Origin of the sequence: Psychrobacter sp. 5A.1 (genome assembly GCF_030407455.1) — a bacterium.
Classification (GTDB): domain Bacteria; phylum Pseudomonadota; class Gammaproteobacteria; order Pseudomonadales; family Moraxellaceae; genus Psychrobacter.
Genome location: NZ_JASDDJ010000025.1, coordinates 1 through 43957, shown reverse-complemented (window position 1 = coordinate 43957; position 43957 = coordinate 1). Strand labels below are relative to the sequence as shown.

The window sequence follows — 43957 nt, the reverse complement described above, 5'->3', positions numbered from 1 at the left end:
ACACCGTTAGAAAAAGAGAAGCGCTACTTTAATAAAAACCTCTTATCAGGTGTCCTAAATTAGTTGACCACTACAGAGGATAGCAATGTCTGTTTTGAGAGACGCAGATAGTAGAAGGATAAAAGCCTAATGGTCTATCGAGCAATACTCTTTTGATTAGTAGGTTTTATGATACGCCATAATATCAGCACATGTACTATGAGTAATATACTGAAGAAAATCAAAGACTGCTCAGGGATACTCAGTCCCATGAAGGTCCAGTCAATCGCGGCGCATTCGCCTGAGCCTGCAAAAACCTCTTTGAATACTTGCAGCATAGGAAGGGTGTCAAGCCAATAGTTAAGCCCTGGACCACATGACGGCACTTGATCAGCAGGTAAGTGCTGTAGCCAAACATGGCGTCCTGCCACAGAAGTCGCCCAACCAATACCTGCCAAACTGCCAAGCCACAATAGCAGTCTCATCACTTTAGACTTGGGATTAAATAGTGCTGCTATCAGGGCAAAACCACCCATGATGATGAGACCAACACGCTGAAAAATACAAAGCGGGCAAGGTGAGAGCCCTAGATTACGCTGTAAATAGAGCATCGCAAAACTCATGCCTATTATGGCCATTAGCACCAAAAATACTTGCAAGTTACGGTAGGTGGTTAACTGTCGCATTGTGCGGTTACTCTTATGTGTTTATCTACAATAGATATTGGGTAGCAATCAGAATTTAGCGATTAAGGTTTAGCGATATTGTTGCACAAATTCCATGAAGTCTTCTGTCTCAGACTGTTCAATCTCAGCTTGCTGTAAGATGGATTTTTCTGCCAACACTTCATATTTCGCTTGGTTATTTGGGCTGAGTGTCAGCTGCAATAGAGATTCACGATGCTGCTGAGCCAACGTAAAGCCAAGCTGCCATAGACTGCCCAAACGCTGACTATCAGAATTGACTTGTGCAGAAATAGTCGATTCAGAGTGTCCCGCTTTGCCTTGCATCAATGCCACAGCTGCACGGTAGTCATTACCGCCATAGTGAGCATCAAGCAATGCAGCAAGTGGCTGCATGCGCTCTAAATGTGTGAGCATCCAGCTTTCGAGAGATTGTTCTTGGCCATTATTAATGATGTGTAAATCATCACGGCGGCCTTCGTTGACGACCCGCTCAAGATTGATGGCTAGGATATCTTCTTCTTCAGGGAGCAGATCTGGCGAGTCATTGAACAGACAATACAGCGCCATCACTTCTAGGAAGCAAGCACTAGACAGACGAATACCAACATCACTATATGGGTCGAGATCGATAGCACGGAATTCAACATAGGCAATACCGCGACGTTCAAGTGCTTCGGTCGGTGTCTCACCACTCATCGCAATTTGTTTGGGACGAATAGGGCTGTAATATTCATTTTCTATCTGGAGGATATGATTGTTAATTTGGATAGGATTGCCATCCGCATCTTCTAGGCCAAGCTTCGCAAAGCGCTCGTGTGGCGTTTGAATCGCACGGCGTAGACCAGCGACGTACTCTGGCAGATAGTTATAACGAATATCAAGTTGCTCTTGCACGCTATTGGTATAGCCAAGCTTACCCATGCGCAGGCTAGTCGCGGCAGGCTTATAATAGGTGGAGTCGTTGAGTCGCTCCAAATCATGCTCGCGACCCGCTAAGAAACAAGGACAAACGCTTGGACTGGCACCCAATAGATAGAGAACCAGACTGGTTAATCGCTTAAAGTTACGGATAAGCCCTAAGTATTTTTCGTTTTTAAACTCTGTTAGCGTTTGGGTTTGGGCGGTTGGTGTTTTGGCTTGCCATGTTTCAAACAACGTATCACCAAAAGACAAGTTATAATGCAAACCTGCAATCGTTTGCATGCGGCGACCATAACGAATGCCCAGACCACTACGATATAGGGTTTTTAGCTTACCCGTATTAGAGCTACCATAATCAGCCAATGGGATATCTTCATCATTCGAGGACAGCATGCAAGGCATTGATAGTGGCCACATCAGCTCACCCTCAGGCATACCCTGATAGACCAATACGTGCAACTGGCGCAGCATATTGAGTGTCTCTTTTGGTGAAGTCTTGGGGTCAGTGATGAGCTCAAGTAGGCTTTCTGAGTAGTCAGTCGTGATAAATGGGTGGGTAAGTTTTGACCCAAGTTTGGCTGGATGCGGCGTCTGCGCCAAGTAGCCATCAGGCCTGACGCGCAAACCTTCTTTTTCGATACCACGTAACATGCCTGTTAAATGCTCGCTGTCAAACCAGCTAGGCAGTTCAAAGTTTACAAAGCTACTCGCAAAATTACTCATAATAGTCATCTATTGTTATTTATTATGGCGGATCAAAACACGACTAGCGCTTGACCATAAAAGAGGTAAATATTGGATTAAGGATTCCGTCAGTTTAGCTCAAAGCTGCCCTGAAAACCACGGACAATTACAAATAGGATAAGCTTTACAATGGCTTATCTGCCTGAATTTCCATGGGTGGTTAGGTCGTATTATTGGTACATAACGCCATGATTCATGCGCTCTGAAACCAAGGAAGCAAAAAGCATCTACCTGAGAGATAGATGCTTTGACTGTCATGCTCTAAGCCCGCCAGCACAAGGATAGCGCACTATATATGTATAAATGGCATCTTAATGATCCAGCGGCTACACGCATTTAAATAGAGAATGATGAGCCACAGCCACAAGTAGTCGTTGCGTTCGGGTTGGTCACGATAAAGCGTGCGCCTTCTAACCCTTCAGTGTAGTCAACGGTAGAGCCTTGCAGATATTGATAGCTCAGCGAATCAACCACTAAGGTCACATCTTCATTGTCAAAGTTAGCATCATCTTCATTCAACTCATTGGCAAAATTAAACCCATAAGAAAAACCTGAGCAGCCACCGCCAGTCACATAGACGCGTAGCATAAGGTCGCTATCACCTTCTTCTTCACGTAGGCGGCGTACTTTTTGTGCGGCACTATCGGTTAGGCTTAATACCGTTGGATCTACTGGCTGGCTCGAGCTTGGACTAAATTGGTTGGCTGATTCGTTCATATCTACCTCAGTTGCTAGGATCAAATGCGGTCGTCGTCCTGTTTGGGTTTGCAATGAAATGGTTGCAAATAAAGATACGCACGGCGTTTGATTGAATTGGGTGCTGTTATTAGGATAAAGCTATTGGTGCATTATAAGCTGTTTGTGCCATATCAAGCTGGTATTTGTGCCATCACCACGCTTTATTGATTGTGAGCACTTATCTTTTAGCAGTATATCATAATGGGGGTGCTGATTCGTTTGTCAAGAGTGACGCCGCTAACCGAATTTAACCCATGATATATGAGCCTTTATGCTCCTCATAATTGACTATAAAACCAAAGGCTTTTTATCTGAATAAATACTTAGTTTTGAAATAGTTATTTAATCGTTTGCCTATCGGGCAAGCGTTTGAAATAATAGCCGCCAGTTAGCATGCCAGATGTGTGTTTTTATTGCCTTATTTTTTATATTACTGTTGAGATGAAGAAATTATATGATCGAATTTAAAGACGTTGGTGTTCGCCGTGATGGTCGTGAATTGTTTGCAGGGGCAAGCTTCCAGCTACATCCGGGTCACAAGGTTGGCTTAACAGGCAATAACGGCACTGGCAAATCTACTTTGTTCGCTTTATTACTCACGCGAATGGGTAAGGGCGATACGGAAGTGACCCTTGATAAGGGCGAAGTGAGCATTCCTGACAGCTGGCATGTGGCGCATATGGCGCAGGAAGTTGGCGCGACTAAGCAGACAGCCATTGATTATGTATTGAGCGGTGATGAGCAGTGGTATGAGATTAATGCTTCGCTAAATGATTTGAGTAGCGTCAGTGATGAACAAATTGGGATATTGCATCAGCAGTTTGATGAAATTGATGGCTATCGTACGCCCACCAAAGCGGCGCAAATTATGGCAGGTCTTGGCTTTAAGACGAGTCAGCATGAGCTACCAGTAGAAGGTTTTTCGGGTGGTTGGCGTATGCGCTTAAACCTTGCCAAAACTTTGATGAGCCGTGCGGATCTTATGTTGCTCGATGAGCCGACCAACCATTTGGATTTGGATGCGATTCTTTGGCTAGAAACGTGGATCAATGCTTTTATGGGTCTCGTGATTGTCATCTCACATGACCAAGCGTTTTTGGATGCGACGGTCGGTCATATTTTGCATGTCGAACAACAAAAAATCACCCTTTATACCGGTAACTATCAGCAGTTCATTCGCACCCGTCATGAGCGTATGGCACAGCAGCAGCAAGCGTTTGAGAAGCAAGAAGCAACCAAGGCACATTTGGATGACTTTATTCGCCGTTTCCGTGCCAAAGCCAGTAAAGCCAAACAGGCCCAGAGCCGTATCAAGCAGCTTGAGCGTATGGCGGAGCTGTCTCCTATGATGGCGGACAACCCGTTCTCGTTCCGTTTTTATGAACCAGCCAATATGAGCTCACCGCTGATTGAGCTGACGAAAGCGGATATTGGTTATAGTGACGTACCACTGCTGCATAATGCCAATGTACAGGTGACGCCAGATACGCGTCTTGGCCTGCTAGGTATGAATGGCGCAGGTAAATCAACACTCATTAAGGCGTTGGTTGGTGAGCTTGGTGTATTAACAGGCACGTATCGTATGTCTGATACGCTGAAACTGGGCTATTTTAACCAGCATCAAATGGACATCTTAGATGCTAAAGCCACTCCGATAGAGATGCTACGTCGTCTAGCGGGCAAGACGTCTGATGCGATGCTACGTTCATTCTTAGGTAGCTTTGACTTCCGTGGTGAGCGTATTGACACCCCAAGTGAACTGTTCTCAGGTGGTGAGCGTGCGCGTTTGACGCTAGCCTTAATTGTTTGGCAACGCCCGAACGTGCTGGTACTTGATGAGCCAACCAACCATTTAGATTTGCAAATGCGTCAAGCATTGACCATCGCGCTACAAGGCTTCGAAGGGGCAGTGGTACTGGTCTCGCATGATCGAGAGTTGATTGCTAACGTTTGTGATGAGCTGTTTTTGGTACATGACGGTATTATCGAAGAGTTCGATGGCGACATCAGCGACTATGGCAAATGGCTGGCAGAAAAGCGCAAACAAGAGAACGCATCAGATAAAAATACTGGCAAGAAGAAAAGTAAAAAAGAGAGTAAAAAATTCGTTTCACGTGAAACAGATAATAGTCAAATCAGCAACAAAGCAGCTGATACTTCATCAAAAAGTAAAGCTGTAACGCCTGCACTTAGTAAAGAAGAACAGCGTAAATTGGCTGCTGAACAACGCAAAATCACTGCACCTATCCGCCGTGAGATAGAAGACACAGAAAAGCTATTGGCTAAGATTGATGGCCAGCTCGTGACGCTAGAAGAAAAGCTGGCTAACACGGATCTGTATGAAGAGAGCCGTAAGTCTGACTTGCTCGTATTACTCAATGAGCAAACAGCGCTACAGCAGCAGCATAGTGATAATGAAGAGAGATTACTGGTATCGATGACGACTTTAGAAGAAATGGAAGCCAGATTTGAGTAAAGAGACAGCAGTCGGTATTGGCTTATATCATCCATTATAAAAAAGGGAGGGCGTTAGCCCTCCCTTTTTATTACATTATTCCTTACGATATTTACCATCACCGTAAGACAGTATTTTCATTGTCGTTGTACATAATTGACAGTTTATTTGACCAGCAGCGGCTTTTGATAAATCTAGAATACGACCTCGAATAAAAGGGCCTCTATCTGTGATTTTTACAATAACACTCTGCTTTGTCTTTTGGTTGGTTACTTGTACTTTTGTACCAAATGGTAGAGTTTTATGAGCAGCAGTTAAAGAATGCATATCAAAAATACTACCACTAGCCGTTCGTTTGCCATGAAACTTACTACCGTAATAACTGGTGTTGCCAGCGAAAACAGTGGTACTCAGCAATAGTGATAACGTGACAACCAAGGACCTGATTAAATAAGACATTCATTACCTTTAAGTAATTTATAAAATAGACAGATACTCTTGCCTATGTTACCCACACTCCCTATGAGTATGAATAATATAGATATTTTACAATAAAGAGCTTGTCATAGTATTACTACTGTGTAAAAAACTCATAATTCCAAATACTTGTTTTTTATGAAGAAAAATAAATTTTTAGGAATAAATAACGGGTTTATAGAGATTGATTATCATAAAGAAGCCAACAAAATATTGCGGTGTTAGTCATTCAACATGAGTAGCTAATAGATGAACAGTAAAACGATTGATATGGCATGAGTAACGTTATAAAAATTTGATTAAAAACAAACCAAACTGATGTAAAAAAAACTTGCTATATTCTTACTATTTTGTACAATGCGCAAGGTTAAACATTATTCTGGAATGTCAATCAAAGATACTCATAATAAGTTTGATTGTATTGTCAAATAACCTATTTTTTATCCTCCTTTAAGGACATTTTATGTTGAAAAAAATTGCGTTTGCTTCAGTTGTTGCTGCTATGATTCCGTTTAGTGCAGCGAATGCGGATCTTGGTTCTAACTTTAAGACAGCAGATACGGGTCGTACTATCGAACAGATTTACAAGCAGTGTGGTATCGGTGGTGCTTTGTTTGGTAACTCAAGCCCTATTCTTGCTATCATCTCTAACGTGACTTGGGATCTAGGTACGACAGCTGCTACCTCTGATTCTATGTCTCCTGCCACTTGCCAAGGTGGTAATGTTAAAGCTGCTGTCTTGATCAAAGAAGCATTCCCAAGTGTAGAAAAAGACCTAGCTTCAGGCCAAGGCGCGCATTTATCAGCACTACAGAGTGTTGCTAACTGTGATTCAGCTGCTAGCGTACGTGCACAATATGGTCAATATGCTCAAACTTCTGCCTATCGTACTGCTACGCAAGATCAAAATGCAGAGATGCTATTTGGTATCGTTAAGCAAAGCTGTGCTATCTAAAGATTAAAAGTATTAGGTATTCAGCTGTTATTTGAATGCGGAAGCTTTTGATTATTTTATGATGAAAACACGTAAGCCCAGCGCTTACGTGTTTTTTATTGCTCATGTATTTAGGGTATCTGGATAAAATGCAAAAAATATTGTTATGGGTAGCTTGTTTTGCGGCAACGACTGCTGGTGCGGCAGCGCTTGATGAATCAAATGCTTATATCCCAAAGCCAGTAATGATGGACAAAGAAGATAAGATTGCTTCTAACACTGATACGGCTATTGAAGCGCATTTGGCTATCAGCGAACTCAATAGTTTGCCAAGTCTTGAGCAGAGCATACAACAACTGGCAGAAGAGCAAGTACAAGAGCAAAAACCAAACACTAATAAAAATATTGTTATCGATCCCTTAACCCTAAAGTCATTGGCGAAGCATCCTCAGTGGCAGCATTTATTATTTTATAAAAATGGTAAGGCGGAAGTTATCTCGCCAGATTTTTATTTAACCAACCCCAAGCCACGTTCGAAACGCAATTTTGATCCTTATGCAGAACTCTTGGCAACGATAGAGCAAAGTAACGATGAAAGCGTCGTCTGTAAATATCCAGCCAGATATTTATGGCTCACTCATCACCTACCTGAATTGAATGTCGATCTTAAAAATTGCTCACAATTACCAGATCCTAATCAGGAAATAAGCCTGATTTTGGTGAGCAATTACCTAAAAAATCCAGCCTCATCATTCGGTCATGTACTGGTCAAGACCAATATGCCTATAGATGATGCAGATTCTATGGTGCAGGATGTCAGAGAGCTTTCTAGCGAGGATTTGCTTAATAGCTCATATAACTTTGGCGCTCGCATTCCAGCAAATGAAAATGGCGCTATGTACGCTATTAAAGGGCTTTTTGGGCTTTATGATGCGGGGTTTTCGGAGACGGAATTCTTTAAGCAAGATGCGGTATACTCTAAGAATGAGCAACGAGATATGTGGGAGTATGTGCTCAATCTTGATACATTCGATACGCAATTATTGAACTACCATTTATATGAAGCAAAATCCGCTCGTTTTGACTATTACTTCATCAAGCAAAACTGTGGTTATCGTTCAGGCGAGATACTTGAGCTGATAAGCGATGTAAAAACGACTGAGCGAATAGGCCCTTGGTATGCACCAGATTATGTATTCGATCAGTTATTAGAGCATGAAGGCGAAACTGAGTCTGAGTCACTCGTATCTTCGGTACGTTATTTGCCGTCTGAGCAAACGCAGTTGCGTGAGAAGTTTGTACAGCTCTCAAAGCCAATACAAGACATCATAAACGCTGTCATTCGTACAGAGGACACTGCGCCACTTGCTACGTTGGACGAAGAGAGCAAAGCACTTGCACTTGATTTCTTAATTCTGCATCGTACTTATAAAATATCACAAGACAACACGCCGAAGCAGCAAGCCTTTAAAGGCGTGCTGCTCAGTCAGCGTTTTACACTACCAGCCAGTAATGGTTTGGCTCAGCTGCCTGTCCCGAATAAAGCGTCTCCAGCATTGAGCAATAAAACCACGCAGACCAGAATCGTTTTATCTGATGAAATGGCAGAAGTTGGTTTATCATTATTTGTGAAAGACCCACTCAACGCCTATACGGATATTGATAAACGTTTTGAAGCGGTCAAGGCTTCATTGGGCTATAGTTTTGATGAGCGTCAATGGACGTTAACGGATTTTGTATTCTTAGACATGCAACAGATTGAAGATCTTAGACAACCGTTATCAAGTGAGCCTAAATTGTCTTGGCAACTAAAAACAGGCGCTCGTACCGATTGGTTTACGTGTAAGCACCATAGCCCTTATGCACAAGCTGGCATTGGTGCAGGTGCCAAATTTGGCCAGCATTTACTTGGCTATGGTATGGTCAATGCGACTGTCCATGACCAAGACAAACATGCAGATATTGGTATTGAGCTTGGTTTACGAGCAAAACGTGATAGTCAAAGTGCTGAGTTGTCTTATATTGCCTCCAAACGAGAGGGGTATAATGCCATTAATCTGACCAAACTCACAGTACGCCAACAGTTATCTAAGAATAACGATGCCAGACTGATAGTGACGTATTCTGACACAGTAACGGCTGATAATGATGTGATATTAGATGACTCAGATACGTTAAATACGGCAATAGCTTGGCATCACTATTGGTAATATTTATACGACCGTCTTTATTTATTATTGCTATTATAATTAGGTCATCGCCACAACCTGATATGTCGCAGTCAAATAAGCTGTCACACTATACCGTTTAAAATTGGCATACCAGTATCATCAACATGCTTTTATTTTGAGGACTAATAACATGGCAGAGAAAAACTACTATGACATTTTAGGGGTCAAAAAAGACGCCTCAGACGCCGATATCAAAAAAAAATACCGTAAGCTCGTTCGTCAATATCATCCTGATGTCAGCGACCATCTGGATGCTGATAATAAGATTGCGGAAATTAATAATGCCTACGAGACCATCAGAGACAAAGACAAGCGTGCTGAATATGATGCCATGCTAGACAATCCTTTCGCTGGTCAAAGTGGTGGTTTTTCTGGTCAGTCTGCGGGCAGTGGTCAGGGTGGATTCCGTTGGGAAGATGTCAAAGACCAGTTCGGTGATGGCGAAGCCTATGGCGATGGTGGTTTCCGTTTCGATGATATTTTTTCAGCATTTGGTCATGGCGCGCGTGGCTCGACTAACGGTCAAGCTGGTGGCCAATCACAACGTGGCGGCTTTGGGTCGCAAGATAGCAAAGGTCTAGACCAACATGCAGAGATTACGGTTGATTTGGCCTCGGTCTATAATGGTGACGACTACAGTATCAAATTAAACGTACCTGTTCGTCAGACCAATGGCAGCGTAGATTATGATAATAAGACGCTCAAAATTAAAATTCCTAAAGGCATCACTGATGGCAAACAGATTCGCCTAGCAGGACAAGGTGCGGCGGGTGCTGGTCGTGGTAAAAACGGTGATTTATTTCTAAAAGTCAAAATCCTGCATGCAGATAACATCCGAATAGAAGGGGCTGATGTCTATCAGACTGTCAATATAGCGCCATGGGAAGCGGCTTTGGGCGACAAAACAACTGTCAGTACGCCTGCAGGAAAGCTTGGCGTGACCATTCCTAAAAACAGTAAATCTGGCAGCAATCTACGACTAAAAGGTAAAGGCATTCCAGCCAAGCAAGTGGGGGATTTATATTTGACCCTGAATATTGTTAATCCTGATATCAATACTGAGGCTGCTAGCCAAGCTTATGAGCAATTAAAACAGGCCTTTGCTGAGACGAGTATAGAACGCTAATGGAAATGCTTGGCTTGGTAACAGTTTAATGACAGTGCTTAATAACAATCTGATACCACTGCAACAGAGATGAAGACCATACGATAACGATGAAATAAAGCGCAAACGAGGATAATAGCTATGAAACACTCGCCTGAATTGACCGATATTATCATGAGCTTAGATGAGCTAGTATCTGCCTGTGGCCAAGAGCGCCAATGGGTTATCGAATTGATTGAAGAAAATATTATTGAATATGATGTGCCAGAACGAGAGCAGTTTACTGGTTATCAGCTGACGACTGTGCGCCGTGCCTCACGACTTAGCCGCGACTTTGAAGCCAGTGTCCCTGCGATTGGTCTGATACTTGAGCTGTTAGATGAGGTGGAGCAGTTACGCCAATTAAAACGCCAACTAGACCTGCAAGCACCAGTGATTGAAGTGGATATTGAGGTGAAATAATTAGTGGTAAAAATTACTCCTATTAGAAAACTCGATTTCTTTCTTGCTGTAAATTTATTTGTTGTGAGTGGTGTGCTAATGACGGCATATCCTGATATGAGCTTTCCCAAGGAAAACGAGCTAAATTATTATTCTGGCAAGCTAGATGTTTTGAGAGTAAGGCCTGATCCTGACTCAAAGTCGATGCACCAATATTTGGCTTTTTATGATAAAAAGACTAAAACAATACTGGAGTTTTCCTGCGCATATTCACAAGCATTTTTTGGTACATCTGACCGCAGTTGTGGTTCAAATGAAGATTTTGAGCCCTATATTGGTCAGATGGCCACTGTTGGATGGTATGAACAAGACGGTTTTCCAAGTTGGTCCAATAACAGGCTGCAGGTGGTCACTTTAGAGTCAGAAGATAAAGTTATACGTAGTTATGACGACACTGTGGCAATACTTGAGAGTGATAAAAAACGATTAAGATATTTCATGCTGTTTATTTCATTAGCGTCTATATTTGTGTACTGGTCTCTTGGTAAGCTGCCACGACACTAATAAATAATAGCCAATAAAAAAGGGCCTCAATGATAAACTGGGCCCTTTTTTATTTTTAGCTTCTTTATTTATAGCGTTTAACTTTCTATAAATTAACGAGAATACGTCGGATCAGCGGCTGCTGTGAATAGCACGTCGGTTGACGAGTTCAGCGCTGTTTCTGCTGAATCTTGGATCACACCGATGATGAAGCCGATCGCAACCACTTGCATAGCAATGTCGTTTGGAATACTAAATAAGCTTGCGGCTAGTGGAATGAGTAGCAATGAGCCACCAGCGACACCAGAAGCACCGCAAGCACTGATCGTAGCAACCAGACTGAGTAGAAGCGCAGACGCAAACGTTACTTCGATACCCAAAGTATGTGCCGCTGCAAGCGTTAAGACGTTAATCGTAATCGCTGCACCTGCCATGTTGATGGTGGCACCTAGCGGAATGGTCACTGAATAAGTGTCTTCGTGCAGACCCAGTTTACGAGCAAGGTTCATGTTGACAGGAATGTTGGCCGCTGAACTGCGCGTAAAGAATGCGGTAATACCTGACTCACGTAAGCATGTAAATACTAGCGGATACGGGTTTTTGCCCGTTTTGATCAGCACGATAATAGGGTTGGCAATCAGAGCGATGAACAGCATACAACCGATCAGCACCATCAAAATACGCGCATAACCTGCCAAAGAAGCAAAACCTGTCTCAGCGACGGTATTGGCGACCAAACCTAAGATACCAAAAGGCGCTAGAGCAATAACCCATTTCACCACTTGTGAGATGGCATCAGAAAAATCACCAACCACGGTACGTGCGGTATCGCTGGCTTGACGCAATGCAAAACCAATGATGACAGCCCATGCTAAGATACCGATATAGTTGGCGTCAGCGATGGCACTGACAGGATTCGCCACCAAATTCATCAGTAGGTTGGTTAATACTTCTTTTAGATTGGCTGGTGGTATTTGCTCAATCGTAGCATTGACCAATACCAATTCGGTTGGAAATAAAAAGCTCGCTCCTACCGCTGTTAATGCCGCCAAAAAAGTGCCGAACATATACATGATAAGCACTGGTTTGACATAAACTTCATTGCCACTGCGGTGTTGGCTAATCGCAGACATGACCAAAACAAATACCAATATAGGGGCCACTGCTTTTAGCGCACCCACAAATAATGTACCAAGCAAGCCTAAGGCAATCCCGACACTTGGCGCGAGCCAACCGATTAATATCCCTAAAATCAAACCAATAATAATAAGCGGAACCAGCCCTATACGCTGGTACATCGCAACTAATGAACGCATCTATACATCCTTAATTTAGTTAATATAGCCAAAGCATTGGTCAGTGATGATAGCGATCATTTCGCTTCATACAGTTAATGTACTATCCGTGTTTGGTTGTCTGACACTTGCTTTAAATGGTTTTGGCTATAAATAAGACATTTATAAAAAAAACAAAAAAACCAATAAAAGGATAGTAGCACTTTTTTAGATAAGCGCCTACCTTTAACCCATACCTGTCTAAGCGGATAGGTCTGTTACAGAACGCAGTATGAGAAAGTAGGAGATATTGTTTATCGTGAACAATGCAGAGGTTTTAGCTCGTTCACTATTTAGGGGTCAGAGTGAGGACATGCCCTAGTGATTAGGTGTGGAATTAAACCTTAAAATGAGTCAGCTCATAGCCTAATTGTTGATAAGCTTTATACTTATTACGACCTTCTTCAACACTGATCGCATCAGGTTTTATCAGCTCAAGCACTCGAGTTGGTTGCGCGTTACTAGTCGCTGCCATAAAAGTATTCACGGGATGTATCGTAGTATTGAGCACGATTCCCTTGAAATCGGCTGGCATATGGTTGCCAAGTAGAACAGGTGCTAGCGATTCGTGATTAGTATGGGCAGTAACAGTATCCACATTAATGCCTTCAGTATCAGTACCTTTCGCACCTGTATCCAAAAGGCATTGATGTGGTATAAAGCTCGTGGCCTCTTGTGCCCAAAACGCCTCATCAAGCGACGACAGTAACGCATCATCTTCGATAAGAATCAGCAGTGACTGCGTGCTTTTATTGAGTGCCGTTTGGGTCAATTGACAAATAAAGCCCAAGAAGTCTTGGGCTTTACTCTCGCTTAAAACATAAAAGCTAATTTTCATAAATTGACTAAACCATGTCTGCGCTATTTTTTAGATATTGCATAAATAGTGGTACTGGACGACCAGTTGCAGCTTTGTCTTTACCTGAGTTCCATGCGGTACCAGCGATGTCTAAATGCGCCCATGCTTGACCTTCTTCTACGAAGCGAGACAAGAAGCAAGCAGCAGTGACAGCACCTGCACCTTTACCACCGATGTTTTGCAAGTCAGCGATAGGCGATTCGAGCTGCGCTTGATATTCGTCATCTAACGGCATATGCCAGATGAGATCGCCTGATAAGTTACTGGCATTTTCTAAGTCAAACAATACGTCTTCATCATTACTAAAGACAGCCGAGCGAACACTACCGAGTGCAACCACACAAGCGCCAGTCAAGGTTGCAACATCAATGATAGCTTTTGGCTGATAGCGCTGTACGTAGCATAAAGTATCTGCCAATACTAAACGACCTTCAGCATCAGTATTCAAGATTTCAACCGATAGACCATTCATTGCTTTGACGATATCACCTGGACGCGTCGCATCACCTGATGGCATGTTTTCAGCACAAGCTAGCGCGCCGACTACGTTGATTGGTAGACGTGCTTCACACAATGCTTTGATTGTGCCAAGTACTGAGGCTGAGCCACCCATATCAAACTTCATCTCATCCATCGCCGCACCGGGCTTGATTGAGATACCGCCTGAATCAAAGGTTACGCCTTTACCGACCAATACGATAGGAGCATCATCATTTGCTACTTGCACATTTGCATCGTTGGTTTTAACCGCTTTTTTGGTTGGCAGTTTATCAGCCAATGCTTTTAGACCACCGCTGACTTTTGCACTGTTAGTCGTTGCTTTGGTAGAGCCAGCATCACTACTGAAGTTGGATTTACCGCGATACTCCATGAGCACCAGCTGACCTTCTTTGGTAGAGCCTTGCGCGACTGCTAAGAAGCAATGCATACCTAGCGCGGCCATCTCATCTTCACCCAATACCTTAACCGTTAGTAGATCAGGATAGGTTTTTGCCAGCAGTTGTGCTTGCCCAGCCATGTACGCTGGGAAACAAATATTACCTGGCTCATTGGCCACATCGCGAGTCAGACTTTGACCTGCAAATACTGACTGAGCAAATGCGAGCGCAGGCTGTAATGCAGCATCAGCAACTAGGTAGATATCAGTTAGTATTGGCGTGGCTTGTTCAGATTTATATTTATCAAAGCGGTAGCTCGCTGCCAACAGATTAAGCGCAAATTGACCGAAGTGATTTTCTTCTAGTGCATCACCCAATGCGACAGTGATAGACGACACCCGCTTTTGCGTGCTGCTATAAATAGTATTAGCAATTTTTTGCAGGACAGTGTTGTTGAACTTATCCGTATTACCCACACCGACTAATAATAGTTGTACAGGGTTTTGCTTGGTGGTTTTTTTGTCACCTGCCAATGCATAATCGACAACCGTTTCACCAGCTTTCCCTTTAAAGTGTGACACGTCAATCAATTGCTCAATACGTGCCGTGTAATCGGTTAGAGCAGATTCAGCCAAGATATTTTTCTTATCATCGACTAACACGACCAAACAAGCTTCATCTTTGCTCTTGGCTTCTTTTTTTAGAATTTTTTGTGTATGAGTCTTTGGTAAATGCTGAGATAATTTAATATTCATCTAGTTATCCTTATTAGAGTCATGAAATTATAGAATTTGTGTGATTGCTTATACCTGTTAAATTATTAGATTATTTGGTCTGTCGAGCAATCACAACAGTGTAGCATATTGCGATAATAGGGCGCAGTTAGCAAGGCCTAGGTAATCCATTTGAATTATCGTGCTGTGCTAACTGACGCGATCACTTTATGATTGCATGATCATTCTGCGATGAGGCCTACATATTAGCCATTAACCAGCTCGTCAGTCGTTACCATCGCGGCAAATCTGTCTTGCAGCGCTGCCATCGCAGTATCGTGCATGACTTCAGCGCTGATCGTGTCTCTTGTAGCGCTCGGTAGATCGCGAGTGGCACAGGCATCATGGCACACAAAACTGTCAAAGCCTAAATCAAATGCGGCGCGGGCGGTTGAGCTGACACACATATGGCTCATAAAACCCGCAAAAATAATCTGCTTTTTTTGTGCCGCTGTAATAAGTGCTTGAAGCTGTGTGTCGTGAAAGGAATTGGGATGCTTTTTGGTAATCACTGTTTCGCCATCATGTGGCTGTAATTGCTCGATAATCTCGACATTGGAAGATAAAGGATCAAAGACATTACCGTTATCCTCACCGTGATGAGCGATATGAAAGACAGGGATGGCCTGTGCGCGGGCTTTATCAAGCAGTAAGCGCGCATTGGCGATGGCGTTGGTGCAAGCTTGTCCTAATGGCATCGCACCATCGACATATTCGTTTTGATAGTCGATAAGGACGATGGCGCAATTTGACCAATCAAGGGTATCAAATGTGCCGCCAGCGAGTTCAAGTAAAGTAGCAGGTGTTGAAGTGGTTTTATACATTCTTAGTATGCTCCGTTGGGTGATATAAAAATATTTTTGAATCCCATTCAGTCTAGCAATTTATACCAGAGATACACCCTCAAGGATACGAATGACAAACAAAGTTTTCCAAAATAACCAAAGAAAAAACGTAACGGAAGAAACGTGATTCATCAGATGTTATTTAGGACGTAATCCCTCCTTTATTCAATATTTGATATATTTTGCACTCATTGACAATAATGCGCTATCAGCAAGGTGTGCGTAATGTTTTCAAACACATTTCACAGCCATTTTTGGCCAAAACATGCTAGCATTGACGGTTATATCTGTCGCTTGTGTTTATGGAGTGTGACTAATCAGTCGCTCGGTAACGTTTACTATTATTTGAGTATTTGACTGATTCAATATCATGCCCATTATGCGTCACCGTGCCGCTTGAATTTGACGATAAATTCTCAATCACTCACGCGCATACCAACTGTTTAAGAGTACCCATTGTGATATTACGCCGCTATATGACTCGACAAGTTGCCTCGACCACTGCCTTGGTGTTGGGGTTTTTAATGGTAATGATGCTTGGCGGTCGTTTAATACGTTATTTTGGCATTGCGGCTGAGGGACGTTTGGATGTCAGCCTGCTGTTTACGATCATTGGGTACAACCTGCCGTATTTTTTAGAGTTGATTTTACCTTTAGCCTTTTTTATCGCTTTGATGTTGGTGTTTGGCCGCTTGTATGTCGATCAAGAAATGGCTGTTATCAATGCCAGTGGCGTGTCTCGCGGTAAGCTTGCTCGATTGATAACACCATTGATATTGGCCTTGTTCGTTGGTGAAGCCGCATTATCTATCGTTGGCAAACCTTGGGGCGTACGTTCGTCTGAGGCAGTGTGGCAACAGCAAGCGTTGACCAGTGCGTTTGATTTGATTCGTCCAAACGAGTTTATCAGCAGCGGCAATTATCATTTATACGTGGGTAGTCTCAGCGATGATAAGAAAAAACTGCAAGATGTGATATTGATTCAGTCTGAACCTGCATCAAAAGGCAGTGCTGCTAACAGTGTCGATGCTAATGTTAATACTAGTGCCACTGCCACTGATATGAATAATACCATTGATAAAGAGACAGCCGAGCAAATTGGCATCTCTGATATACCAAAAGATATTATCAATAGTGGCGCAAAAAACATCAGCAAAGACACAATTACGCTGGCCAAGCGTGCCGAGCAAGTAGACACGGGTAGCAGTGGCATCACCCAACTGGATCTGTTCCAAGGACGTCGTTATGAAGTCGGCGCAGGCAGTCTAAAGTACAATCAAGTCGCTTTTGATCGCTATCGCATTACCTTGACGGAGTCTTCGCAGGAAATCATCACCGAAGACAATATCGAAACCCAAGCAATTGGGCCTTTGTGGCAAGCAGCGACTGGTAGCGCGCAAGTGGACAATACCAATGCATTACGTGCGGCTCAAGGTGAGCTTGGCTATCGTTTTGCCTTACCGTGGTTGATGATTATCGCGCCTATGCTGGCAGTGCCGCTTGCGCAAGTACGTCCACGACAAGGGCGTTGGTTGCGTCTCTTTCCTTCTATCTTGTTATTTGTCAGCTGCGCGCTGGGTATCATTTCACTCAAAAACGCAGTGAGCAAAGACAGTGTCAGCGTATGGGCGTATGCATGGCTAATTTTAGGGTTTATGGCATTGGCACTTTATATGAATTGGGGCAGCCGTGTACAGCATCGATTGCGCTTTCGCAAACCAGACAATAGGCTGGCTGCCGCTACTTCCAACCCTTCAGTCAATGGCATGGACAATCAAAACAACAGCTCACAAGGAGGGCAGTCTTAATGCGCTCTTTATTTGCTAAATCTGCAGAGTCTGACCAATTGGCCAAAAAACCTGCCAATTTAAAAGTCCTTAGCCGCTATGTCAAACTCAACGCTCTATTGGCTATTATTGCTGCCATTATTGGTTTGTGGGCATTACAGCTGGTTTTTTCGTATCTATCAGAGCTAGAGTCGCTAGATGATAGTTATACGATGGGTGAGGCGCTCAAATATATCTTTTATCGTTCGCCTTACTTTTTAGAGCAATTCATTCCAACGGGTGCGCTACTTGGGGCCGTCATAGGATTGGGCTTACTGGCCAATAAAAGTGAGCTGGTCGTCATGCGCGCGGCTGGGGTCAGTATCTATCGCATCGTCGGCTGGGTATTACAGCCCGCTTTGATATTTGTGCTATTGGCCTTGGCCATCAATCAGTTTGTTCTACCGTATTCTAACCAGTTGGCAAAACAGATTAACGATGAGGATAGCACCTCGCTGGTCACTTCGGTACGTGGCTATTGGACAGTACAACCACGATTTGAAAACGCAGAGGATGGCAGTGCCACACCAGATGGTAGCGATATTTTATATATCGATTATGCTGATGTCGCAGGCAATATTGGCGAAGTGAAGCGCTGGCATTTGGACAATAACGGTAATTTGCAAACCGCTGTCCATGCTGAGGGTGGACAATATATGGGACGTGAGCCAATAGATGTAAACAGTGACAAGCCGAGCGAGCAGTATCGCTACGAGTGGCAGCTGAATGATATGGTTAAGCTCAGCATCAATCAAGGATTTGAGAGTAGCCAAGCCATTTCACCATCAGACACGCTAAGCTTACCATTTGCTCCAGAGTCTGTGTATCTGCTAACGCGTAAGGCAGAGGATTTGTCATTGACGCAACTGTATGAGCATCGTACGTTTATGCGCCAACAGGGCAATCGCTCCTTAGATCATGAAGTTGCCTTTTGGCAAAAGCTGCTATCACCGTTGTCAATATTGTCACTGGTCATCGTTGCTTGCTCGTTTGTCTTTGGCTCACTACGGACGCATAGCTTGGGCTTGCGTATTGTGGTGGCGTTATTGTTTGGTTTGTTGTTCAGCTATATTCAAGACTTAGTTGGTTTTGTATCGCTGGCGACAGGTTTTTCACCCATGCTCATGGTGCTATTGCCAATTATTGGTAGCGCACTATTAGGCGGATATCTAATAAAACGCCAGATGTAAAATAACAGTGGGTCATACCAAACAAAAAGCACGCTAAATTAAATTTAGCGTGCTTTTTTATGTCGATTTCAATTTCAGTTTAAATGACTGAAACTCAATCGCGTAAAGTTAAAACTAGTCTTTAGTCGCCATGGTAATGGTATACGTCTTACCTTGCTTGACCTTATCGCTATTGCCAAACACTTCGGTAAATGAGCGCTTCACAAACTGACGTAGGCCATTGATGGTCACTACATAAAAACGGCCGCCTTTACGCATGCGTGCATAGGCATCGAGGAAGTACAGATAATGCTGTTCTTTACCTACTTTGGCTGGTAAGTTCGACATCACAAGGCTAAAGTCTTTGTCTTTTGCCACATGGTTAAAGCCATTTGATAAATGCACATCGACATTTTTCAGACCGTTTTTCTCACAGTTACGGCGCGCATATTCTACTGCCATAAAGTCTTTATCAATCAACGTATGCAGACCGTTTGGACATTCACGCGCTGCTGTCATACCAAGTACGCCATAGCCACAACCTAAATCGATAGAATCGTCATCCGCTTGAAAATCCACATAATCAAGCAGCATCAGGCTACCATCATCAAGTTTTTGCGGAGAGAAAATACCCCACGTGGTCGAAAAATCAAACGGCTTGCCAAGCACCTCTTGGCGAAAATTGATATCTTCGCGCCAGTGTTCGGCATTTTTTAATAGGTCAGCAGGTGGTCTATGGCTCATGAGATTCTCGGATAATAGATAGGTAAAAGGTAGTGCGCAGCCCAGTTAGGCAGCATGTATATCATGACGCACTTTAATAAGGGTATTGTAACTAGAAAAGGGTAAACTTGCAGCATCCTATTTCTAGAACTGCATTTTGCTGTATCGCAAAAATTTTTAAGAAAAAATGCTAGAGATATTAGATAAGAGGTATCGCTTAATATAGAATCGAATTTAACCTAATAGTCGCTAAGTATTATTTATGCCAGACATTATATTCGTATCTAAAGTAGACTTATGGCTTGCACTGTTACTTTGGGGTTTGAGTTTATTTACTGTGTCTGTTCCATTATGGCAGTGGAAGCGAGACGCTCACAAATCCCTCATACAAACTATATTAATGACGGTTATTCTCATACCTTTTGCAGCACTAATGCTCATCCCTTTTTTCGGTACTAAGTACATATTAACGAATGACCAACTACAAGTAGATAGTGGGTTCTCTGTTCAAAAAATTGAGCTTACAGATATCACCTATATTATGCCAACACAAAGCATGAGTTCTGCGCCAGCACTATCATTGGATAGGATTGAAATATTATATAAAGATGAAGAAATACTAATCTCACCAAAAGACAAATCACGTTTTTATTGCGAGATACGGGCACGTAATCCTAGAATAGTGATAGATACAGCAGGCGAATAGAGTGGCATTATCGTTCCTGATATAGAATTTTTCTTGAAACTATTTCTTCAAACTCTTCTTTAATAAATAATCAAATATAAACGGCCCAAATGGCAAGAAAGAGCCGACTACGCCTACAGGCATTGCCCATAGCGGCATTTTTATTTTGCTAGCTGCCATTACGAGCATTAGGATATAGGCAATGAATAACGCCCCATGTGCCATACCGATATATCTCACCGCCTCTGGGATATCGAACATATATTTTAGCGGCATCGCGATACCGAGTAATAATAAAAAAGAAGTGCCTTCTAAATAACCCGCGATGGTGAGGTTTTTGAGTGCAGAATTTTGACTCTTTGTTAAGGTAGACGGTTGAGCTTGCGACACAATATATTCCTTTTACAATCATCAATAAATATTAGATTTCGATCCTAACCTCGCGGATGATGCTCCGCATGTAATTTCTGCAATCTTGCTGTCGCCACGTGGGTATAAATTTGCGTGGTAGATAAGTCACTGTGCCCAAGTAATAACTGTACGCTACGAAGATCAGCGCCATGATTTAGCAAATGCGTGGCAAAAGCGTGGCGAAGGGTATGCGGCGATAGCTCTTTATCGATACTGGCGACTTTGGCATATTTCTTAAGCAAATACCAAAAATTCTGCCGTGTCATATAGCCACCTTGAGCCGTTAAAAACACCGCTTGGCAGTTTCCTGATTTCAAATGAGCAATCAAGTCTCCACGAGCATGCGTTAGATAATCTTCTAGCGCATCGTTTGCATATTCGCCGAGTGGCACCAGTCGCGTTTTATTGCCTTTCCCCGTAATTTGTAGCCAACCTGAGTTTAGATTCACTTGTTCTAATGAGAGGTTAATCAACTCACTCACTCGTAGACCGCAGGCGTATAGCACCTCTAACATGGCTTTATCACGCAGTCCAAGCGCGGTGCTGGTATCAGGCGAGGCAAGTAGATTATCGACATCTGCTTCTGCTAAGTCTTTCGGTAATGGACGACCAAGCTTTGGGCTTTTGATACGCTCGCAAGGATTGTCTTCACGCAGATTACTGGCAATCATCCACAGATAAAACTGACGCAAGCTTGAGAGCATGCGTGCTTGGGTACGTGGGGTTTTGCCTTCTTGAGTGAGGGTTGATAAGCAGTGCAGCACGTCGTCAAGCTGCCAGCGTGTCAGGGCGATAGGATTGGTCAGCTCGCAGGAGCGCAGGTCGCGGACATACGCATTACGAGTACGAGTCGCTAGACCACGTGCCAGCATGGCTTGACGAAACTCAGTCATATAACTGGGTTCGTCATCTACTGCCAGCGCCTTAGGTTGGCGCTGTTGCACGGCACGATCACGGCTCATAACTCAATACTCGATGGTTGCAGGTTAGATAAGCGTTAAACACCATAACGAGGTAACTTCAGCACTGCGTGCGACATGCAAAGGGTCGGTATCATCTTGACTGCGACCATGCTTCGGTTTTGTATCGAGACGATATTTTACTGCCAATCCAGCATCGGCAAACAAGCTTAATAATTCATCACGAGTTCGCAGTTGCAGGTGCTCAGCTAAGTCCGACATTATCAACCAAAGCTCTCCGTGCTCAGCTAAGTGCTGTTTAGCGCCCTGCAACACCCCACGCAACATCGCGCTATTGGCATCATAGACTGCATATTCGAGCGGTGAGCTTGGCTTAGTAGGTAACCAAGGAGGATTGCAGACAATTAGATTAGCAAGTGGTGCATCAGTTGGATACAAATCCGCTTGCTGTAACTGTACGTTAGATAACGTCAAACGCGCAAAGTTCTCGCTAGCACAGGCCAAAGAACGCGGATTTAAGTCAGTGGCAATCACTTGTGGGATGCCGCGCTGCGCTAAGATAATGGCCAATAAACCCGTGCCAGTACCGATGTCATAGGCGACATCATGGATCGCTGGTAGCGGTGCATCGAGCAATAGCTGCACATACTCATGACGAGTTGGCGCAAACACACCATAATGCGGGAAAATTGATAACCCTAAGCTGTCTATTGGGACGCCTTTTTCGCGCCATCCTGCCGCGCCAAGTGCGCCTTGCATATCACGAAATGATAATACGCATGGTTCATCGATTGCACCAAAAGCTGCTGTGCAGGCCGCACTGACATCAGGGGCACGGCGTAGTTGGCTGACATAACTGGCATCAAGCTCTAGTAGCAGACGGCTTAATATGCGTGAGCGCTGGGCTTGTAATTGACGCTGCTGATGAAATAAGTTGGGAATGCCTTTAACCTTTGCTGTGTTAGGTTTATTCGCCGCTTTCTTAATCTTACGCTGTTCAGAGCGCTCATTCGTGCGATCTATGCGACGACCAAGTGCTTGTAGCAATTGCCGTGCATTATGAAAGTCACCGCGCCATAGCAGTGATGTGCCTTCGCAAGCCAAACGGTAAGCGTCATCTGCGGTCGTTGTATCATCAACCAATACAACGCGCGCAGGTGGCATATGATTGCTTTCAGACAACCAAAGAGCATTACGTAGAGTTTCGTTTTCTTGCCATTGTACATACTGCTTTTCTGTTTGTAACACGTAGTAGCCTACCTTTTGTGAAAGATATATCTCGTATAAATCAAAGATATCTTTATATTATTAGGGTCTGTTGAACATTCAAATATTAGAGCTGCTGATTGCTAAAATTGCACCAAATTAGGCGCAAGCCGACGATAATGTCGAGACCTTAACTAGGATTGCAACAACGTTTGGGGTGATTTTAGCATCAGCCTTTCAGGGCAGTACTATTTTCTGCCAATATATGGCGAAATTGTTTAACCTAGAATGACTAGGCGTCAAAAATTTCACTGCATATTGTCTAAAAAATAGTGACTGCCAGCACCACATTTGAATGTTCAACAGACCCTAGTGTTCTAAAGTTGTTGAACGTTTTTAAGCGCTTTTTTTCTTAACCAAATAGCGATAAAGCGTCACGCTCATAGGTGCAGTATCATCACTATCGACCTTGATTTCATCAGGGTCAGTATCTAAGCTCACGTTCTCAGCCAGCGTCTCTTGAGCCAATAGTTCGTGACCCAAATGACGACAGAAATTAGGAATATCGCGCGTGGTGGCAGGATCAGTCGCCAATATTTCAATCACCTCGCCACTGTCTGCTTTGCGAATGACTCGATGTAGCATCATCACAGGCTCAGGGCAAATAAGCCCCTGCGTGTCCAGATGATGGCTGATAGAAATATCTGTTATTGAAGTTGTCATAGTCGTTATCGTAAAGCTAAGTAGGTGGGTTTGAGAATAGATGGTTTGCTTAATCGCTTATCTGGGCGTGCTTTCTAAATCGTCTAGACTTTCGGTCTCTTCGTCAGTCTCAGGCAAGTCAGCCACTTCTAAAAAGTTAAAAAAGCGCTTAAAGCTCACTTTGAATAAAAAAGCCACCCCCAACCAACAGGACAACCCCAACCATGCAGTGTCAGCAAATAATAGCCCACCAATCAATATAATGGTCGATACACCGATACTCATTGCAATCATCGACGGTTGGTTCAAACGATAACGATAAACGACTAAGGCGTCATAAAGCGTAATGGGAATCGTGAGCGCAACCAAGGCATAGGGCAAATTATAAAATAGTTGATAAAGCAGTTGATTGTCATGAAATGCTTTAATACTGGCAATGGTGCCAAAGACCATAAATGCTAGAATAGCAGCATAAATGAGATAAATCGCTATTTGGTTTGCCCGCTGTGCGCCTTTAATGCGAGCAATGGCAAGCGGGGCAAAACCATGTTGCGACTTATTTTGCGAGGGTTGGTCTGAGACAATGGTCATAGTAATCAGTTGTTTATCCGTTGAGATGATATAGTCAATTCACTATATAGCAGAAATTATTGGCATAGGAGTGGCAAGCTGATTGCTAAGCTAATCTGCTTTGATTGCATCGATGGCAATACTACTATTCGGATCAGCAAAGTACGTCGACATCAGGATACATGCAGAAATATCATCAATAGGGTCGCGCTCATTCTTAATCCAGCCATTGTCCCAAGCAATTTCTCGCGCTGCGACTGAGGTCAGGCGTTCATCACAGAGTGACACGACCACTGGCAGATGCTGCTCCATAACTCTATGTGCTAGGCGACGAGCGAATTTATGCGCACGCTTAGATAGCATCGAGCTACTACCATCCATATTAAGCGGTAGACCGACGACCACCTTTGACACGCCCCATACCTTGATAATACCCAGTAGATTGTCCCAGTCAGGTTGACCATTATTCATCGCTAAAATATCAAAGGCACGCGCTGTCTCGGTAATGGTATTACCAAGTGCCATCCCCATTTTTTTGACGCCATAGTCTAGAGCTAAGACAAGATGTGGCTTAACGGTCGCTTCAGCAACGCCAGTATCAGTCTCTATTGCATCGGTGCTATCTGTTATGAGAGTGCTATCTACCATAGTAACGGATGTATCCTGTTTTAATTTTTTATTTCTGCATTCATGAAGCATATGAGGCTAAGCGTGACCGATATCACTGCTTAGATAATCAAAGTTGATTCCGATTTTATCAGCGGCTATTTGCCAGCGCTCTTCAAATGGCGTATCAAACAATAAGTTTAGATCCGCAGGACACACTAACCAATCGCCATTGTTCAACTCTTGGTCTAGCTGTTTTTTGCCCCAGCTGGCATGACCCAAGCACAGTTGATAATGACCGACACCTTGACCTGCGGCGATACGCTTGAGGATATCTTGACTGGTCGTGATGCAGACATTTTCTGATATCGCAAAAGACGATGCCCAATCTGGTTGGCCAGTATGCAGCACAAAGCCAACCTCAGGATACATAGGGCCGCCTTCTAATGCCACATCTTCCATCACTTGTGCATCAGTCACTTCAATGTCTAAATCTTCTAGAAGTTTACCCACTCGCGCCTGCTCTAATGGACGATTGACCATCAGACCTAACGCACCGTGCTTGTCATGGCGGCAGATATAGATTAGCGCCTGCTCAAACCTTGGGTCTGACAGCTCTGGTGCCGCTATTAAGAAATGATGGGTCAAATTGGTTTTAGACATAGAAGCAAATGCAACCTAATAATAAGGGTGAAAGACCACTATATGGTGATAACCAATAGAAAAGCAAGATTCACGCCAACTGCCACTGACCATTACCCAGCCTTCGCCAATGTTTTCGCTGTTGTTCAACATGCCCTAATTGTTTAACATTAGATAGGCCATATAGAGAGTTACTTAACATCGGACAATAAGCTGCGGGCATGATCGCGAGTGACATCCGTGATAATGACGCCACCAGACATACGTGCCAGCTCATCGACTTGCGCACTGTTGGTCAGAATGATGAGCTCACTCTCAGTCTGCTCCTGATGGTGCTTTTGTACCAAGATATGCTGATGCGCTTGCGCGGCTACTTGTGCTTGGTGCGTAATGGCCAATAATTGCTGTGTACGACCAAGCTCACGTAATAACTCGCCGACCACTTGCGCTGTGCCACCACTAATACCGACATCGACTTCATCAAATACCAGCATTGGCTTGGCAGCATTGTTGTCCGCATTGGTTGCCTGTAAGACCTGCATGACTAGCGCCATTCGTGACAGCTCACCGCCTGATGCAATCTTATGCAGTGGCTGCATCGGCATGCCCACATTGGCACTAAATAACAGATCAATATCGAAACAACCTTGCGCATTATATTGGCTCGGCTCAGCCTTTTTGGTAAAGACAAACTCGCAGCGCGCATTGGGCAAAGCTAGCGGTTGTAACTGTTTAACCAGTTGTTTACTGACAATCGGTGCAGCTTTAGTGCGTTCTTTATTTAATTGGGTGGCCAGCGCGAGATATTCTTGCCAAGCCTGCTCAATTTGTGCCGCCATTGCATCGCTACTTGGCTCGTTCTCTAATTGCTCTAATTGCGTTTCCCAGCCTTTCGCTTCAGCGATTAAATCACTGGCTGGCAAGCTATGCTTACGCGATAAACGATGCCCCAAGCTGATAAGATTGTCTAGTGTTTGTAAGCGCTCAGGATCTGGCAGTTGTTGCTCAGCATAATCTGACAGTAAGCCTATCACTTCGGTGATTTGCTGCTGCGCTAAATGTAGCTGTTCAGACGCTTGCTCAAAGGTTTGGCTGACGCTCATTTGATTGTCACAGAGCTTAATAGCTTGCCCTAGTAGGGTCATGACATCTGGCTCATCTGTATCATTATCGAGCAGATGTAAGCCGTGGCTGGCCTCCTGCATCAGTGCTTCTATATTAGACAGCTCTTCATGCTCTGCTTCGACTTCTGCGTAATCAACGGCTAGTAATGGCGCAATGTCTGCTAGCTGACTTTGCAACAATTGAATACGGTCTTGACGTTGGGCTTCACGACTGGCGATATCATCGGCGTGGCGTTTGAGCTGCTGATAGGTTTGATAGCTACTGGCTGTTTGTAAGGCTAGGGGTGTGATTTGTGCCATTTCGTCTAGCCATTTCACCACAAATTGCGGCTTGAGCAAGGCTTGCTGCGCATGTTGGCTATGGATATTGACCAGTAGTGTGCCCAAGTTTTTTAGCTCAGCCAAACTCACTGGCGAACCGTTCAGCCATGCTTTTGAGCGCCCAGTATTGCTTAATTGCCGACGAATAAGTACTTCGGGTTCTTCTAATGGTCGCTCATTTTTGGCAAACCACTCAGCGATGACGCTGTTGTTTTCTATATCAAACTGCGCATAAATATCTGCATGTGCCGCGCCATGCCTGACCATCGCACTGTCTGCACGTTCGCCCGCACACAGTGATAACGCATCCAGCAATAGCGATTTGCCAGCACCTGTCTCACCGGTGATGACATTGAAACCTTCAGCCACACTCAGTTCATGCTGAGCGATCAACGCAAACTGATGTAAAGTTAATGATACTAGCATCAACGCCTCTCATGACAGACAATGGACATCATATAAATCTCAAGAAGCCATATATAAAATAGGGTAAATAAGGGAATGAATGTATCTATGTAATCGTGTTCATTAGATAAATATGGTAGGCAAATAGTATGGTGTTAAATGTGCTCAAATACAAACTTTAAGGCATTGTATAATAGAATTTATTGTTGGAAGATTACCATAAAACCATCAAAAACGGCCAATGAGTCACCATCCTAATATCTACAATATCAATCATTAGGATGATTGAGCATCTCAAAATGAGTGCACTATATAAGAAAGACTGCGGACTATGCTTATAATCACATAACCATGATAGCGATCAAGTGCTTGCCAAAAAAATGCCGAGTGAGTCATTTCCAAAATGAGGACACGGCCTAATATTAAACCGCATTTTCCTAGTCGCTTTAACAAACTTTATAGATATAATGTGGTAGCATAATCTCACATAATGATAAACTCTTACCATTAGATTTATGCATGGTTCAACCTGATAACGAGTCATGATTTTGTAAAATCATAGGCGTATGGTGGAAAGGGTATGCCACTCGGCCATTACTCCAGAGCGTTTTCATAGAACCTGTGGCTATTTTTAGCGCGCAGATATCTACTATAGAAGGATACAGTACTTTGCGCAGAGGGGTTTGTTAACCACGCACCTCTGTCAGTACTCTAACCCGTTACTTATTTTTTAGTTTTGCCATAATTATTTGATAAGGAAGCCACTATGACAGCGGCGCAATTTACTAACGTAACAGTCAATGCTCAAGCAACAGTGTCTTATGATGGTCGCTGTTCAAGCCATACCATTATGTTCGAGGATGGTCGCCACAAAACGTTGGGCGTTATTTTACCTTGTGACAATTTGGTTGAGCATTATCACTTTAGCACCAATACCTCTGAGCGTATCGAAATCACTGGCGGCGAATGTGAAGTCAAGATAAATGGTGATAACGAATTCAGTTATTACCGTGCAGGTCAATCATTCGTCGTCGAAGGCAAGAGCGGCTTTAATCTGCGTACCGAAGAGATTGTTCAGTATGTCTGCCATCTAGAAGGCTGATATCATTAATAGTGCGTTTGATTTTGACACTGTCAGCGCTGGCTCTATCAACCATTCAAGAAAATAAACAATATCGGATTGGTATTGTTTATTTCTTTTTTTGACGTTTGCTTTACCGCCTTCTCGTTGGTTATGAGCTGTGATGTTGAAAGTCAACGATATCTTTTTTTATCCCATCGCCTAGTGCGATACCCACTTTATATTTAATAGGCCTGTTATGGCAAAACCCATTTATTTTTACGGCATCCATGCGATTGATGCTTTACTTGAACATCGTCCTCTTGATGGTCTTAGCTTATTTGTGCAGCAAGGACGTGAGAGTGACAGCCATGTACAAGCTATCATGGCTGAAGCGGAAGCAAACGGTATTAGTATTCAACCAACCCAAAAAGACAAGCTAACGCAGTTATGTGGTAGTCCGCAGCATCAGGGCGTGGTGCTCAACGCTCGTCCGTTAGGCTTTGCCGACGAAGGATTGCTTGATACCATCATTGGTCGTGAGCAGTGCTTGTTATTGGTACTGGATCAAATCACAGATGCACATAATTTTGGTGCTTGCCTGCGTACCGCCGTAGCGATGGGTGTGGATGCAGTGGTTTGTCCAAAACACCATGCGGCAAGTCTAACGCCAACAGTGGCTAAAGTATCGGTCGGTGCGGCAGAGATGATGCCGATCATCAGCGTCACAAATCTGGCTCGTACACTGTCGCAAATTAAAAACGCTGGGGTATTTGTATTTGGTACGGCACTCAATGCGGATGCAAAGCCGATACATGCCGCTGACCTGACTGGAAAAACCGCCATCATTATGGGTTCAGAAGGGGAAGGTATGCGTCGCCTGACTATGGAGAGCTGCGATGAGCTGGTTTATATTCCAATGTCAGGAAACGAGCATGGTAATTTACAAAGCCTAAACGTGAGCGTCGCCACTGGCATGGCCTTGTATGAGGTCAATCGCCAGCGAACTTTAGCTGCTGGGCAAGCGTAAGGTACTCTTGGTGCAAGGGTTCTAGTTGTAAGTATAGAGAGGCAAGATCGCTCTCATTGAGTATGACATTATCCGCATGACGATTGCGCTCTTCACGACTGAGCTGATTGGTCATAATGGCTTTTATCTTTTGTATACTTTGATCATCACGTTGACTGGCACGCGAAATCTGCGTGTCTTCGGTCGCATCCATCACCAGAATACGCTGACATAAGTTGGCCAGTCCTGCCTCTGCAGCTTCAATGAGTAGAGGCGCGGACAGCACTATATATGGTGACGTACTAGAGTTCAGCTGCGCTTTTGCCGTCTCACGTATCGCTGGATGAGTGATTGCTTCAAGCTCAATCAGCGCTTCGGGATTTGCAAATACGTGCGTACGTACAGCAGCTCTATCCATTGATCCATCACCATTCAACACCCAGTCACCAAACTTTCTCTGAATTTTTCGCAGAGTGGCGCTGCCTTTGGCGACCGTTTCATGAGCGATTATATCCGCATCAATAATATCAATCCCTTGCTCAGCAAACCAAGCACTAGCAGCGGACTTGCCACTACCAATCCCACCCGTCAAACCAACTACGAGTGTTTTATTTTTTGCTTGTGGGGTCTGTGGTGGTTGTGAATAAGAGAACGGTGTGTTTTTTGACATAATGACAGCTTATCTGATAGATATACTCATGAATGCAGCTACAAATTGACAATCGGTTTTCAATGATTCCGATTATAGGTAACTGCCGAAAATTTACTACGATAATCTAGGGCCTGTCCTCAATTAGATGACTATTGATTGAGTTGAGGGTAGGCCTTAGTCTTTAGTAGGCATACATGCCAAGATACCAGCTAACGATATCTGAGCCATATAACAAGGCGACGATACCCGCGATAGCGATGTAGGGTCCAAAAGCAAAAGGTTTGCTTTCACCTTGTTTCTTCATCAAGATCAGTCCAACGATAGATCCAAGTAAAGATGACAGTAAAATAATCAACGGCAACATCATAGGTCCAAGCCAAGCACCTAATACTGCTAGCAACTTAAAGTCACCTTGTCCCATTCCGTGTTTTTTAGTGATTAAATAAAATACTTTAACCACTACCCATAGTGATAAAAATCCCAGCAGCAATCCCCATATTGATTGCGTTGGCGAGACAAACCAGCTTTGTGAGTTTACTGCCAATCCTAAGCCTGCCAATGGAAAGGTCAAGCGGTCGGGTAATAGCTGTGTATCAAAATCGATGCCCGTTAAGGCCACCAGTGTCCATACCAAAACCAGTGCTGACAATCCTGTGGCATTCACGCCAAACTGATAAATCACTAACACTGATAGCAGGGCTGTTACTAGCTCAACTAAAGGATAACGCAGACCAATCGAAGCTTTGCAGCTTGAGCAACGACCGCGTAGTACCAACCAGCTAATCAAAGGCACGTTTTCATACCATTTGATTTTATGTGCGCAATGAGGGCAGCGTGAGGCGGGTCGACTCAAAGTGATTGGCTGGTCAGCAGCCACGATATTGGCTATTGGTAGCGTATGTTCGCGCGGCATGTCTGCTTGTTCAGCCATAAACTGGCTACATTCTTGTCTCCAGCCATAAACCATCATCAGTGGTATACGGTGAATCACGACATTCAAAAAACTACCAACACACAGACCTAATAGCCCAAATACGAATAAAGCCAGTTCAGTACTCTCTTGTAGTAACTGTATAAATTGCATCAAATCATTATCCTACTACTGCACCCATTTGGAAGATTGGCAAGTACATTGCAATGACCAAGCCACCGACCAACACACCCAACACAGCCATGATCATTGGTTCCATTAAACTGGTTAAACCATCGACGGCATTATCAACTTCGTTTTCGTAATAGACAGCTACTTTATCTAACATCTCTTCCAAGCTACCAGATTCCTCCCCGATACCGACCATTTGGATGACTAGACTTGGAAATAAATTGGTCGACCGTATAGAGAACTGTAATTGTTGGCCAGTAGATACGTCATTTTTAATTTGCTGAGTTGCATTATAAAACACGACATTGTTGGTCGCACCAGCAGTAGAGTCTAGCGCATCAATAAGCGGGACACCAGCGGCAAAAGTTGTAGATAGCGTACGAGCAAAGCGGGCGATAACGGCTTGGTAAGCGATATTACCAAATATCGGTGCTTTTAATACAGCGCGGTCTAGAAGGTCACGAAATTTCTTAGATTTTTTCTTAGCTTCTGAAAACGCAATAATTGCGCCACCAATAGCCATAATTAGAATAAACCACCACGCTTGCATCCATTCAGACATATTGACTACCATCTGCGTGAAAGCAGGTAGTTCTGCACCAAATGATTCAAATAGATCGGAGAATACAGGTACTACTTTTATTAACAGAATCATAGTAACAATAATAGCAACTACGATAACCGCAATAGGGTACTTCATCGCTTTTTTAATTTTTGCTTTGAGTAGTTCACTCTTTTCTTTGTAGGTAGCAACCCGTTCAAGCATGGTTTCAAGCGCCCCTGACTGCTCTCCAGATTCGACAAGTGAACAAAACAGGTCATCAAAATAACGAGGATGTTTGCGCAAAGCAGAAGCAAAGGTACCACCTGCTTCGATGTCTGCTTTTATTTGTAACACCAAGTCTTTCATACTCGGGTTATCAAGGGAATCAGCCACAATCTCAAAAGATTGTGTTAACGGTACGCCTGCTTTCATCATAGTGGCCATCTGCCGAGAAAAAATGGCAATATCAATGGCTTTAATTGGTTTTTTGAAAGTATAAAGTGGCTTTGGTTTTTTCTTAATACCTTTGACGCTAATACCTTGTTTACGCAAGGTTGCTTTTGCCAGCTCTAAACTGCGGCTGGTGGTTTCCCCTTTTACTTTTTGCCCGCGTCGGTTTACACCGTCATAGACAAAGTCCAACAACATATCGGTCTTAGCTTTTGCCATGTTACTACCCTCAAAATTGTCCAATATAGATATTGCAAACATACAACATAATACCAGACTTAAGATGTTAGTCAGGCATACTTTATTTTAGCGCAAAAAACCAGTGTCTATCTGTTTTATTTTTAAATGTATTTAATAAAGATAGTTACTGGTTTATAAACCCTTAAGCAATCGAAAGTTGGGATGTAGGTAATACAATATAAGTCTAATTATTTTTGCTTATTACTCAGAAGTAACACGCATCATCTCTTGTATACTCGTGACACCTTGTAGGACTTTTAAAATGCCAGAGCGACGTAAGTCACGGAAACCATTTTTAATGGCAGCATCTTTAATATCTATCGCGTTACCATCTTCCATAATGATACGTGAAATATCAGAACTCACTTTCATTACCTCATAAATACCCACACGACCTTTATAACCTTCACGACATTCACTACAGCCTACGGGCTCATGAATGATATTATCTGGATTATCCAAATCAGTCTCAGTAAAGCCAATTTCTAACAGGCTTTGCCGTGGGAGGTTAATGGGTTTTTTGCAATTTTTGCAGAGGCGTCGTGCCAGTCGCTGAGCGATGACTAAGTTGACAGATGTTGCAATATTAAAAGAAGCGACACCCATGTTACGCAAACGCGTTAATGTTTCAGGTGCTGAATTGGTATGCAACGTTGAAAGTACCATGTGACCCGTTTGCGCTGCTTTAATCCCAATTTCAGCGGTTTCGAGATCACGAATCTCACCGACCATGACAATATCAGGATCTTGACGTAAAAAAGACTTGAGTGCATTGGCAAACGTTAGACCAACTTTGGCGTTAACGTTAACTTGATTGATCCCCTCAAGGTTAATCTCGACTGGATCTTCGGCCGTGGATATATTGGTCGCCCCAGTATTTAAAATATTAAGACCTGTATACAGTGAGACGGTCTTACCAGAGCCCGTTGGGCCTGTAATGAGTAGCATGCCTTGTGGTTTGTGCAGCGCTTCTAAAAACATCTCTTGCTGATCCGGTTCATAGCCCAATGCTTCAATACCAAGCATGGCTGATGAGGGATCGAGAATACGCAAAACAAGCTTTTCACCAAACAAGGTAGGCAGACAGCTTACCCGAAAATCAATGGCTTTATTTTTGGAGAGTTTGAGTTTGATACGTCCATCTTGTGGCACTCGGCGTTCTGAGATATCCATTTGAGACATAACTTTTAAGCGAGCCGCAATTTTGTTGGCAAGTTGCACGGGCGGGTTGGCCATTTTTTGCATCACACCATCAACACGGAAACGAACGCGATACGCTTTTTCATAGGGCTCAAAGTGTAAATCGGAAGCGCCCATACGAATGGCATCAACCAGCATTTTGTTGACAAATTTTACAACAGGTGCTTCCTCGATGCTGTCAGCAAGCTTAGTTTCGCCCTCCTCTTCACCTTCTTCACCATCCTCAAAATCAATGTTTAAATCGTTATCAGAAAAGCTATCAAAGCTTTGCATCGTATCAGCATAAATGCTTTCAATACGTTTTTTAAGCTTGTTCTCTTCGACGACGATGGTTTCTATCGATAAGCGAGAATTAAAGGCGATCGCATCAATAGCATCGACACGAGTCGGATCACTGAGCGCAACAAATAGGCGTTGTCCTCGTTTAAAGAGTGGCAAGGCATTAAACTTACGAACAATTTTTTCATCAACCAAATCTTTTGGGATGACATCAAGGTTTAGTGCATCAAGATCAAATAAAGGGTCACCGAAAGCTTGTGACAGCATTTGGGCCAGATGATAAGCATCAGCCAGTTTGTTGTCTACTAGGTAGGAAACCAGCCCTATTTTTTGCTGCTGTGACTCGGTTTGCGCGGTTTTCATATTTGCTTCGCTAACGACACCATCACTGATGAGCTGCTGCGCTAAACCACCATATTTATTGGTTGCGATAGACATTATATTCTCTCCTTTAATAACCAGTATTCTGTAGACTTGTTGAGCATCTACACGCTACGTATTCATCATTTTAATAAGTCAGTCCCATATAAATCAGATACGGTGTCAGGCCTGCTCAGTCTACTATTTATAGTACTTTTTATAGTAATTTTACTCGATTAATCTTGTATCCAAATAATATTGAATCGACTGTAGATAGTCCGCCTCTAATTATCTTGCCTAACTCATTTAGATGACTATCGATTGAATTGAGGATACGACTTAACAATAGTATTTAATTTTTATGAAGTCAGCAGTATAGAACTTTACTTTAGTTTGAAAATTTTATATAGACTATTAAGCGACCAGCACGTAAAAATCATGGCCTATTGCCACATCATCTAACGATAAGTTTCGATGGATCATTCTTATGATAGTGGCAGGCTACTATAGCACTTACGAATTATTTGTTATACTGACGCGCATATTAGCCGAATTGGCATGAATACATGAGACAAGGTAGATGAGTATGCAAGCTTGGGTAATTGGCAATTGGAAACAGAATCCGGCGACAAACCATGCAGTCAGTGCGCTGTTAGACGACTTATCGTCTAAGATAAATGCTGAAGAGCAAGCCCATATGAAAGAGCCAAACAATCGCTGCAAATTAATGGTAGCACCAAGTTGCATTCATTTAAATGCAGTGAGTACACGTCTGAAAGACAGTTCAATACTCTGTGCCGCACAAGACATCAGTGCCCATAGTGCGAGTACAGGCGCATATACAGGCGATTGCTCAGCACAGCAAGTGGCAGATGCAGGCGCCACTTGGACGCTACTCGGTCATTCTGAACGTCGCCAGTATCACAAAGAATCTCATGATTGTCTGGTAAATAAATTGTCTCATGCGTTCTCTCAAAACCTAGGTGTGGTGTTTTGTATTGGCGAAACACAAGAACAGTATGATAATAATCAAACATTTGACGTTATCGATGCTCAGCTCGCGGTTATCAAAGATTTACTTATTCAACAGCCAGATTTTATAATGTCGCTATCTGAACGATTGATCGTGGCCTACGAACCTGTATGGGCGATTGGCACTGGTAAGGTGCCAACGGTAGAGGAAGTCAGTCACACCCATCAGCATATTAAGCAAACGGTTGCAGGTTTTGCTGATATGGCGGGGGCGACTACCGTACTATATGGTGGTAGTGTCAATGCTGATAATGCCGAAAGCTTTGCATCAGACCCAATGATTGATGGGGCATTGGTTGGCGGTGCTTCATTAAAGGCAGAGAGTTTTTTAGCGATTGCTGATGCTTTTAACCAAGCCAATGCCTAACTGAATAAATAACGCTCAAATATCAAAGTCATAGCCTGTAAACAGTGTGTCTTTATCAGTTGGCAAAAGTAGGTTTAACAGTGCCCTTGCAATCGTGTACAATGCGCCTTATTTATATAGTCGATTTGGCGTCATGAGATGCCAGTTGTCATCCGTATTAACTTTAAGTTTTATTTTCCGTTATCAGTCGTCATTACGCGGCAAAAGAGGCCACCATGTTTACGTTTATATTAGCCCTGCATATTATCGTGGCGATTGCCATGATCGGCTTGATCTTGATACAGCATGGTAAAGGGGCAGACGCTGGGGCTTCTTTTGGTGCTGGCTCATCGGGTACAGTATTTGGCGCGGCAGGAACTGCCAACTTCTTAACGCGCGCGACCGCGGTATTGACGGTCATATTTTTTATCACGAGTATGACCCTTGCCGTTCATTCTCGTAAGCAAGCTGAAGATCAGTTTCGTTTAGATGCACCCGTTTCAGCGCCGCAAACGCCGCGTCCATTGACACAAAATCCTGAGTAATCATTTTTTAAGCAGGCAACGCTTGCTATTTCGCCACGTTAGATTTACAATGCGTTTCTGTTTTCAGAAGTACCACTCTATAGATGCCTACCTTAAGCATCTTTTATAGTAGAATGGATATGAAGGAACAGAGTAGTAAAATGCGATTGTGGTGGAATGGTAGACACGCCATCTTGAGGGGGTGGTGGCGCAAGCTGTGGGGGTTCAAGTCCCCCCAATCGCACCAAGTTTAATAGACGTAGCATAGCGTCAGGTTGGATTTTTTAGCAGATAATACTTAATTTATAATTTATTTAAAAAAAGTATTGACACTTCTACAAAACCTCCCTATAATATGCGTTCTAGATTGATGCGGGGTGGAGCAGTCTGGTAGCTCGTCGGGCTCATAACCCGAAGGTCGTTGGTTCAAATCCAGCCCCCGCTACCACTTTTTATACTGATGTTTTGCACACTAAATTTGTCAGTACCGATTAGCCCACCATTATGTTTGTGGGTTTTTTTGTATCTGATGGTCAGTGTTATCGCGGTATCTATCCTACTTATGTTAAGCTCTAGGTCTATAGAGTACGATATTAATCGTCACTGGTCGTCATCGGCCGCTACCGGCACGATGCTCCTTAAGCAACACTATCTTTTATTCCTCACGCTTTTATCGATAGTAGTGCTTTATGAATAATAAAAGCATTGTCTGGCTGAGCTTGATGTTTTTTATGCTCATCCCTATATAAACGCACAACACATATCACATGTTTGTGGTTTAAAATTATATAATGACCGTAATGCTTACCGCTATAATATTGCTATATATAGGTAAGAGAAGAGCCAAGTTTTCATACGGTTTACTCAGTACGATAGATAAGTGAATAGGAAAATACAAAGAGATTATGAAGCTTTCGACTAAAGTTGCAGAACTGACTAATATTATTGCCCCTGCCGTTGCTGCTTGCGATGTGGCACTCTGGGGTATCGAGTTTGCACCACAAGGCAACCGCTCATTGTTACGTATTTATATTGAGGCATTGCCAGAAGAGCAAGCCCAAGATAAGCAGGTAACCATTGAGAACTGTGCGGCAGTGAACCACCAAGTAAGCGGTATTTTGGAAGTTCATGATCCTATTGCTGGTGAGTTCATCTTAGAAGTGTCTTCACCAGGCTTTGACCGCGCATTTTTCTCAGATGAGCAGATGCACGCGTATGTTGGCCAAACGGTGAGTTTGCGTTTGATCCAAGCGATTGGTGAAGGCGATCAAAAACGTCGTAAAGCGACAGGTACTTTAGACAGTATCGATGCAACCTCGCTAAAATTGACATCAAGTGATGGTCAGCAGTTTGAGATTGCATTAAGTAATATTGATAAAGCCAATTTGATTTATGAAGACGCTTAAATCTATATTAGGTAACTGCTTATAGATAGGCAGTTTTATCTCCAAATAGCTTATGTGGCTTATAGTAAATATATAATATCAATACACAAATTATAAAATTTAAGTCAATTATAAAATGATAGGACAGGTATAGCATGAGTCGTGAAATCTTAACGGTAGTAGAAACTGTCAGTAATGAAAAGGGCTTAAATCCTGAAGATATCTTTGAAGCCATAGAAGACGCTTTGGTGGTATCGACTAAGAAAAAAGTATACACCGAGCAGCCAGAAGTGGCCGTACGGGTTGCAATCGACCGCGCCACTGGTGACTATGATACTTATCGTTACTGGACAGTGGTTGCAGATGAAGACCATGAAATGCCAGCTTGTCAGCTTGCGATCACAGATCTTGATCAAGAAGAATGGTCAATCGGTGATATTAAAGAAGAGCAGATTGAATCAATCGAATTTGGTCGTATCGCTGCTACTCAAGCAAAACAGGTCATTATCCAAAAAATCCGTGAAGCTGAGCGCGCGCTAGTAGCCGATGCTTTCGAGCCACGTGTTGGTGAGATGATGTATGGCGAAGTCAAAAAACAGACACGTGATGGCTATATTATTGACTTAGGTGATAATGCTGAAGGGTATTTGTCACGTGATCAGATGTTGCCACGTGAGCAGTTACGTGCAAAATCGCGTATCAATGCTATCTTGTACCATGTGAACCGCGAAAACCGTGGCGCACAGCTACTGTTATCTCGCACGCATCCTGAAATGCTATCAGCATTGATGCAAAAAGAAGTGCCTGAGATTGCAGAACAAATTATTGAAATTCGTAACGTTGCCCGCCTACCAGGTACTCGTGCTAAAATAGCCGTGAAGACCAACGATCATCGTATTGATCCAGTTGGCGCTTGTATCGGTATGCGTGGTACGCGTATTCAAGCGGTACAGCAAGAGTTGGATGGCGAGCGTATTGATGTCGTGGTATGGTCAGATGACCCAGCCCAATTCATCATTAGCTCTTTAGAGCCAGCTGACGTCAGCAGCATTATCTTAGACGAAGATACTCAAACAGCAGATATTATCTTTAGTACCAATGATCAGTTAGCGCGTGCTATTGGCTCACAAGGCCAAAACGTACGTTTGGCCTCTGAGCTAACGGGTTATAAGCTTAATATGATGCTTGAAGAAGAATATAAGCAGCGTCAAGAAAACGAATCAAAAGCATTCATCGAGTTATTCTATGAACGTTTAGAAGTTGATAAAGACTTAGCACAAGCGCTGGTTGATATCGGTTTTACCAGTATCGAAGAAGTGGCTTACGTACCAATCGAAACCTTCTATGATATTGAAGGCTTAGATGATGAAGCGATTGAGATGATTCAAGAGCGTGCTAAAGAAGTCGTTATCGCTGACGAGCTGGTTAAACAACAGAACATGAAAGAGCCAAGTCAAGAGCTCCAAGAGCTTGAAGGTATGACCGTCAATTGGGCCTATAAAATGGCACAAAAAGATATTATTACCGTTGATGATTTGGCAGAACAAGCCGTCTTCGATTTAGAAGATATCGAAGGATTAGACTCTGAAACTGCAGGAAAACTCATCATGAAAGCTCGGGAATCTTGGTTCGATGAATAAGCGGTAACTGCATATCGCTGTCTTTTGGTGATATGCTATTGAGAATAAAGCGCTGGTATCTATTTATAAATATCAGCCTTAACCCAATCATTTGTAGCCAACAACTGAATTGAACATATAGCAAATAATAGACAGTAGGTGATAATAAATGGCAGATAAGACCGTCAAAGAACTGGCAGAAATGGTAGGCAAAACTACAGATGCTGTAAAGCAGCAATTAGTAGACGCTGGCCTGCCTGCTCGCGCAGAGGATGACCTAGTCACCGAGCTTGAGCAAGAGAAGCTGGTGACGTATTTAAAACAAAGTCATGGTCAACAAGAAAAGCGTCGTATTAGTCTTAAATCTAAGACGACCAGTACCGCACGTGTGACCGGCTCTTCGGGTAAATCTAAGAGCGTCAATGTTGAAGTGCGTAAAAAGAAAGTATTTGAAAAGCCTGATCCAGAAAAAATGGCTGAAGATTTAGCGGCGCGTGAGCAAGCTCTGATTGAGTCTCAAGAACGTGCAGCCAAAGAAGCTGAAGAACGTGCAGCGACTAAGAAAAAATCTGAAGAACGTCAAGCAGCAACCTTAGCTGCTATGCGTGCAAGCTTAGGCTCTGGCAAAAAATCAAGCGATAAAAATGACGACATCTCTACATCAGTTGTCGTGAAAAAAGGTGGTAAAGCCACTGTTGAAGTTAAGCCTAAAGAACAGCCGAAGAAAAAAGTTGCTGCAACCAAACCAAAAGTTGAGACAGCAGCTGAGCGTAAAGCTCGCGAAACACGTGAAAAAGAAGAAGCGCGTTTGCGTGAAATCGAAACAGAAACTCGCCGTACTCAAGCTGAAGAGGCGCAAAAGCGTACACTTGAGCAAATGCGTAAAATGGCTGGTAAATATACGGACCAGCCTGCTGCTGAAGTTCGTAAAGACGAACCATTGGCTGAAGGTCTAGTCGGTGATGCATTAGAAGAGTCATTTGAAAAAGAACGTCGTGAAATCAAACGCGGTGCAAGCAGTACTGGCGCTCGTGGCCGTCGTCGTAAAAACCAAGATGAGCGTGAAATCAAAAACCGTAAAAACGGTTTGCGTTCAACACAAGCATCACAGCATAAGTTTGAAAAACCAGTTGAAAAAATCGTTTATGACGTTGAAATTAGTGAGCAAATTACAGTAGCAGATCTTGCTCAACGTATGGCCGTTAAAGCTCGTGAAGTGACTAAATTGCTCATGAAAATGGGTGAAATGGCTCGTGAATCAGATACGATTGATCAAGCGACAGCAAGCTTGCTTGTTGAAGAAATGGGTCATAATCCAGTACCAGTCAGTGATACCAAAGTTGAAGATGATCTACAGTATGCGGTTGATGAGCGTAGCAGTAACATTCAGACTCGTCCGCCAGTCGTAACGATCATGGGTCACGTCGACCATGGTAAGACCTCACTGCTAGATAAAATTCGTGAAACGAAAGTGGCGACTGGTGAAGCGGGCGGTATTACACAGCATATCGGTGCTTACCATGTAAAAACCGAGCGCGGTGTCATTACTTTCCTTGATACTCCGGGTCACGCGGCCTTTAGTGCCATGCGTTCACGCGGTGCTCAAGCGACTGATATCGTTGTACTTGTCGTCGCCGCTGATGATGGCATGATGCCACAGACAGCAGAAGCCATCGATCATGCACGTGCTGCTGGTACGCCAATTATCGTTGCTATCAACAAAATGGATAAGCCAGGCGCTGATCCTGACCGTGTTCTTAATGAATTGACGACGAAAGAAGTCATATCAGAAGAATGGGGCGGTGATACACCAATGGCCCGTATCTCAGCCAAAACTGGCGAAGGTATTGACAACTTACTAGAGTTTATTAGCTTACAAGCTGAGCTAATGGAATTAGAAGCGCCACTAGACGGTGCGGCACAGGGTGTTGTCATCGAATCAAGACTTGAAAAAGGTCGTGGTCCTGTTGTGAGTGTCCTAGTCAAAAAAGGGACACTGAAACAAGGTGACTTGGTTCTAGCTGGTGAGCATTATGGTAAAGTTCGTGCATTAACAGACGAGCATGGTCAGCGTATTAAGTCCGCTGGTCCTTCTATCCCTGTAGAGATTTTAGGTTTGCCTGAAACACCTGCTGCTGGTAGCGAATTCTTAGTAGTAACGGATGAGAAAAAAGCTCGTGAAGTCGCGGACTTTAGAACCAACCGTGAGCGTGAGCGTCAACTCGAGCGTCAAAATGCCATGCGTCTAGAGAGCATGTTTGATCAGATGGGCCAAGGCGATGTGTCATTCTTGAATATCGTATTAAAGACAGATGTACGTGGTTCACTTGAAGCACTACTAGCTGCATTGAATGAATTGTCAACTGACGAAGTGAAAGTCAGAGTCATCAGTTCAGGCGTTGGCCCGATTTCTGAATCTGACGTAACACTTGCAGAATCTAGTGAAGCGGTACTACTAGGCTTTAACGTTCGTGCAGATGCCACCGCACGCCGCAAAGCAGACACTGCTAACATGGATATTCGCTACTATAGCGTCATCTATGGCTTGATTGATGATGTGAAATCAGCAATGAGCGGTATGCTTGCTCCTGAACATCGTGAGAAAATCCTTGGTGTTGCAGACGTTCGTGAAGTATTCCGTTCTAGTAAGTTTGGTGCTGCGGCTGGTTGTATGGTGGTCGAAGGTACAATTTATCGCAACAAACCTATCCGCGTATTGCGCGCTGACCAAGTTATCTTTACTGGTCAATTGCAATCATTGCGTCGTTATAAAGAAGACGTTAATGAAGTACGTACTGGCATGGAATGTGGTCTGGCCGTTCGTGGCTATGACGTCGAAGCTGGCGATAAGATCGAAGTCTTTGAAATTCAAGAGTTCGCACGTACTATCTAAAGCTGCTGTTCGATAGCAGAGTATGTATTAAAGCAACATGCGTAATCCGCAGAGCTTTTCAGATACTCTGCTAATATTCAGCTGTACTTAGGCCTAACAGGTACACCCTGCTAGGCCTTTTTTAGTAAATATCAGCCCTTAAATGTATTAATAAGCAAATGGGCTAATCAATGAAAACAAGCCCTACCAAATTAAGGTAATAAAATGAACCAACGTTTACAACGATTGTCGGATCAAATTCAGCGTGAGCTGGCTGTTCTTATTCGTGACGAAGTCAATGACCCTCGTCTGACAGGTTTTGTCACTATTTCTAGCGTCAAAGTCAGTCCAGATCTAGGTTATGCTGATGTCTATGTCACTATCATGGAGCCTGAGCTCAATGATGCCATGAACAAGACCAATCATGAAGAAAGTATCAAAGTACTAAATAAAGCCGCAGGGTTTTTGCGTACTGAATTAAGTCATAGCCTAAAGACACGTACCACGCCGCGCCTACGCTTTCACTATGATGAAGTGACTGCTCGTGGTAATTATATGATGGACTTGATTAGTAAGGCTGTCACCAAAACTGAGCAAAACGAGAATGACGAGTAAAGTATTATTATGTCTATAGCGTCTAAGCAAGTGGATAAAAAAGCCAAAACAACACCCGATAAAATAAAGGTTTCGGGGGTTGTTTTGGTGGATAAACCTAAAGGCATGACCTCACAGCAAGTCGTGTCAAAGGTGAAGTATTTGTTTAAATCACCGATACACGACAGCAAAAAGGCAGGTCATACGGGTACGCTTGATCCAATGGCGACAGGTTTACTGCCTATTTGTTTGGGTGAAGCAACCAAGTTTAGCCATTATCAACTGGATGCAGATAAGTCTTACCAAGCGACTGTCTTGCTGGGTAGCCAGACAGATACAGGTGATGCCGATGGTCAAATTGTGGCACAAGCATCTATTGCAGAATTCGATGATGCCTCGTTAGCCACTATCGCCCAGCAGTTTTTGGGCGCCCAGCAGCAGATACCACCGATGTACTCGGCGCTAAAAAAAGATGGTAAAAAGCTTTACGAATATGCCCGCGCTGGTATTGAAGTTGATAGACCGCCAAGAGATATCACTATTAAAGCAATTGATTTAAAAGCAATTGCTCACGAGCAGATCCAATTGACAGTGACTTGCACTAAAGGTACTTATGTACGTGTTCTCGGTGAAGATATTGCCAAGGCGTTAGGTACGTTGGGACATTTGACCGCATTGCGACGTACGCAAGTGGGCAACTTCCGTATTGACGATGCTATTGCTTTATCAACATTAGAAGAGAGTGAGTTAGATAGCCGACAGTCTTGGTTATTGCCTGTCGATGCTTGTATTGATCTTGATGCTGAGCTGATACTGACAGAGGAACAGTGTGCTCGCGTACATATGGGACAACGTCTGAATGTGTTTGATCAGCTTACAGGCACGCTCAAAGACTACGTATCAGAGATGGTTTCTGATCAGCTGTCTGACAATACTGAAGCCAGTATTCACAATGCCGATTCTGACATTAATATCGATAGTGAGGCAAACGCTGGCCGCGATACTGAAGCATCTCAGCTTTTAGCGCATGAAATACCTGTAGACATACGCTTACTTAATGAGCAAGAAGAGTTCCTTGGGTTGGGTGCTGTTAGTCTAAATGGTCGATTGCAGCCAAAAAAATTAATTCAGCGTTAGTTTTATTCTTGTTAAATAAGGTGCGATAAAGCCTTTTTGGCTTACTAAGAGTTTACACTAATCACATACCGTCACATTTTATTGCAGGTTTCACCTATGGTGGAACCTGTTTTTTTTGTACATTAGATACATCAGTTAGGGAATACTGAATAAAAAAAATAAAATGGACAGATGCCATAAGAATAAAAAATAATAAATTAAAATGATGGGAAAATGTCAAAAGGAAGTATTTCTACAAAAATAAAATATGTCAGAGGATGACTGTTTGCTTAACAATAATTGCTGAATAAGAATAAAAA

The 43957-nt window shown here is 43.3% G+C and carries 39 protein-coding genes and 2 tRNA genes; 20 read left to right on the top strand and 21 right to left on the bottom strand.

Annotated elements, in window-relative coordinates:
- Positions 1-134 precede the first annotated feature (134 nt).
- From QL982_RS07445 to erpA, 3 genes are all read right to left on the bottom strand, one after another.
- Complete coding sequence (locus tag QL982_RS07445) at positions 135-665, bottom strand: disulfide bond formation protein B (RefSeq protein WP_290163241.1); 531 nt, start codon at positions 663-665, stop codon at positions 135-137.
- A 69-nt stretch (positions 666-734) separates the two neighbouring features.
- Positions 735-2309 (bottom strand): glutamate--cysteine ligase, encoded by a 1575-nt coding sequence (gene gshA / locus QL982_RS07440; RefSeq protein ID WP_290163239.1) that lies wholly within the window; start codon positions 2307-2309, stop codon positions 735-737.
- Between the two features lie 357 nt (positions 2310-2666).
- On the bottom strand, positions 2667-3047 hold the full coding sequence (gene erpA / locus QL982_RS07435) for an iron-sulfur cluster insertion protein ErpA (RefSeq protein ID WP_110922102.1): 381 nt from the start codon (positions 3045-3047) through the stop codon (positions 2667-2669).
- Positions 3048-3522: 475 nt separating this feature from the next.
- Here erpA and QL982_RS07430 point away from each other — a divergent pair, with 475 nt between their 5' ends.
- Positions 3523-5544 (top strand): ATP-binding cassette domain-containing protein, encoded by a 2022-nt coding sequence (locus tag QL982_RS07430; protein WP_290163236.1) that lies wholly within the window; start codon positions 3523-3525, stop codon positions 5542-5544.
- Between the two features lie 75 nt (positions 5545-5619).
- Here QL982_RS07430 and QL982_RS07425 read toward each other — a convergent pair whose 3' ends face one another.
- Positions 5620-5982: a septal ring lytic transglycosylase RlpA family protein gene (locus tag QL982_RS07425; RefSeq protein WP_290163234.1), complete on the bottom strand. Its 363-nt coding sequence runs from the start codon at positions 5980-5982 to the stop codon at positions 5620-5622.
- 481 nt (positions 5983-6463) lie between these two features.
- Here QL982_RS07425 and QL982_RS07420 point away from each other — a divergent pair, with 481 nt between their 5' ends.
- The 5 genes from QL982_RS07420 (at position 6464) to QL982_RS07400 (ending at position 11275) form a co-directional block, all read left to right on the top strand.
- Positions 6464-6955, top strand: coding sequence for a DUF3015 family protein (locus QL982_RS07420; protein WP_290163233.1), 492 nt, complete (start codon positions 6464-6466; stop codon positions 6953-6955).
- A 128-nt stretch (positions 6956-7083) separates the two neighbouring features.
- Positions 7084-9144, top strand: a complete 2061-nt coding sequence (locus QL982_RS07415) for a DUF4105 domain-containing protein (protein ID WP_290163232.1) — start codon at positions 7084-7086, stop codon at positions 9142-9144.
- Between the two features lie 151 nt (positions 9145-9295).
- The gene (locus QL982_RS07410) at positions 9296-10291 is read left to right on the top strand and encodes a DnaJ C-terminal domain-containing protein (RefSeq protein WP_290163231.1); all 996 of its coding nucleotides are present in this window, start codon (positions 9296-9298) and stop codon (positions 10289-10291) included.
- 120 nt (positions 10292-10411) lie between these two features.
- Positions 10412-10732, top strand: coding sequence for a chaperone modulator CbpM (locus tag QL982_RS07405; protein ID WP_110922096.1), 321 nt, complete (start codon positions 10412-10414; stop codon positions 10730-10732).
- Between the two features lie 3 nt (positions 10733-10735).
- Positions 10736-11275, top strand: a complete 540-nt coding sequence (locus tag QL982_RS07400; protein ID WP_290190250.1) for a hypothetical protein — start codon at positions 10736-10738, stop codon at positions 11273-11275.
- A 92-nt stretch (positions 11276-11367) separates the two neighbouring features.
- Here QL982_RS07400 and sstT read toward each other — a convergent pair whose 3' ends face one another.
- The 4 genes from sstT to QL982_RS07380 all read right to left on the bottom strand — a co-directional run bounded on the left by sstT (position 11368) and on the right by QL982_RS07380 (position 15922).
- A complete protein-coding gene (gene sstT / locus QL982_RS07395) occupies positions 11368-12570 on the bottom strand; it encodes a serine/threonine transporter SstT (protein WP_290163229.1) in 1203 nt (400 codons plus the stop codon).
- A 355-nt stretch (positions 12571-12925) separates the two neighbouring features.
- Entirely contained in the window at positions 12926-13426 is a 501-nt protein-coding gene (locus QL982_RS07390) for a DNA polymerase III subunit chi (RefSeq protein WP_290163228.1), read from the bottom strand.
- Positions 13427-13433: 7 nt separating this feature from the next.
- Complete coding sequence (locus QL982_RS07385; RefSeq protein ID WP_290163227.1) at positions 13434-15080, bottom strand: leucyl aminopeptidase; 1647 nt, start codon at positions 15078-15080, stop codon at positions 13434-13436.
- A gap of 224 nt (positions 15081-15304) precedes the next feature.
- Entirely contained in the window at positions 15305-15922 is a 618-nt protein-coding gene (locus QL982_RS07380) for a cysteine hydrolase family protein (protein ID WP_290163226.1), read from the bottom strand.
- 497 nt (positions 15923-16419) lie between these two features.
- Here QL982_RS07380 and lptF point away from each other — a divergent pair, with 497 nt between their 5' ends.
- On the top strand, positions 16420-17751 hold the full coding sequence (gene lptF, locus QL982_RS07375) for an LPS export ABC transporter permease LptF (RefSeq protein WP_290163269.1): 1332 nt from the start codon (positions 16420-16422) through the stop codon (positions 17749-17751).
- Positions 17751-18959, top strand: a complete 1209-nt coding sequence (lptG, locus tag QL982_RS07370; RefSeq protein ID WP_290163225.1) for an LPS export ABC transporter permease LptG — start codon at positions 17751-17753, stop codon at positions 18957-18959. The genes lptF and lptG overlap by 1 nt, the downstream gene beginning before the upstream one ends.
- Before the next feature lie 114 nt (positions 18960-19073).
- Here the strand turns inward: lptG and QL982_RS07365 are convergent, their stop codons facing one another.
- Positions 19074-19682 carry a methyltransferase gene (locus tag QL982_RS07365; protein WP_290163224.1) on the bottom strand — a complete coding sequence of 203 codons (609 nt, stop codon included), beginning with the start codon at positions 19680-19682 and terminating at the stop codon, positions 19074-19076.
- A gap of 241 nt (positions 19683-19923) precedes the next feature.
- Here QL982_RS07365 and QL982_RS07360 point away from each other — a divergent pair, with 241 nt between their 5' ends.
- The gene (locus tag QL982_RS07360; RefSeq protein WP_290163223.1) at positions 19924-20367 is read left to right on the top strand and encodes a PH domain-containing protein; all 444 of its coding nucleotides are present in this window, start codon (positions 19924-19926) and stop codon (positions 20365-20367) included.
- A 39-nt stretch (positions 20368-20406) separates the two neighbouring features.
- Here the strand turns inward: QL982_RS07360 and QL982_RS07355 are convergent, their stop codons facing one another.
- The 8 genes from QL982_RS07355 to recN form a co-directional block, all read right to left on the bottom strand.
- Complete coding sequence (locus QL982_RS07355) at positions 20407-20736, bottom strand: DUF3817 domain-containing protein (protein WP_290163222.1); 330 nt, start codon at positions 20734-20736, stop codon at positions 20407-20409.
- 44 nt (positions 20737-20780) lie between these two features.
- On the bottom strand, positions 20781-21719 hold the full coding sequence (gene xerD, locus QL982_RS07350; protein WP_290163221.1) for a site-specific tyrosine recombinase XerD: 939 nt from the start codon (positions 21717-21719) through the stop codon (positions 20781-20783).
- Positions 21720-21743: 24 nt separating this feature from the next.
- Positions 21744-22925: a class I SAM-dependent methyltransferase gene (locus QL982_RS07345; protein ID WP_290163220.1), complete on the bottom strand. Its 1182-nt coding sequence runs from the start codon at positions 22923-22925 to the stop codon at positions 21744-21746.
- Positions 22926-23279: 354 nt separating this feature from the next.
- Positions 23280-23606 (bottom strand): sulfurtransferase TusA, encoded by a 327-nt coding sequence (tusA, locus tag QL982_RS07340; protein WP_197099552.1) that lies wholly within the window; start codon positions 23604-23606, stop codon positions 23280-23282.
- Between the two features lie 57 nt (positions 23607-23663).
- Entirely contained in the window at positions 23664-24176 is a 513-nt protein-coding gene (locus tag QL982_RS07335) for a hypothetical protein (RefSeq protein ID WP_290162367.1), read from the bottom strand.
- A 90-nt stretch (positions 24177-24266) separates the two neighbouring features.
- The gene (gene ruvX, locus QL982_RS07330) at positions 24267-24803 is read right to left on the bottom strand and encodes a Holliday junction resolvase RuvX (RefSeq protein ID WP_290162365.1); all 537 of its coding nucleotides are present in this window, start codon (positions 24801-24803) and stop codon (positions 24267-24269) included.
- Positions 24804-24860: 57 nt separating this feature from the next.
- On the bottom strand, positions 24861-25424 hold the full coding sequence (locus QL982_RS07325; protein ID WP_290162363.1) for a YqgE/AlgH family protein: 564 nt from the start codon (positions 25422-25424) through the stop codon (positions 24861-24863).
- Positions 25425-25594: 170 nt separating this feature from the next.
- Positions 25595-27274 carry a DNA repair protein RecN gene (gene recN / locus QL982_RS07320; protein ID WP_290162361.1) on the bottom strand — a complete coding sequence of 560 codons (1680 nt, stop codon included), beginning with the start codon at positions 27272-27274 and terminating at the stop codon, positions 25595-25597.
- A gap of 745 nt (positions 27275-28019) precedes the next feature.
- Here recN and QL982_RS07315 point away from each other — a divergent pair.
- Together QL982_RS07315 and rlmB are read left to right on the top strand one after the other, a co-directional pair.
- Positions 28020-28355: a pyrimidine/purine nucleoside phosphorylase gene (locus QL982_RS07315; RefSeq protein WP_290162359.1), complete on the top strand. Its 336-nt coding sequence runs from the start codon at positions 28020-28022 to the stop codon at positions 28353-28355.
- A 217-nt stretch (positions 28356-28572) separates the two neighbouring features.
- Positions 28573-29343, top strand: coding sequence for a 23S rRNA (guanosine(2251)-2'-O)-methyltransferase RlmB (gene rlmB, locus QL982_RS07310; protein ID WP_290162357.1), 771 nt, complete (start codon positions 28573-28575; stop codon positions 29341-29343).
- Here rlmB and coaE read toward each other — a convergent pair.
- From coaE to pilB, 4 genes are all read right to left on the bottom strand, one after another.
- On the bottom strand, positions 29306-29992 hold the full coding sequence (gene coaE / locus QL982_RS07305) for a dephospho-CoA kinase (protein ID WP_290162355.1): 687 nt from the start codon (positions 29990-29992) through the stop codon (positions 29306-29308). The two genes, rlmB and coaE, sit on opposite strands and share 38 nt — an antisense overlap.
- 163 nt (positions 29993-30155) lie before the next feature.
- Positions 30156-31058, bottom strand: coding sequence for an A24 family peptidase (locus QL982_RS07300; protein WP_290162375.1), 903 nt, complete (start codon positions 31056-31058; stop codon positions 30156-30158).
- 7 nt (positions 31059-31065) lie between these two features.
- Entirely contained in the window at positions 31066-32289 is a 1224-nt protein-coding gene (locus QL982_RS07295; RefSeq protein ID WP_290162354.1) for a type II secretion system F family protein, read from the bottom strand.
- Positions 32290-32511: 222 nt separating this feature from the next.
- A complete protein-coding gene (gene pilB / locus QL982_RS07290) occupies positions 32512-34227 on the bottom strand; it encodes a type IV-A pilus assembly ATPase PilB (protein WP_290162352.1) in 1716 nt (571 codons plus the stop codon).
- Between the two features lie 508 nt (positions 34228-34735).
- Between pilB and tpiA the strand changes: the two genes are divergently transcribed.
- The 9 genes from tpiA to truB all read left to right on the top strand — a co-directional run bounded on the left by tpiA (position 34736) and on the right by truB (position 43658).
- Positions 34736-35548 carry a triose-phosphate isomerase gene (tpiA, locus tag QL982_RS07285; protein WP_290162350.1) on the top strand — a complete coding sequence of 271 codons (813 nt, stop codon included), beginning with the start codon at positions 34736-34738 and terminating at the stop codon, positions 35546-35548.
- A 215-nt stretch (positions 35549-35763) separates the two neighbouring features.
- Positions 35764-36072, top strand: coding sequence for a preprotein translocase subunit SecG (gene secG, locus QL982_RS07280; RefSeq protein WP_290162348.1), 309 nt, complete (start codon positions 35764-35766; stop codon positions 36070-36072).
- Between the two features lie 142 nt (positions 36073-36214).
- Positions 36215-36298, top strand: a tRNA-Leu gene (locus QL982_RS07275).
- A 124-nt stretch (positions 36299-36422) separates the two neighbouring features.
- Positions 36423-36499, top strand: a tRNA-Met gene (locus QL982_RS07270).
- Between the two features lie 457 nt (positions 36500-36956).
- Positions 36957-37457, top strand: coding sequence for a ribosome maturation factor RimP (gene rimP, locus QL982_RS07265; RefSeq protein ID WP_290162345.1), 501 nt, complete (start codon positions 36957-36959; stop codon positions 37455-37457).
- A 134-nt stretch (positions 37458-37591) separates the two neighbouring features.
- On the top strand, positions 37592-39076 hold the full coding sequence (nusA, locus tag QL982_RS07260; RefSeq protein ID WP_290162342.1) for a transcription termination factor NusA: 1485 nt from the start codon (positions 37592-37594) through the stop codon (positions 39074-39076).
- A 148-nt stretch (positions 39077-39224) separates the two neighbouring features.
- Positions 39225-41948 (top strand): translation initiation factor IF-2, encoded by a 2724-nt coding sequence (infB, locus tag QL982_RS07255; protein WP_290162340.1) that lies wholly within the window; start codon positions 39225-39227, stop codon positions 41946-41948.
- 204 nt (positions 41949-42152) lie between these two features.
- The gene (locus QL982_RS07250) at positions 42153-42542 is read left to right on the top strand and encodes a ribosome-binding factor A (RefSeq protein ID WP_102078739.1); all 390 of its coding nucleotides are present in this window, start codon (positions 42153-42155) and stop codon (positions 42540-42542) included.
- Between the two features lie 9 nt (positions 42543-42551).
- On the top strand, positions 42552-43658 hold the full coding sequence (gene truB, locus QL982_RS07245; protein WP_290162334.1) for a tRNA pseudouridine(55) synthase TruB: 1107 nt from the start codon (positions 42552-42554) through the stop codon (positions 43656-43658).
- The last annotated feature ends 299 nt before the right edge of the window (positions 43659-43957 follow it).

Excerpts from the sequence above, each read along its gene's own strand:
- QL982_RS07445 (WP_290163241.1), bottom strand. The coding sequence starts at position 665 with ATGCGACAGTTAACCACCTACCGTAACTTGCAAGTATTTTTGGTGCTA.
- gshA (WP_290163239.1), bottom strand. The coding sequence starts at position 2,309 with ATGAGTAATTTTGCGAGTAGCTTTGTAAACTTTGAACTGCCTAGCTGG.
- erpA (WP_110922102.1), bottom strand. The coding sequence starts at position 3,047 with ATGAACGAATCAGCCAACCAATTTAGTCCAAGCTCGAGCCAGCCAGTA.
- QL982_RS07430 (WP_290163236.1), top strand. The coding sequence starts at position 3,523 with ATGATCGAATTTAAAGACGTTGGTGTTCGCCGTGATGGTCGTGAATTG.
- QL982_RS07425 (WP_290163234.1), bottom strand. The coding sequence starts at position 5,982 with ATGTCTTATTTAATCAGGTCCTTGGTTGTCACGTTATCACTATTGCTG.
- QL982_RS07420 (WP_290163233.1), top strand. The coding sequence starts at position 6,464 with ATGTTGAAAAAAATTGCGTTTGCTTCAGTTGTTGCTGCTATGATTCCG.
- QL982_RS07415 (WP_290163232.1), top strand. The coding sequence starts at position 7,084 with ATGCAAAAAATATTGTTATGGGTAGCTTGTTTTGCGGCAACGACTGCT.
- QL982_RS07410 (WP_290163231.1), top strand. The coding sequence starts at position 9,296 with ATGGCAGAGAAAAACTACTATGACATTTTAGGGGTCAAAAAAGACGCC.
- QL982_RS07405 (WP_110922096.1), top strand. The coding sequence starts at position 10,412 with ATGAAACACTCGCCTGAATTGACCGATATTATCATGAGCTTAGATGAG.
- sstT (WP_290163229.1), bottom strand. The coding sequence starts at position 12,570 with ATGCGTTCATTAGTTGCGATGTACCAGCGTATAGGGCTGGTTCCGCTT.
- QL982_RS07390 (WP_290163228.1), bottom strand. The coding sequence starts at position 13,426 with ATGAAAATTAGCTTTTATGTTTTAAGCGAGAGTAAAGCCCAAGACTTC.
- QL982_RS07385 (WP_290163227.1), bottom strand. The coding sequence starts at position 15,080 with ATGAATATTAAATTATCTCAGCATTTACCAAAGACTCATACACAAAAA.
- QL982_RS07380 (WP_290163226.1), bottom strand. The coding sequence starts at position 15,922 with ATGTATAAAACCACTTCAACACCTGCTACTTTACTTGAACTCGCTGGC.
- lptF (WP_290163269.1), top strand. The coding sequence starts at position 16,420 with ATGACTCGACAAGTTGCCTCGACCACTGCCTTGGTGTTGGGGTTTTTA.
- lptG (WP_290163225.1), top strand. The coding sequence starts at position 17,751 with ATGCGCTCTTTATTTGCTAAATCTGCAGAGTCTGACCAATTGGCCAAA.
- QL982_RS07365 (WP_290163224.1), bottom strand. The coding sequence starts at position 19,682 with ATGAGCCATAGACCACCTGCTGACCTATTAAAAAATGCCGAACACTGG.
- QL982_RS07360 (WP_290163223.1), top strand. The coding sequence starts at position 19,924 with ATGCCAGACATTATATTCGTATCTAAAGTAGACTTATGGCTTGCACTG.
- xerD (WP_290163221.1), bottom strand. The coding sequence starts at position 21,719 with ATGAGCCGTGATCGTGCCGTGCAACAGCGCCAACCTAAGGCGCTGGCA.
- tusA (WP_197099552.1), bottom strand. The coding sequence starts at position 23,606 with ATGACAACTTCAATAACAGATATTTCTATCAGCCATCATCTGGACACG.
- QL982_RS07335 (WP_290162367.1), bottom strand. The coding sequence starts at position 24,176 with ATGACCATTGTCTCAGACCAACCCTCGCAAAATAAGTCGCAACATGGT.
- ruvX (WP_290162365.1), bottom strand. The coding sequence starts at position 24,803 with ATGGTAGATAGCACTCTCATAACAGATAGCACCGATGCAATAGAGACT.
- QL982_RS07325 (WP_290162363.1), bottom strand. The coding sequence starts at position 25,424 with ATGTCTAAAACCAATTTGACCCATCATTTCTTAATAGCGGCACCAGAG.
- recN (WP_290162361.1), bottom strand. The coding sequence starts at position 27,274 with ATGCTAGTATCATTAACTTTACATCAGTTTGCGTTGATCGCTCAGCAT.
- QL982_RS07315 (WP_290162359.1), top strand. The coding sequence starts at position 28,020 with ATGACAGCGGCGCAATTTACTAACGTAACAGTCAATGCTCAAGCAACA.
- rlmB (WP_290162357.1), top strand. The coding sequence starts at position 28,573 with ATGGCAAAACCCATTTATTTTTACGGCATCCATGCGATTGATGCTTTA.
- coaE (WP_290162355.1), bottom strand. The coding sequence starts at position 29,992 with ATGTCAAAAAACACACCGTTCTCTTATTCACAACCACCACAGACCCCA.
- QL982_RS07300 (WP_290162375.1), bottom strand. The coding sequence starts at position 31,058 with ATGCAATTTATACAGTTACTACAAGAGAGTACTGAACTGGCTTTATTC.
- QL982_RS07295 (WP_290162354.1), bottom strand. The coding sequence starts at position 32,289 with ATGGCAAAAGCTAAGACCGATATGTTGTTGGACTTTGTCTATGACGGT.
- pilB (WP_290162352.1), bottom strand. The coding sequence starts at position 34,227 with ATGTCTATCGCAACCAATAAATATGGTGGTTTAGCGCAGCAGCTCATC.
- tpiA (WP_290162350.1), top strand. The coding sequence starts at position 34,736 with ATGCAAGCTTGGGTAATTGGCAATTGGAAACAGAATCCGGCGACAAAC.
- secG (WP_290162348.1), top strand. The coding sequence starts at position 35,764 with ATGTTTACGTTTATATTAGCCCTGCATATTATCGTGGCGATTGCCATG.
- rimP (WP_290162345.1), top strand. The coding sequence starts at position 36,957 with ATGAAGCTTTCGACTAAAGTTGCAGAACTGACTAATATTATTGCCCCT.
- nusA (WP_290162342.1), top strand. The coding sequence starts at position 37,592 with ATGAGTCGTGAAATCTTAACGGTAGTAGAAACTGTCAGTAATGAAAAG.
- infB (WP_290162340.1), top strand. The coding sequence starts at position 39,225 with ATGGCAGATAAGACCGTCAAAGAACTGGCAGAAATGGTAGGCAAAACT.
- QL982_RS07250 (WP_102078739.1), top strand. The coding sequence starts at position 42,153 with ATGAACCAACGTTTACAACGATTGTCGGATCAAATTCAGCGTGAGCTG.
- truB (WP_290162334.1), top strand. The coding sequence starts at position 42,552 with ATGTCTATAGCGTCTAAGCAAGTGGATAAAAAAGCCAAAACAACACCC.